Genomic DNA, 56425 nt, shown 5'->3' on the forward strand with positions numbered 1-56425 from the left:
GGCGGCCGCTGTCGGCGTCGAACAGCCACGGTGCGCGGCGGCGCACCCCGGTGCGCTGGCGCAGGAACTCCGGCCAGTTCTCCTCGTCCGGCACCAGCAGCTCGGCCGGTTCCAGACGGGCCAGTTCGGCTTCCAGAGCGTCGTCGGTTTCCACTTCGTTGACCAGGAAGCGGCCGCCGGCCAGGTCGGCCCAGGCCAGGCCATAGCCCTGCTTGCTGCGCGACAGGGCCATCAGCAGGGTGTCGCGGCGCTCATCCAGCAGCGCCTCGTCGGTGACCGTGCCGGGGGTGACGATACGCACCACCTTGCGCTCGACCAGGCCCTTGGCCAGCGCGGGATCGCCGATCTGCTCGCAGATCGCCACCGACTCGCCCAGCGCCACCAGCCGTGCCAGGTAGCCTTCGTACGCGTGCACCGGCACGCCGGCCATCGGGATCGGTGCGCCACCGGAACTGCCACGCTGGGTCAGGGTGATGTCGAGCAGGCGCGCGGCCTTGCGCGCGTCGTCGTAGAACAGCTCGTAGAAATCGCCCATGCGGAAGAACAGCAGCAGGTCCGGATACTCGGACTTGGCTGCGAAGAACTGCTTCATCAACGGGGTATGTTCGGCGGACTTGTCTTTGGACATGGGACTCGTGAATCGGGGCGTCCGGCCGCGCCGGAGGGCGGCGGCAGCGGAGCCGGTACAGGGCCGTCCATGGTAACTGCTGGGGCGCAGGGCTGCCGCCACTGGTGGCAGGCCGGTGCGGCACGAAAAAGGGTTCAGGCCGGGACCAGGGTGATCTGCCGATGGCTGTCGAAGATCTGCATGACGATCTCGAAGTAGGTCGGGCCCTCGCCCTGTCGCACCGCCTGCAGCCGGCGGGCGATCGCCCGCGCGTTGAAGCTGCCTGGTGCGTCCAGCTTGGCCTGCAGCCACTGGCAGGTCGCCTCCACGCCCAGCGCCGCACGGCTGTGGGCGATATCGCGCCAGATCAGCGTGGCCTGCGCGTGGCCAGCCAGTGCGCCATAGCCGCCATGCAGCAGGTCGTCCAGTGCGTCCAGGCTCGGCCCGAGCTGCCATGCCTCGCCGGCCATGAACACGCGGTTGATCTCCGTGTAAAGGCTGGCGATGTCATCGATGGCGGCGCCTTCAATCTGCAGGACGAGGGTCATGCGCCGACTGTAGCGTGGTCCGCGCTGTTGTTGATGGCCCAGCACGAGAGAGCTTTGCGCGGTCGCTCCGGGCTGAATGCCATATGGCATCGCGGTGCGCCTTTGCCACAGGTCACGACGGGCGTCGAAGGATGCGTAGAGGGCCAGCGACGATGCGAATCATTGCACTGGCAACGTGGTGGCTTGCTCTGCAGTGGGCGGACGCCACGCCGCCATGCATCTTCTGCATCGGTCATGGATGCCAGGGACTACTCCGGAGAAACACCGATACTGAGCGCGAGTTCATGAGGCTCTCCCGAGAAAGTATCGAACGTTCTTTCCCAGGCCAGAGGCGGAAGGAAGCGTGGCACATGCCTCTGGTGGCTTCTTCGCAGTCCAAGTTAATGCTGGCTACTCGTTCTCCATGCGCCGTCACCGGCTCGCAAAATGAATAACCCGCATTCAGGTCGAATATTGGGTGGTCCGATGCACGTTTGCAATGCGCGGCTGCAGGAATTTGCCGGTGCGCGGTTTTCACAACAGCCCGCACATTTCAGGATATCTGGATCGATACAATAATATCGGCCCATAAAGTTTCCCCTGCCTGCGCCGCCATCGACCGTACGGCCATTGATCAAGGGAATTGAGATGCTCGCCTTACGCAACCTCCGAGTGGGATCCCGGCTGGGCGCCGGGTTTGGTTTGCTGCTGCTGTTCATCGTCGCCATCGTCGGCCTGGCGTTGTACGGAAATCACCTGAAGTCCACCCAGTTCGAGAAAGTGGTGGACGTCAACATGGTGAAAATGCGGTTGTTGAACGAGATGCTGGATACCAACAATGCGGTGCTGATGCAGCGCCGGCTGATGGTGATCAAGCGCGGTGAGGATTTCGACAGGGATTATCGGAAGGCGCAGGAGCTGTCGCAGGCTTACGACGCCATATGGGCCAAGTACATCAAGATTCCGCGTGATGCCACCGGCGATACGCTGGTCGCGCGGATCGACGCGGCACGCAAGGCCACCGACGCGTCCACCCGGCAACTGCATGAGCGCATGAAGGCCGGCGATTTCGACGGTGCAGCCAAGGAGCTGCTTGCCGAGCAGGGCCTGGCGACGGCCTGGAACGAGGCGATCTCCACCCTGCTGCGGCACCAGGAGGTGCTGACGGCGCGCAGCCGCGAGGACTACCGCGCGACCGAGGCGTGGACCGGCACCTTGTCGATCGTGTTCGGCGTGCTGAGCCTGATACTCGGCTCGCTGGCCGCATGGGCCATCACCCGCAGCCTGACCCGGCCGCTGGAGGGAGCCGTGAAGCTCGCCGATGGCATCGCCAACGGGCGGCTGGACAGCAGCATCGACGCCTCCGGCAACGATGAGGTGACGCAGCTGCTCAGGTCGATGCAGCGCATGCAGGCGCAATTGCAGTCTGTGATGGCGGCGCAGGGGGAACTGGCTCGCCAGCACGATGCGGGCAGCCTCAGCTATCGCATGGATGAGAGCGCCTTCCCCGGTGACTACGGGCGCATGGTGCACGAGACCAATGCGCTCGTCGGCTCGCATGTGCAGGTGCAGAACCGGTTGATCGAAGTAATGAAGCACTACGCCAGGGGCGATCTGTCGGTAGACATGGATCCTCTGCCGGGCGAGAAGGCCGCGATCACCCAGGCGATGGACGAGACCAAGGCCAGCCTGTCAGCGATCAACGGTGAGATCCGCAGGCTGGCGACGGCAGCAGCGGCGGGGGACTTCAGCCTGCGCGGTGACGAGCAGCGCTTCGCTCACGATTTCCACGACATGGTGGCCGGGCTCAACCGGCTGATGCAGACCACCGACGAGAACCTGGTGCAGGTATCGAGCCTGTTGCAGTCCATCTCGCGCGGTGACCTGACCGTGCGCATGCAGGGGGACTTCCACGGGGTGTTCGCCCGGATGCGCGATGACTGCAACGCCACCGTCGACCAGCTCACGCAGATCGTCGGCCGCATCCAGGCCAGCGCGTCCAGCATCAACCTGGCGGCAGGCGAGATCGCCGCGGGCAACACCGACCTGTCGCGGCGCACCGAGCAGCAGGCGGCGAACCTGGAAGAGACTGCGGCGTCGATGGAGGAACTGACCTCCACCGTGAAGCAGAATGCCGAGCACGCACGCCAGGCCAATCAACTCGCGATCGGCGCGCACGGTGTCGCTTCGCAGGGCGGCGAGGTGGTCGGCCAGGTAGTCACCACGATGTCGGCGATCGAGGCCTCGTCGAAGAAGATCGCCGAGATCATCTCGGTCATCGATGGCATTGCTTTCCAGACCAACATCCTGGCGTTGAACGCGGCGGTGGAAGCCGCGCGAGCCGGTGAACAGGGCAGGGGCTTTGCGGTGGTGGCCAGTGAGGTGCGCACACTGGCACAGCGCTCGGCGGGTGCGGCCAAGGAAATCAAGGGCCTGATCGAGGATTCGGTTGGCAAGGTCGCCGACGGCTCGGCGCTGGTCCGCCAGGCTGGCACCACCATGGGCGAGGTGGTGGCCTCGGTGCAGCGGGTGACCGACATCATGGCCGAGATATCTGCCGCATCGCAGGAGCAGAGCTCGGGCATTGAACAGGTCAACCAGGCGGTGGTGCAGATGGACGAGACCACGCAGCAGAACGCGGCGCTGGTGGAAGAGGCCAGCGCCGCGGCTCGTTCCATGGAGGAGCAGGCCAATCTGCTGGCCGAAGCGGTTTCGGTGTTCCGCATCAGTGCGGCAACCACGGCCGCAGCCGTGCGCCCGGTCCTGGCCGCGGTCGCGGCGAAAGTGACTCCGGTACGCCGGCCGGGGGTACTGGTACCACGCATCGAGCCGACGCTGGCTGCGAACGCGGGCGGCTGGGAAGAGTTCTAGCAACAGCGCATGCCGGCAGGGAGACGGCGCCCATCACGATCGTTGACCGTGATGGGCGCGGATTTTTTCCCTGAACGCGCGATGGCCGGCGAGAATGGGGACACGCCCATTTCACTTCCGGTTGCCAACCGCTGGGGGACACTGGCCCCGTACCGGAACTCAGGAGATGGCCATGAAGACCTCGACCCGATTGCTTGTGCTGGGTACCCTGCTGGCGGCCTCGTCGGTGGCCGGCGCGCAGACTTACGGCCCGCGAGATGAGGGGCGCAGGTTCAACGACGGTAGCCGCGTGGTCTGCAAGAACGTGGAAGTGCAGCGCAACTCGCGCGATCCGAACCGCATTGCCGGTACGGCAACCGGCGCGGTAATCGGCGGCCTGCTGGGCAACCAGGTGGGCGGCGGCAACGGCAAGAAGCTCGCTACCGTGGCGGGCGCCGTGGCCGGTGGTGCGGCTGGTCGCCAGATCCAGGGCAACAGCCAGCAGAAGAACGGCGACCGCGTCGTCGAGCGCCGCTGCGAACGCGTCTATCGTTGATCGGTCGCTGCCACACCTGTTCGGCCCTTCCACATCGCAGTATTCGAACGCCGGCCCCGCGCCGGCGTTCGTCGTTCCGGACCCGTATCGCTGAATCTGGCGTCATGCCTATACTGCGCCGACTCAACGGATGAACGTCCAGTGAACGAATCGGCTCCAGCTCCCCAACCGGCACCGCTCGCCGGGCATGACCCGATAGCGGAAGCGACCGCCCATCCCCAACGGGTGCGTGATCGCACCGATGAACTCGAGCTGTTCATTTCGGGCCTGCTGGCGTTCGCGCTGCTGGCCGTGCCGGGCTATCTGTTCGACGCTTGGGCGCGCAGCAGCCTGCACACCGAAGGCATGTACTTCCAGATGCTCTGGTTCGGTTTCAGCATCAGTGTCGGCATGTGCTATGTGCTGGCAGTCGCCTTGATCATCCACCTCACGGTGCGCGGCTACTGGATCGGGCTGATCGGCCTCCGGTCGCATTTCCCCGATGGCATTGACTGGGCGCGCCTGCCAAGAATGGGGGCGGTCACGCGCGCTTTCCTGCAGGCCCGGGACGGAGGCCTCGATGGCAGCATCGAACGGGCCGACCGGCTGGCGACGATGCTGTTCTCGACCACCCTGCTTGCCTTACAGACATTGGCGGGCACGCTGGTGTTGGCCGTCCTGACGCTCGGTGTGTCGATGGTGATCGGCGCGCTGTCAGGTGGCGCCGATCATGTCGCCATGCTCGCCCTGTGCAGCGTGCTGGCCGCACTGTTGACGCTGGCTGTTACCCCCGGGATCCTGGAAAAGATCGTGGCGCGGCGGCAGGCGCGCGGGCAGCCCCATGAGCGACCGCAGCGACTCCTGCAGGGCATGCTGGCGGCCCTGCAACGGGTTCCGCTGTTGCGCCTGATGCAGACCATGCAGCTGACCATGCAGAGCAACCTGCGCTCGCGCTCGTTCACGGCGGCCTACCTGTTCGCGGTGCTGGTAGCGATGCTGCTGGCCGCCGTGCAGGTGATGGCGTCGTTGAAGTTCTCGCTGTTCAACCGGTACCAGATCGTCACGGAAGCGGCGGTTGAGCACGGCATGCTGAGTGCGCATTACGAATCGATGCGTTCGGCGCATGACCAGCTGCTGCCGTACCCGATGATCCCGTCGGACACGATCAGCGGTGGGCAGCTTCGCGTGTTCATTCCGCATCGCCCGCAACGCGACAATCCGCTGGCGCGCCAGCATTGCACCGCACTTCCGGACGCGCACAATGAAGCCTCCGGGCAACAGGCCGCCAACGCCGCAGTGGAGTGCCTTTCCCGGCTCTGGCAGGTCAAGCTGGACGGCGCCCCGGTCGACCTGCATGGCTTCGTGCCCATGGAGCGGCGCGACCTGGATATGCGCGGACTGGTGGGGTACCTGCCTACCCGCGGCCTCGCGCCCGGACGCCATGACCTGGAACTGGTGTGGAATGCCACAGGCGGCGAGCGCGGGGGCGGACGGCGTCGCGCGTTCCGCATCCCGTTCTGGTACGCCCCGGATCCCTGAGCGTCGGCTCGAAGCGGCCATGCCGCAGCCCTTGAAGAGGTTGCCTGCGACTTAATCCCCTCCGTCCCCTTTTCGGGCCAGGAGGCGCCAGGCGGCGAGGCTGCCGTAAAGCAGCAGCAGAAGGGTGAGGGTGATCAGTTCGTGGCTGACGTCGGTCAGGCGGGCATCCATCTGGTTCAGGCGCACCATCAGGTTGATGCCCGAGGTGGTGGGCAGCAGCTGTGCCAGCCAGACCAGCGGTTGCGGCGTCATCACCGCCGGCCACGACAGGTTGGCCAGGAAAAACAGCGGGATCGAGGTGGCGACGATGTACTGGAAGGCGCGCTCGCGGGTGCGGAAGAAGCTGCCGACCAACAGGCCGAAGGCCACGGTGACGGCGATGAACAAGGTGCCGCCCAGCAGCTGGCCTATCGGGTTGCCGCCGCGCGGGTAGTCCTGCGCCCAGGCAGTGAAACCGGCGTACCAGAACAGGCCGAACAGTCCGATCAGGCCGAAGCCCAACGCCATGCCGGCCAGCGTCGGCAGGTCGAAGCGCAGGCGCCGGCCCAGTGCGAGGCGGCGGCCGCCGAGCAGAACGCCGATGCCCATCAACAGCGTCTGGTGCACGATCAGCTCGGCCACCCCGGGCACGATCGCGCTGCCATAGCCTTCCTGGGTGTTGTACAGCGGACGCTGCACAAGCGTGACCGGCGGGGCCTGCGGTGCACCCATGAAGGCGGCCTGGCCGACCACGGCATCACGCCCGAACGCACCCAGCGCGTCAGCTACGCTGCCCAGCACCCAGCTGGCGCGGCCCAGGTAGGCGCCGTTGCCAAGCAGTACCAGCTTGGCTGGATGGCCGCGCAGGATGTCGCGCTCCAGATTGGCCGGGATCACGACGATCCCCTCGGCCTGGCCGGCTTCCAGCTGCCGGCGTGCGCTGTCGACGTCCGCCGGTTGCCCGACCACGCGCGCAACGCGCAGTGCGTCGAGCTTGCGCAGCAGCTCGCGGCTGGTCGCGCTGTGGTCTTCGTCCACCACCAGCACCGGCAGGTTGCCGGCCACCTGGTGCCGGTAGGCGGCCGGATAGAAGAACGAGTACAGGATCACTGCGCCGACCATCACCACGATCGCGTAGCGGTCGCACAGGACCGCCATCAGGGTCTGCCGGAGGCTGCGCCAGAGTACGCTCATGCGTCGCCCCCCGCCGGCTGTGCGGCTTCTGGGGTACGCGCAAAGGCGATCAGGCGCAGCCCGCCGATGCCCCCGGCCACCACCGTCATCAATAGCAGCGTAGCCAGCGGCCATGCCGAAACCTGCAGCGGCGAGCCGATGAACTGCTGTTGGGTCTGCAGCTTGATGTAGGCGCTCAATGGCAGCAGCTGATGCCAGATGCGGGTGAACAACGGCCCGTCCAGCACCGGGAACGTGGCGCTGGAGAACGCCAGTGCGGTGCCGATGCTGAGGCCCACCGCGGACAGTGCGGTGCCCATGTCGCGGGTGACGCCGACGAAGAACAGCGCGTAGGCGGCCGTGGCCAGGTAGAACAACGGCTGCGCGAGCAGCAGCAGAAGTACGCTGCCGGCCACGCCGTCGCCACGCAGCCATGCCAGGTAACCGATGCCGAGCGCGCCATACAGCGAGAACAGCAGGAGGTACGGCGCGACCTTGCCGGCAATCGCCGACCACGGCGTGCGGCCCAGCCAGGCGGGCAGGGTGCCATCGCGGACCTCGCGGCCGAGGCTGCCGGCCACCGCAAGTGCCAGTACCAGTGACAGCACCGCCGGGAAGATCAGCGGCAGCAGGAACAGCTCGTAGCTGCGTGCCGGGTTGTAGAGGATGTCCGACTGCACAGCGATCGGCGCCGCACGCAGCTCGCCCGGGCCGACCTGCAGGCCAATGCGCTCGCGCAGCAGGCGTGCATTCCATGCGGAAACCGCCTCGCCGATGTCGCGCGACGCCGATTGGCCGGTGGTCATGTAGGTGGCGTTGTAATAGGCGAACACCGTGCCCTGGCGCCCACGCAGCGCCTGCCGGGTGACATCGCGCGGCACCAGCACGATGGCGAACACGTCCAGGCGGCGCAGCTGCGAACGTGCCTCCTCCAGGTCCGCTGGCTGGCTGGCGACGCGTACGCCGGGACTTGCGTCGAGCATGCGCAGCAGCAGGCGGCTGTCACTGCTGTGGTCAAGGTCGACCACAGCAATCGGGATGTCGCGCATCACCGACGGCGTGAACATCCATGCCATCACTACCAGCATCAGTAGCGGCAGCAAGGTGACCAGCAGCAGGTCGGCACGGTTGCCGCGCAGCGACTGCAGCTCGCGTCGCCACGAAGCGGCGAAGCCGTTGCGGTCCGGGCTCAGTGCTGGGGCCATGCGAACAGCACGCTCATGCCGGGGCGGAAGCCCTCGATGCGGCGTACCGGGCGCACCCGCACCTCGAAGCTGCGGACGTCATAGCCGGACGACTGGCGGGTGGTACGCCAGGTTGCATAGTCACCGGCCGGATTGATGAAGTAGACCTCGAATTCGCCGTCCAGGCCGAGCGCCGGCACGCTGCCCTGCAGCTTGCTGCCGACCTTCAGGCCCTGCATCTGCGATTCGCGCAGGTTCATGGCGACCCACATGCGGTCGATGTCGACCAGGGTGAACACCGGATAGCCGGCCGGCACCAGCTCGCCCGGGTCGGCCATGCGCTTGTTGATCTCGCCCGCCACCGGCGCGCGTCCCTCCACTTCGGCACGCGCCGCGTTGACTTCGGCCACCGCGCCCTGCGCCTGCTGCACCTGGCCCTGCGCGGCGCGCTTGTCCTGCTCTCGGGCGCCGGCCAGGGCCATGTCGTACTGCGCGCGGGCGGCGCGGGCCAGTTCGCGCGAACTGGTGGCCTGGGCATGCGCTTCATCGCGCTTCTGCCGGGTCATCACCCCTTCGTTGAACAGGTTCTGCACGCGCCGGTAGGTGGCTTCGGCCAGTGCCGCGCCGGCTTCGGCGCGCTTCCAGTTCGCTTCGGCGGCGCGGATGTCTTCGCTGCGCGCGCCTTCGTCGGCCTTGTCGGCCACCGCCTGCGCAGCCGCCAATGCGCCGTGCGCCTGCTGTTCCTTGGCGGCCACTTCGGGGCTGTCGAGCAGGAACAGCACCTGCCCGGGCTGCACGCGATCGCCCTCGCGCACCTTCAGCTCGGCCACGCGCGCGGTGATCTTGGCGGCCACGTTGATCGTATCCGCATCGGCCATGCCCTGGATCTGGTCGGCCGGGCTGCGCCAGGCCAGCCACAGGCCCAGCACCACCGCGACCAGCAGGACCACCAGCAGGATCGGTCCCAGCCGTCGCTTGCCGGGGGGCGTCGTCGCATCGTCGTGCAGCACATCACTCATGGTCGATCACCTCGTCCGCACGCCGCCGGAATTCTTCGAAACGGTCCATCTGTCCACTGATCTCCAGCAACTGTGCCAGCGCAATGTCGTATTGGTAGGCGGCCTGTGCGCGCTCGACACGGGCGCCGCCCAAGCCGAGCCGCGCATCGATCACATCCAGCGAGGTGGCCTGGCCTTCGCGGAATGCCAGCTCCTGCAGGCGCAGGTTTTCCTGTGCCTGGGCGATGCTGCTGTCGAGCAGCACGAACTGCTGGCGCGCGGTTTCCAGTTCGTTCCAGGCCTTGCGCACACCCAGTGCGACCTGGTTCTCGGCCTCGCGCAGGCCGGCTTCGGCCTGGTCCTGTTGTGCACGCGCGGCGCTGATCTGCGCCGGCCGCGAGTTCGGTGACAGGAAGGTGTACTTCAGCCCGATGCCGAACGCCCAGTCCGGGTCGGTCAGCATCTCGTCGCGGCGACGGAAGTCGTATTGGCCGAAGGCGAAGATCTGCGGCTTCAGCTTGGCCTGCTGCACCCGCACGCCCTGTTCGGCCTGCGCCACCATCGCGCGCAAGCGCGCGATCTGCGGCTGGCGCGCCTGCGCCGTGCGCTCGAAGCTGGTCACCGGTTCCAGCGGCACGCGCTGCACGAACAGCGGCGACACCGGCTGCACCTCGCCACCACTGCGCAGCAGCGTGGACAGCGCGGCCTTCAGCGTGGCCAGGTCATTCACCGTCTTCTGATACTCGCGCTCGGCCTTGTCGCGGGCCACGGTGGCCTGCAGGCGCTGGGCGCGGGTGGCGAAGCCCTCGCGTTCGAGCTTTTCGGCATCGGACAGGTGGCGGTTGAGGCCGTCGCGCACGTCGCGGCGCACGTCCACCGCCTGCTCGGCCAGGCGCTGGCCGAAGTAGGCCTGGGCCAGCTGCACGGTCAATGATTGGCGCTGTGCCTCGCGCTCGGCGTTGGCCTGCTCATGGGCGGCGCTGGCCGCACGTTGCGCGGCCGGGATCACGCCGCCGGTGTACAGCGGCAGCACCGCGGTCACTACCGGGCGTGTACGCCAGTCGCGCTCGGTGAACGACAGTGGCGAATCGATACCGAAGGCTTCAGCCACCGGCGCCAGCGAACCCAGTGGCAGGGTCAGGGTCTTCTGGAACTGCAGCCGGCGCACTTCGCCGGTGATCTCCGGCAGGCGCAGCAGGCGCGTGGCGTCCTGCAGGTCCTGCTTGTTGCGTACCGCTGCATCAGCGGCCGCCAGCGCATCGGAGACCTGCTCCAGGCGTTGCCGTGCCTGTTCCCAGTCCAATGCGGGGGCGTCGCTGGTGGGCTGCGCGGGGGCAGCGGTTGGCAGGCAGGTCGCCAGCACCAGCGCCAGTGCGGCCTTCGCGCGGTGCATCCTTGTACGTCGGCCGATCACGCCCATGCCGTCCCAGTGGTAAAGAAGTGCGCAAACGGTAGTGCGCGCGGCGTGAAGCCCGGGTCTGCGATCATCGTTTCGTCCTCAACGAAGGGTGCCGCTGGCCGCAGTGCGCAGCGCCTGGGTGATGTGCTGCAGCGTGCTTGAGCGCACGGCGGCATGCTGCCAGTACAGCGGCACATCGAGCCAGCGGCGGGGTTCCAGGACCACCACGCGGCCAGCGCACACGGCGGGCGCGACCAGGGTTTCTGGGGCCATGCCCCAGCCGAGTCCGCACGCGGCGGCTTCGACGAAACCGGTGGAGGAGGGCAGGTAGTGTAGCGGCGGCTGCAGGCGCGCGCGGGTCAGGCGCCGCACGAAGCGCCATTGCAGTTCATCTTTGCGGTTGAACACCAGCATCGGTGCGCGCGCCAGTGCCGCAGCCTGCATGCCGTCGCTGAAGTACTGGCGGGCGAAGCTGGGCGAAGCAATCGCTTGGTACCGCATGGCGCCGAGCGGGTATACGTTGCAGCCCTTCACCGGCTGGCTTTCGGCGGTGACCGCGCCGAGCACGCTGCCATCGCGCAGCAGTTGCAGGGTGTGGTCCTGGTCGTCCATGCGCAGGTCGAACAGGTAGCCATGGCGCTGGTGCAGGTCGGCGATGGCCGGCACGAACCAGGTGTCAAGCGAGTCGTCGTTGACCGCCAGGGGGATGGGCGTACGCGCAGCGTCGTTGCCACGCTCGGGCAGCAGCTCGGCCAGCGCCTCGGCTTCCAGTGCCTGCATCGGCCGTACCCGGCGCAGCAGTGCTTCCCCCGCGGCGGTCGGTCGGCAGGGTGCCTGGCGCACCACCAGTACCTGGCCGAGGCGGTCTTCCAGCGCCTTGACCCGCTGCGACAGTGCCGACGGGCTGATCGACAGGCGGCGTGCCGCGGCCTCGAAGCTGCCTTCTTCCAGCACCGCAGCGAATGCGGCCAGCTGCGGATGTACCAGGTCCATGCCGTCGCCTCTTCAGTTTTCCTGCACAGGATAAAGAAAAATCAGATTGTCTAAACAGGGCAATTGGCCGCACCCTGCGCGTCCCCTCGCTGCCTGGGCCTTCCTGATGTGGATCGCCGCCATTGCCGCCGGCCTGTTCGCGGGTGCCGGCCTGATCATCGCCATCGGCGCACAGAATGCCTTCGTGCTGCGACAAGGGTTGCAGCGTCGGCATGTCGGAACGGTGGTGGCTGCCTGTGCCGGCGCGGACATCGCGCTGATACTGGCCGGCGTCGGCGGCATGGGCGCGCTGGTGCTGCAGTGGCCGCTGCTGCTGCAGGTGCTGCGCTTCGGTGGCGCCGCGTTCCTGCTGTGGTATGGCCTGCGGGCAGGGCTGCGCGCGTGGCGCGGAGGCAGTGCACTGGCCGCGGCCGAGGCGCAGGGCGGCAGCGCGCGCCAGGTGCTGCTGACCTGCCTGGCCTTCACCCTGCTCAATCCGCACGTCTACCTGGATACCGTGGTGCTGCTGGGCAGTCTGTCCACGCGCTACCCGGGTGACCTGCGCTGGGCCTTCGCCGCCGGGGCGTGCCTGGCCAGCGTGGCCTGGTTCTGTTCTCTGGGCTATGGCGCGCGCCTGTTGCAGCCGGTGTTCCGCAGGCCAGGTGCCTGGCGGGTGCTGGATGCCGCCGTGGCGGTCTTCATGTTCTGCCTGGCGACACTGTTGCTGTTGCGTCCGCTCTAGGCCGCGTCCACCGCGCACAGTGGCGCTTCGCCGGGGCGCAGGGTCAGTACGCACACACCGGTGCGGGTTACCGCCACCGTGTGCTCGAACTGCGCCGACAGTTTGCCGTCGCGGGTGTAGACCGGCCATTCGTCCGGCTGTTGGCGGATGGCCGGCTTGCCCTGGTTGAGCATCGGCTCGATGGTGAACACCATGCCTTCTTCCAGCACCCTGCCGGTGTTGGGATGGCCGTAGTGCAGGATCTGCGGTTCCTCGTGCATTTCCTGGCCGATGCCGTGGCCGCAGTATTCCTTCACCACGCTGTAGCCGTGGCTGCGCGCGTGGCGGGCGATGGCGTGGCCGATATCGCCCAGGTGCGCGCCGGGGCGCACCGCAGCGATGCCTTTCCACATCGCCTGGTAGGCGGTCTGCACCAGCCTGCGCGCGGCGTAGTCGACCTCGCCCACCAGGTAGGTGGTGCTGGAGTCGGCGATGTAGCCGTTCTTCTCCAGGGTGATGTCGAGGTTGACGATCTGGCCGTTACGCAGCACGTCGGTGGTGCTGGGTACGCCGTGGCAGATCACGTTGTCGATCGAGGCGTTGAGCACGTACGGGAAGCCGTACTGGCCCTTGCTGGCCGGCCGCGCCTGCAGCTCGTCAACGATCATGCGTTCGACGAAATCGTTGATCTCCATCGTGCTGCGGCCCTGCAGTGGCAGCCGGTCGAGCGCGGCGAACACCTGCGCAAGCAGGCGCCCGGATTCGGCCATCAGCGCGATCTCGTCGGGGCGCTTGATGATCGCCATCTGCTCAGACCTGTCCCGGTGCCAGCAGCGGCGGCTGCACCCCGGCAGCCCGCAGTTCGCTGGCGACGATGTCCTGGAAGCTCAGCGTGGGGTTCATCTCGCACAGCATGCCGACCCGGATCCAGAAGTTGGCCTGGGCGTTGATCGAACGGCTGGAGACAGTGCAGGCACGGCGCAACTGGTCGTGCAGGGTGTCATCGATGTTGACGATGCCCATCGGCGGTCCTGGAGTGGGAATATACGAAGCGTATATGTTTCGTATATCCGCCTCAAGCCCGCGTTGTTCAGTCCAGGTGGGTGGCAAAGCGCAGGCGGTTGCCGTCGGGGTCACGCAGCCGCATCTCGCGGCTGCCCCATTCGGTGTCATGCGGCGGCTGTTCGATGGGGACACCCGCGGCGCTGAAGGCGCGGTGCAGCGCGTCTACGTCCTCGACGATGAAGTACACCGCGCCGCCGACCTCACAGTCGCCGCTGTGCTCGGTGAGGAAGATCGTCTGGCCGTCGCGGGTGAGCTGGGCGAACAGTGGGAAGCCTGGTTCGAAGCGGTGTTCCCAGTCGACTACGAAACCCAGTCCCTGCACGTAGAACGGCAGGGTGGTATCGGCGTGGTGCATGCGCAGTTGCGGGATGACGGTCTGGGGCATCGCGGCGGCTCCGGGGCGGAAGTCCAGTGTAGTGCCGGCCGCTGGCCGGCATCCGCATGCGCCCGGGAACAACGAGGTTGCCGGCCAGCGGCCGGCACGACCGGACGCGGTCAGCAGGCGGTTGGCACCGAAGCCATAGCCGCCAGCAGCTCGCGGTTCACCTGTTGGTGCCGCGCCTGCCACGCGGGCAGGTCATCGACACGGATGTCGGGCTGGCCATCCAGCGAGGACAGCCAGCGCTTGAAGCGGCTGCGGTAGTGGGCCAGCGACACTTCGCCGGTGATGTCACTGCCGACCAGGCCACCGGCGCGCAGTGCTTCGATCACCACCAGCGCGTGTTCCAGCTGGAAGCGGCCCTGGTCCCAGTTGCTGCGGGCAACGTCCTCGGCGAACACATCCTTGTCGATCGACAGATAGGTCGGCTGCGGTGACGTGGCCTGCTCGGCGGCGAACGCGGCGACCAGGGCCTCGGGATGCTCGAAACGGCGGAAGGCGTGGCCCATGCCGAGGCGATGGCCCCAGCCCACGTCCACATCCATGCACCAGTAGGTCAGGCGACCGCACATCAGCGGTCGCCAGTGGTTCTCCCAGGCATGACCGAGGCCGATGTCCCTGGAGGTGACGCCGAGCACATGGATGTGCGAGATCTGCGGCAGCTTGCTGGCGGCGTTTACCCACGAGCCGCAGTGCATGCCGAACGGGAAACGCATGTTGTCCGGATGGTTGTCCAGCACGACCAGCTGGAATGGCGCCTGCCCATGCATGCGGCGCAGCAGCGGCAGGCTGAGATGGTGGAAGTCACCACTGCCGAGCATGACCGTGCCGAGCTGCGCGGGCAGCGGTGCCAGCACTTCGGCGGCGAAACGGTCCAGGGTGGCATTGCTGCAGGCAAAGCGCAGCGGGTCGTGCCACTGCGGCAGGGCCAGGATCTGCGCCCGGGGCAGCGGCAGCACGCCACCGTCCAGGTCCAGGATCAGCGGCGAACGCACCGGCATCGTTCAACCGCCTCCATCAGGTTCGCCCTGCAGGTACGGGGCCAGCCTGCGAAGGGCGGCACGCAGCAGCGGGGAACGGGCATGGATCGCATGCCGGGTGGAGGTGAAGCGCGCACCCAGTTCGGCCTTGATGCGCGAGTCGGTCCAGCCGGCCACGTAGTGGCTCAGGCCGTGCTGCAGGGCGTACTCGATGTTGTGCATCCAGCTGACCGCGTACAGGTTGTGCTCGCGTGATTGCGGGTAGGCCAGGCCAATATACTTGTCCACCAGCTTTCCGGCGTGGATGTAGCACAGGTTCCAGCCGATCAGCAGACCCTGGTGGCGGTACAGGAACATGCGGCCCTGGCCCTGGCCCTGGCTGTCGGCCAGCAGGTATTGGAAATAGGACAGGTCGAGCTGGTCGAAATGCACCGCGCTCTGCGCGTATACGTCCAGGTACAGCGCGTACAGTTCGGCCTGCAGTTGCGGGTCGGCCAGGGCCGGGTTGCCGGTGGCGATGCAGTCGATCTGCAGGTCATCGCGCGAACGCAACTTGCGACGGATGTTCTTGCGGCGCGAGGATGACAGGCGGCCGAGATAGCCATCGAGCGAATCGAAATCGATCGCCACCCAGGCCAGCGGCATGCCTTCCAGTTCGACGAAGCCGCGTGCCAGCAGCGCCTGCAGGAAGGCGCCGCTGTGTGCGTTGGCCGCGTCGTCCAGCAGCGGTGAATCGACTGCCAGGTCCTTCACCACCAGCAGCCGGGTATCGCCGATCGCGTGACGCGTCACGTCCTCGGCCAGCGCCTCCGGGGCAACGTGTGCCGGCAGCGGGGTGTACTCGGTGCTGGTGGCACCGACGAAGCGCGTCTTCCAGGTGATCCACGGCCGCCACAGGCGCGACAGCGGCAGGCCGAGCAGCCTGCCGCGCAGTTCGTCATCCATCGTGGTGGTCAGGTCGAGCGGCGCACGGAAGGTCGGCAGGCCGCTGGGAAGGCGGCCTGCCTCGAATCCGAGCGGCGGGTGGGCCAGGAAGCCCTCCAGCAGCGCGGCCGGTTCCAGCGCGGTGCTGGATGCGCGTGACGTCATCTCCATCGGCACGGGAACCGGCAGCGCATCGACCTCAGCCCTTGGCCTTGGTCAGCGCCTGGTCGAGCAGGGTGATCGCCAGGTCGATTTCTTCGTAGCTGATGTCCAGCGACGGCGCGAAGGTGATCACGTTCTTGTACCAGCCACCCACGTCGAGCACGAGGCCCATGCGCTTGCCGTCGTGCAGCAGGTCACCGGCCAGGCCGATGTCGACCATGCGGTCCAGCAGCTCCTTGTTCGGGGTGTAGCCGTCGGCCTGGCAGATTTCCGCACGCAGCGCCAGGCCCAGGCCGTCGACGTCGCCGATTTCCGGGTGGCGCTTCTGCAGGCCGCGCAGGCCGTCGAGGAAGTACGCGCCCTTTTCCGGCACGGTGCGCTCGTAATCCATTTCCTTGCCCAGCTTCAGCACTTCCAGGCCCAGGCGGGTGCCCAGTGGGTTGGAATTGAAGGTGGAGTGGGTGGAGCCCGGCGGGAACACGGTCGGGTTGATCAGCTCTTCGCGCGCCCACAGGCCCGACAGCGGGTTCAGGCCGTTGGTCAGCGCCTTGCCGAACACCAGCACGTCCGGGGTCACGCCGAAGTGCTCGATCGACCACAGCTTGCCGGTGCGCCAGAAACCCATCTGGATTTCATCGACGACCATCAGGATGCCGTACTTGTCCAGCACGCGCTTGAGGCCGGTGAAGAAGTTGCGCGGCGGGATGACGTAGCCGCCGGTGCCCTGGATCGGCTCGACGTAGAACGCGGCGTACTCGGCCTGGCCGACCTTGGGATCCCACACGCCGTTGTACTCGCTTTCGAACAGCCGCTCGAACTGCCACACGCAGTGGTCGGAGTACTCGTCCGGGGTCATGCCCTTCGGGCGGCGGAAGGGGTACGGGAACGGGATGAACATCGCGCGCTCGCCGAAGTGACCGTAGCGGCGGCGGTAGCGGTAGCTGGAGGTGATCGACGACGCACCCAGGGTGCGGCCGTGGTAGCCGCCCTCGAAGGCGAACATCAGGCTCTTGCCGCCGCGCGCGTTGCGCACGATCTTCAGCGAGTCCTCAATGGCCTGCGCGCCGCCGACGTTGAAGTGCACGCGGCCGTCGAGGCCGAACTTCTCGTGCATGTCCACGGCAATGGTCTTGGCCAGCTGCACGCGGGTCGGGTGCAGGTACTGGCTGGCGACCTGCGGCAGGGTGTCGATCTGGTCCTTCAGTGCATCGTTCAGGCGCTTGTTGCTGTAGCCGAAGTTGCACGCCGAGTACCACATCTGCAGGTCGAGGTAGGGCACGCCCGCGCCGTCGAACATGTAGCTGCCTTCGCCGCGCTGGAAGATCTTCGGCGGATCGACGTAGTGGACGGTGTCGCCGAAGGAGCTGTAGCGGGCTTCGTCGGCCAGCAGCTGCGCATCGGAGGCAGCCGCGTCGGCGTTCTTGTCAAAAATGTTCATGCAGTTCGGTTCCGTGAAGGACGTTCGAAAGAGGTGGCGGGGGCGTGCTCAGGCGGTGGCCAGCAGCAGGGGCAGTGCGGTGGGCTGCGGGCTGGCGTCGATGCGGCGTGGCTGCAGCAGGCTGCCATCGAGCAGGCGCGGCAACAGCGCGATTGCATCGTGGAAGGTAGCGATGGCGGCATGCCCGATGCCGGCATTGGCGCAATGGGTGATCAGGCGGCGCTTGGCGAACACGAAGTCGGCATCTTCGGATACGCAGAAATCCGAGCTGCCGTCACCGATCATCAGCACGCGCGGTGCTTCGTTGGCGCGCGCCTGCGCGGCGCAGGTGCATTTGCAGGTGCCACTGCGGCAGCCTTCGGCCTGGTAGGGCGATTCCAGTTCCCAGTGGTCCCCGCACCAGCGCAGGTGGTTGGCCACCACCGGCAGTCGCGACAGGCCATGGTTGGCGAGGATGCGGTGGATCGCATAATCCAGGCCGTCGCTGACGATGCGCAGTGGCACGCCCAGCTGCTCGGCGCGGGCGACGAAGGCGACGAAGCCCGGATCGATCTGCACCTGGTCCAGGTGCGCATCGAGCGTGGCCGGGTCCAGCTTCAGCAGCCGCACCTGGCCCTGCATGCATTCGCGCGAGCCGATCTTTCCAGCCTTCCATTGGTCTTCCAGTTCCTGCCAGCCCGGCTGGCCGTACTTTTCCAGCAGCGAGTCGATGACATCTTCGAGGCTGATGGTGCCATCGAAGTCACACAGGATGCTCCAGTGCATGGGCAGGTCCGTCGATGAAAGAAACGTCCGGCACGATGCCGGGGCAGGCTCAATGTAGGCAGGCCGCCTTTCTCGTTCCTTTCCTGTTGAAAGGCTTCATTGACGGGCTGGGAAAGCGTTCAGGAAGGTGCATGGATGAATGCGTGAGGTGCAGTCCATCCGTGCGTCTTGAAGTCACGCGCGGGCCAGCACCTGCAGTATTTCGGCCGTCTCTTCACGGGTCTGCCAGGCGCTGTTGCCAAGCGTCAGCATGCGTGCGGCGAAGTCGCGTGCGTTGGGCATGTCGTCCTGCGGCACGATGCCGCGCAGGTACGCGTAGTCGGGCAGGGCATGGATGAACATGCGGCTGGCGCCGAGCCCGCGTGGCCACAGGTCTTTCAGTACAGCATCGCGGGCGCGCTGGCTGGGCAGCAGCAGCATCAGCATCGGCCAGGTGCCGCCGGTGCCGGCCAGGCCATCGACGACCTCCACCGCCGGCAGCTGTGCCAGCTGCACACGCAGCTGCAGTGCGCGCAGGCGCCCGGCCTGCAGGAACGCAGGCAGCCGCCGTGCGGCGTGGGCGCCCACGTTCTGCCGCCACTGGCTGACCCGGTGCTGCGGGATGTCCAGCGGGAAAATGTCTCCGACCGCGTCTTCCAGATCGCCGCGTTGCAGGGCGCTGCGCAGAGGATTGCCGTACACCAGCGACAGCAGCGAGGGGCGGTAACAGGCGGCAAGGCCGAGCAGCTGCACGCTGCGAAGCAGCTCCCAGCGCAGGCTGAAACGTACCTGTTCGGCGGCATGTTCGGCCAGCCCAGCACGCAGTTCGTCGTCACGGCTGACCAGCAGGCCGCCTTCATGCAGGCTCAGGCCCTTGCCGGCAGCCAGGCTGAAGAATCCGATATCGCCACGCAGGCCGACACTGCTGTTGCCGACCCGTGCGCCGAGTGCCTGTGCGGCGTCCTCGATCACCCAGGCGCCGGCGTTGCGGGCGACTTCGCAGGCCAGTTCGACATCGGCGATGCGCCCGCCCAGGTGGGTCGGCAGGATCGCCAGCGTGCGCGCATCGGCCAGACGCCTGAGCTGGCCGGGATCAAAGTCGAAATGGCCGTGGCGGGTATCGCACAGCTGCACGCGCAGGCCCAGGCTGTGCACCGCGATCGGCACCAGCGGGCAGGTATAGGCCGGCAGGATCACGGTGTCGCGCTTGGGCGCACGCTTGCGCAGCGTACGCAGCGCGATCAGCAGCGCGTGTGTGCCGGAACAGGTCAACTGCAGCGGCGGTGTGCCGAGCTGACTGGCCAGGATCGCGCGCAGGTCGCCACCACCGGGAAGGAAGTCGCTGGCCTGCATCGGCAGGCCAGCCGTCGGCGGCAGTTCGCGCGCGAACAGGCTCATCGCCGCGCGCTCATGGCGTGCTTGCGGCGGGGCTGTGCGGATCGTCTGCTTCGGCGCGACCGAGGCAGGCGATGCCGGCCACGATCAGGACCGCACCGACCAGGTGGTGCAGGGTCAGTGGTTCGTTCAACAGCCACGCCGACAGCAGCAGCACGCTGATCACTTCCAGGTGCGAAGCCGCGAACGCCGGACCGATCGGCGCATGCCGCAGCAGGCTCATCCAGGTGAAGAACGCCCCCACGTAGCCGAGGATGGCGCCGTACACCCACGGCTGCGACAGCACGCGCAGCAGCCACGCCGTGTTGGCCTCCACCGGCAGCGCGGCGTCGCCGGCGTATTTGAAGCACAGCTGGGCCAGTGTGTCGAAGGCCATCAGCAGCGGGAAGCCGATTACATACAGGCGCCTCATGAGCCGGCCCCCACCACCGCCACGCCCGCCGTGACCAGCAGCATGCCGGTCACCCGCAATGGCGTGAGCTTTTCGCGGAACAGGATGCGGCCGGCGATCATCAGCGCGACGATGTTGATCGAGCCAAGCAGCACGCCCTTGGACAATGGAACCAGCGACAGGAACGCAATCCAGGCGACGAACTCAAGCACGTAGCAGGCGATGCCGATCCACAGCCAGGGGCGGCTGAGCATGTGTTTCCAGCGTTGCAGTCCTTCGCCTTCCTGCGGATCGCTGGCGGCGGCCTTGAAGGCGAGCTGGCCACCGGTATCGAGTACCACATTGGCCAGCCACAACAGCGTGGCAAGTGCCCCCATCTCAGGCCACCGCCTTGAGCGCGCCGCTGCGTTCGCCGATCCCGGCGAAGAAGCGCGCGCTGCGGCGGATCACCTCTCGACGTTCGCGGTCGATGGTGATCATGTGGTAACTGTCCTCCAGCACCACCAGTTCCTTTGGGCCGCTGACCCGCGACATCACCAGTTCGGCATTTCCCATGCTGGCCACGTCGTCCTCGCGGGCGTGCATCACCAGGCATGGTGCGGTGACCTGGTGCAGGTGGCGGCGGGTCCAGTTGCTCAGCGCACGCATCTCGGCCAGCGCGTGCCAGGGATTGCCCGGCAGGCCGGCGGCGGCGCTGTCGCCGGACAGCATGGCGGCGCTGACCTGCGCACGGAGGCGCTCGTCGCGAAGGCCGTACGGCGGTTCTTCCATGAACATGCGGTCGCGGCCGATGTTGAAGCGTTTGAACCAAGGCAACAGGAACGAGAGGCGGGCGACGGCGGGAATGTTCCAGCCGTCGTAGCGGAACGTGGCGCCGTACACGCCGACGCCGGACACCCATTCCGGGCGCCGGGCAGCCAGGGCCAGCGACAGCACCGCGCCCATCGACAGGCCACCGACGAACAGCTGGTCGACCTTGCCGCGCAGGCTGGCCGCCGCATCCTCCACGCCCTGGTACCACTGTTCCCAGGTGGTTGCCAGCAGGTCATCCACACTGCCGCAATGGCCGGGCAGCTGCACGCCGTGCACGGTGAAACCGGCGTTGTTCAGCCCTTTGCCCAGCATGCGCATTTCCGCCGGGGTGCCGGTCAGGCCATGGACCAGCAGCACGCCCTGCGGGCCACCGGGGAGGAAGAAGTCGTGCGATTCGGTCACCTGGCGGCTCCGGGACGGCAGTGGGGATGGCAGGATCGCAAGCGCGATTTTCGCCAGCCTTTCAGCGTCCCGGCCGGGTCAGGATGCCTTCAGCAGCGGCAGCGAGATGGCGACCTTCAGTCCACCACCGGGGCGGTTCAGGAAGCTCAGGCGGCCGCCGAAGTGCTCCACCGCCTCATGCGCGATGGCCAGGCCGAGGCCGGTGCCGCTGGCAGCGGTGCCCGGCGCCCGGAAAAAGCGCTCGCCCAGCCGTGGCATCACGTCGTCCGGCACGCCGGGACCGTTGTCTTCCACATACAGTTCGACATCATTGTCGTCCAGCGCATGCACGCCGACGGTGACGGTCGCACCGCGGCCGGCATAGCGCAGCGCATTGTCGATCAGGTTGTCCAGTGCCTCCTGCAGCTGGGCGCCGTTGCCGAGCACGCGCAGAGGGTGGGGACTGCCGAGGTAGCCCAGGTCGATGCCGTCGCGGATCGCTTCGGGCACGCGCATGCCGACCCACTGTGGCACCCGTTCGCACAGGTCCAGTGCCTCCACGGTATCGGGCACGGTCTGCGCCCGGCTCAGCGCCAGCAGCTGGGTGCTGACCCGCGCGGTGCGCTGGTTGAGCCGGCGGATGTGCTGCAGTGCCTCGCGCACCGTGTCCGGGTCGCCATGCGCCAGTGCCTGGTCCACGTGCAGGGCCATGCCGGCCAACGGCGAGCGCAGCTGGTGCGCGGCGTCGGCGATGAAACGGTTCTGCAGGGTGATCATTTCCGCCTGGCGGGCAAACAGATCGTCGATGGTGCTGATCAGCGGCTGGATCTCCTCCGGCACGTCGGCGTCGGAGATCGGCGCCAGTTCGCCGCGGCGCTGTGCCAGGCGGGTCCTCAGCGGGGTCAGGATGCGCAGGCCATGGGTCACCCCGAACCAGACCAGCGCGGCGGTGCCCAGCGCCAGCATGGTCATCAGCGGGATGATGATCATCAGGATCTCTCGCGCGCGCTGGCGTCGTTCGGCCATGCTTTCGGCCACCGTCACCGCCAGCTGGTCCTGCGGATCGTTCATCGCACGCGTGCAGACGGTGGCCATGCGCACCGGCTGGCCGTTGAGAATGCCGTCGTACAGGGTGGGGTCCACGCCGGTGCATTCCTGCGAAGGCGCGTAGGCACTGAAATCCGCATTGCCGCTGAGTGTCCCCTGGCGGCTGCTGTCGACGTTGAAATAGCGATGGCCGTCGGGCTCGTACTCGATCAGGAAGCGCGCCTGCGGTGACAGCTCGCTGGTCACCGGCATGCCGCTCAGCATCTGCGCGAAGGAGTGCGTGTCGTCGATGAGGTTGCGGTCGTGGATGCGGTTGGAGTAGTCCAGCGCAACGTAGTAGGCCAGGATCGTATTGAAAGTGAGCAGGGCCAGCATCGGCAGCGCCAGGAAGGCAAGCAGGCGCCGGCGCAGGCTGGGCGGTCCACTGATCACGGGGCGCTGTCGTCCTGCGCGTCTTCCAGCATGTAGCCCAGCCCGCGCACGGTGCGGATGCCCATGCCGCCGGGCTGCAGCTTGCGGCGCAGGCGGTGCAGGGCGATGTCCAGGCCGTTGTCGGTCAGGTCCTGGCCCCAGTCGCACAGCGCTTCCACCAGCTGCGCGCGCGACACGATGCGCTCGGCGCGAACGGCCAGCGCCGACAGCAGGCCGAACTCGCGTGCGGTCAGTTCAAGTGATTGGTCGTCGATCCAGACGCGGTGCCCGGCCAAGTCCAGGCGCAAGCGGCCGACGCGCAGGTCCGGATTACCATTGCTGGTGACCCGCCGCAGCTGTGCTCGCACGCGGGCTTCGAATTCGTCCAGTGCGAACGGCTTGACCAGGTAGTCATCGGCGCCGAGGTCGAGCACGCGTACCCGCTCGGCCAGGCCGTCACGTGCGGTCACCACCAGCACCGCCAGGCCATCGCCGCGCTGGCGCAGGCGTTGCAGCACGTCGCGGCCATCCAGTTGCGGCAGGCCCAGGTCCAGCACCAGCAGCGCGTACTGCGTCGAGCCCAGTGCAGCATCGGCGTGCGCACCGTTGTCGACGTGGTCGACCACGTGCCCCTGCCGGCGCAGCGAGGCGCACAGGCCGGAGGCGATATCCGGGTCGTCTTCAGCAATCAGAACGCGCATGCGCGGGGCTCCTGTAACGGTCAGGCCCACCGGATGGACGGGTTGGGCCTCTCGGCTGCCGAAGGGTAGCCGCAAACCGGGTGAAGGTGGAGCGCGCCGGCACCTCCCGGCACCGTCGCGCTGTCCCTCCATTCAGTCCTGCAGGCCCGGCTCACCCAGCGCCAGCGGCACCCGCGAACCATCCAGCAGGCCACGGCTGAGCTTGCCCTCCTCGATGAACAGCAGTTCGCCGTTCTCGCCGTTCTTGATGCTGCTGTCGATCGCGATTACGCGGTCGCCATGGAAGCTGCTGACGTGCGGCATCGAAGTGTGGCCGACCACGATGCGGGTGAGCTGCAGGCGGTCGAGCACGGCCTGCACACCCGCGGTGTCGAGGCGGCCATCGAAATAGCCGCGGTACCAGATCGGGCTGGTCTTGCCGTCATACAGCGGTGCCGTGGCCGGGTCGGCCTTCACTTCGGCTTTGGGCAGGCCCAGCGAGGCCTGATAGGCCGCGTTGGTGCGTGCCGGGTCCAGCGCCAGCTGCACCGCCTCGGGCGAGATGCCGCCGTGCAGGAACAGGGTATCGCCGATCTTCAGCAGCACCGGACGGGTGCGCAGCCACTGCCCGATCACCGAATCGGCACCATACAGCTGCGGGTAGCTGCGGCCCAGCAGCTGGGCGCTGCGCAGGTACTTCGGGTTGACGTAGCGCAGGTCGTCGTACAGCACCATGGTTTCGTGGTTGCCGAGCACGAAGTGCACGGCGCCACCGGCGGCGGCCGCCTGCTGCTGCAGGCCGTAGAGCAGCCAGAACGCCTCGGTCATCTGCGGGCCGCGGTCGAACACGTCGCCGGCGATGACCAGTGTGTCCTTGCCCAGCGCCCAGCGATCCTCCGCGTCGATCACGTGGTGGGCGCGCAGCAGGCGCACCAGCAGCCCGTACTGGCCATGGATGTCCGACAGCGCGACGATGCGCGGTGCAGCCGGCAGCACGGAAATCGAAGGTGCGTTCGGCGCGGCCACATGTACGGTGTGCTCGTAGCCACAGCGCGGCGCGATATCGGTGCCCGTCGTGTTGATGGCCAGCGTGCGCGACTCGACCTTGTCGTCGCAGATCCACTTGGCCTGCAGCTGGTCGCCCTGGCGGAACACATAGGGGCCATCGGCCTGCACGTGGTCGGCGGGCGCGGCAACCTCGCGGGCCTGCGTGGTTGCTGTGGCGCAGGCCAGCAGCGGCAACAGCAGGGCGGTCAGCAGGGAAGGGCGACAGCGCGACATCGGCGGCATCCAGCGGCGGAAAGATCCGATGCTAACCGGCGCGGGCGTCCGTCGGTGTGCGCGAGTGGGCGGATCAGGCGCCGCGCCGGTCGTCCTTGAGCTTGCGCACGCGGGTGGCGGCGGCCTGCAGCGGCTGACCGTCGCGCCCGCGTGGCTGCATGTAGGGCAGTGGTCGCCGCGTGCTGGATTCGATCAACTGCGAATGGGTTTCACCGGCGCTGAAGCGATGGCGTTCTCCCCACTGGCGCAGCGCGACCAGCAGCGGGAACAGTTCCTGGCCGGCGTGGGTGAGCACGTATTCCTGGTAGGCCGAGCCATCGGAGGCCGGTTGCAGTTGCAGGATGCCGGCCTCGACCAGCCTGCGCAGGCGATCGCTGAGGATGTTGCGCGCCGCGCCGAGGCTGCGCTGGAAGTCGCCGAAGCGGCTGACGCCGTCGAAGGCATCGCGGATCACCAGCAGTGCCCAGCGATCACCGAGCAGGTCGGCGCTGCGGGCAACGGGGCAGGGAATGTTGGCGTGCATGCTGGGGCCTCCGAATGTGGTTGCAGTTTAAAACCAATGGCGATAGCCTGCATCAAGTTTCAAATTGCAACTACATCATGAGCGCATCGATGTCCCGCCCATTGCTGACCCTGCTCGCGGTCGCGGCCGGCGCCAGCGTGGCCAACGTCTATTACGCGCAACCGCTGCTGGATCGGCTGGCACAGGCCTTCGCACTGGACCGTGCCGTGGCGGGCGCAGTGTTGGCGGCAACCCAGGCCGGCAGCGTGCTTGCATTGCTCGGCCTGCTGCCGCTGGCCGATCGCGGTGACCGGCGGCGCCTGCTGCGGCTGCAGCTGGCGGCACTGGTGGCGGCCCTGCTGTGGCTGGCAGCGGCACGCACGACCGGTTGGCTGCTGTCGGCCATGCTGCTGGCCGGACTGCTGGGCACCGCGCTCACCCAGGGCTTGATCGCCTATACGGCAGCGATGGCTCCGGCCGCGCAGCGCGGGCGCGTGGTGGGGGTGGTGCAGGGTGGGGTGTTCATCGGGCTGCTGCTGGCGCGTGTGCTGTCCGGCACGGTGGCGGCCATTGCCGGCTGGCAAGCGGTCTATCTGCTTTCGGCAGCGCTGATGGCGGCCTTGGCCGTACTGCTGTGGCGGCGCCTGCCGGCCGTGCCGATACCCGCAGTGCCGCCGCGCTGGCGCGACCTGATCGGCTCGATGCTGGGCATGCTGCGCCGCGATCGAACGCTGCGCGAGCGCGGGCCGCTGGCATTGCTGCTGTTTGCCGGCCTCAATGTGTTCTGGGCGGCGGCACCCTTGCCGCTGTCGGCACCGCCGCTGCACTGGTCGATTGCAGCCATCGGTGCGCTCGGCCTGGCCGGGGTGGCAGGTGCATTGATGGCGTCGCGGGTCGGGCACTGGATGGACCGTGGTTTCGCGTATCGGGTCAGCCTCGGCGCGCTGTTGTTGATGCTGGTCGCGTGGTGGCCGCTGCTGGGCCTGCCGCGTTCGCTGTCCTTGCTTTTGCTGGGTGTGGTCGTGCTCGACCTCGGCGGCCAGGCACTCCATGTCTCGAACCAGGCATTGTTGCTGCGTGCACCGGCAGAACAGCATGGGCGCCTGGTGGCGTTGTACATGTTGTTCTATGCAGTTGGCAGTGGGGCGGGTGCGGCTGCGGGGCCTTGGGTGCAGGCCCGGCATGGCTGGCCAGCAGTGTGCCTGTTGGGCGCCGGCATCGCGCTGCTGGCGCTGCTGTGGTGGGCAGCATGGCGGGTGGTGGCGTTCAACGCATCGGCTGGCGCGCGAACCGGTAGAGTCGACTGTCGGTAGAGTCGACTGTCAGTCGACTGCTCTTCGCCCCGCGTGCGAAAAATCCCGCGCTGCGCGCGATAGTCGACCAGCGGTCGACTCTACCTGTCCTGTCGTCATCGCTGCAGTGCACGCCGCCCCGGGGCTTCCTGCAGGTCCGCGCTGGCCACCACCACGCGGTTGCGGCCGCTGCGCTTGGCCTCGTACATCGCCGCGTCTGCGCGTGCCATCAACCGCTCGTAGTCCGGATGACCATCGTGACCGGCCACGCCGATGCTGGCGGTCAGCTCCAGCACCTGGCCATTGGCTAGTGCTACCGGTGATTGTGCGATCTGCCGGCGCAGGCTCTCGGCGATCACGGTCGCCTGCGACTCGCTGGCCGCCACCAGCACCACCACGAATTCTTCGCCGCCATAGCGGAACAGGTAGTCGCTGCCCCGCGTGAGTTGGCCGAGCAGGCCGGCCACGTGCTGCAACGCGCGGTCGCCGGCATCGTGGCCGTGGCCGTCGTTGATCGCCTTGAAGTGATCCAGGTCGAGCAGCAGCAGCGAGAACGGCGTGCCGTTGCGCGTGGCCAGCTCGATTTCCCGCCGCAGCACGGTCGGCAGGAAGCGGCGGTTGAGCAGGTTGGTCAGCGCATCGCTGCCGGCATCCAGTTCGCCGATGCGCTCGAACAGCAGGGTCATCAGGGTGCGGATGGCGGCCAGATCCTCGCGGATGGCCGGCAGCACCGCCAGCCGCTGCGCCGGGGCATCGTTGCTTGCCTGTTGCAGGTTCCCGTCGATGCGGGCCATCAGCTGGCCGACCTGCTGGGTTTCGCTGCTCTCGCCGAAGCTGGGGATGCCCTTGTGGGTGAACCACAGGCCGAATTCCGAGGTCGCCAGGCTGGCGCTTTCGCCGGCCTGCACGTGGCCGGCCAGTGCGTACAGCAGTGCGTTTTCCCAGTCCAGCAGCAGGGCGCGCTGGCGCTCGCGCTCGGTGCTGACGTTCTGCACCAGCGAGAACAACCGGTAGGCCGCATCGGCACGGGTGGATCGTTCGCGCGCATGGGTGTAGGCCAGGGTCATGCCTTCCATGGCGATGTCCATGATTGCGCTGAGGCAGTCGATGGCGGCGAACGCGGTGGCACTGTCGGGTGCGTCGTCGCGCAGGCGCACGAACAGCTCGTGCTTGAGCACGCGCGCGCCGCGGGTGACCAGGTCGACCGGAATGCCGACCCGGGCATGCACATCGCCGATCACCCGTTGCGAGGCCACGGCACTGGCGATCCTGTCGCGATCAGTGGTCAGCAGTTGCACCAGCCAGCGCTGCATGGCCGGCTGCAGGCGCTGCTTGACCTGGTCGTGGGACAGGAAGCGGCGTGCACGCCCGTCCTGCAGCAGCACTTCGTAAAAGCGCTGTGCCAGCACGGCTGGGGCATCGGTGGCTGCGGCCTTGAGCAGCGCGGTGGCGGCAGGGCCAGCCTGTTGCAGGCAGTGCTGCCAGGCTTCGGCCAGCGGCTGGCTGGCATCGTCCAGTTGCGGTGTTTCCACGTCGATCTCTGACTGCGTACGACAAACCACGGGTATCGGCCGTGGCGGCGTGCGGTTGATGGCGGGTTAGCCGGCCAGTTTACGCGCGGTGCAGCGTTGCACGGTGCGCAAAGCACATCCGTGCCCCTGCGGCAATGAGTGAACGCATTTGAGAATCACTCGCATTGATGGGAGAATGTAGGCACGGATCGGGCCGCAGGCGACTGCAGCGACGCTCCGCCTCCCCCTTGTCGTTGCCTCAAGCCCTTTGCCAGAGGCCCCGTTGCCCTGCCAGAAGGTCCAGATCATGTCTCCTGCCGTTGTCCTCTCGCCGCGCCCGCTGGCGCTTGCCGTTGCCGCCCTGCTGGCGGGCAGCGCCCTGATCGCCAAGGCTGAAACCGACGCCACCGATATCGACACGGTGCATGTCACCGCCTCGCAGATTGCCCGCCAGGCGTTGGGCACGTCGACCATCACCGCTGAGGACATCGCCAGGCGCCCGCCGGCCAACGACATCGCCGAACTGCTGCGCACCATGCCGGGCGTCAACCTCACCGGCAACAGCGCCTCGGGCCAGTACGGCAACAACCGCCAGATCGACCTGCGTGGCATGGGCCCGGAAAACACCCTTATCCTGGTCGACGGCAAGCGCGTCGGTGCCCGTGATGCCGTGCGCATGGGGCGCAGCGGCGAGCGCAATACCCGCGGCGATACCAACTGGGTGCCGGCGGAAATGATCGAGCGCATCGAAGTGCTGCGCGGCCCGGCGGCGGCACGCTACGGCTCCGGTGCTTCCGGCGGCGTGGTCAACATCATCACCAAGCACCCGACCGGCGATCTGACCGGTGCGGTCGACCTGTTTGGGTTGGTGCCCGAGCACAGCGCCGAAGGGGGCAGCGAGCGCGTCGGCCTGCAGCTCAGCGGGCCGATGACCGATACCCTGTCGTTCCGTCTGTACGGCAATCTCAACAGGACCGACGCCGATTCGCTGGACCTCAATCGCCGGTACGCGACGAATCCGAACGCGGTGCCGCCAGCCGGCCGCGAGGGTGTCAAGAACCGCGACGTCAACGCGCTGCTGCGCTGGGACGTGACCGCCAACCAGGTGGTGGAGTTCGAAGCCGGCACCAGCCGCCAGGGCAACATCTACGCCGGCGACCGCGCCGTCAGCACCACCGGTACCTCGACCGGTGTCGACCTGGCGGCACTGGCCGAAGGCCAAGCGGAAACCAACCGCATGTACCGCACCACCGGCGCGATCACCCATCGCGGTCGCTGGGGCGACGTGACCTCGCGGTTGACCGCCGCGGTGGAAGCGGTGAACAACTCGCGCATCAACGAAGGCCTGGCCGGTGGCCCGGAAGGCAGCTTCAACGGCACCGACTGGTCGACCTCGCGCCTGCGCAACTACCAGCTGGATGGCGAAGTGAGCTTCCCGACCGCGCTGGGCGGCGCAGAGAACATCTGGACGCTCGGCTTTGAATACCTGGACAGCCGCCTGACCGATCCGTATTCGATGAGCCAGTCCAGCAGCAGCGGCGGCGGTATTCCAGGGTTGTCGGCCGACCGTGCGCGGGGCAAGGCCGACGCGCAGACCACGGCGGCGTTCGTGGAAGACAACATCTACCTGGGTGAGCGCTGGATCGTTACCCCGGGCCTGCGCTTCGACCACCACAGCCAGTTCGGCAACAACACCAGCCCCAGCCTCAATGCGCAGTTCCGCATCAACAGCGACTGGGTGGTGAAGGGCGGCATTGCCCGCGCGTTCAAGGCGCCGAACCTGTACCAGTCGAATCCGGACTATCTCTACTACACCCGCGGCAACGGCTGCCCCAATGCGCTGCCGAGCCTGGGCGCCGGTTGCTACATGCGCGGCAACGCGGACCTGAAGGCGGAAACCAGCCTGAACAAGGAACTGGGCATCGAGTGGGCACCGCAGAGCGGCTGGCAGGCGTCGTTGACCTACTTCCACAACGATTACAAGGACAAGATCCAGGCCGGATACACCCAGATCGGGCTGACCGCCGACACCAAGGGCCGCATCTTCCGCTGGGAGAACGCGCCGAAGGCGATCGTGCAGGGGCTGGAAGGCAACCTGGTCATTCCGCTGCTGGGCGAGCAGGGCAACCGCCTGAAGTGGAGCAACAACTTCACCTACATGGTGGAAAACGAGAACAAGACCACGCATCAGCCGCTGTCGGTGATTCCGAAGTACACGATCAACACCATGCTGGACTGGCAGGCCACCGACAGGCTGTCCGTGTTGCTGACCGGCACCTTCTACGGCAGGCAGGAACCGGCCACGACCAACATCAACAACGACCCGCGCTGCACTGGCAGCTGCGATGCATCGATCGCGCTGCAGGATCGTGGCGCGTACAACATCTGGGGCGTGAGCGCGCGCTACAAGGTGACCGAGACGGTCAGCTTCGGTTTCGGAGTGAACAATCTGGCCGACAAGCGCTTGTTCCGCGAGGCCAACAGCAGCGATGCCGGGGCGGCGACCTACAACGAGCCGGGCCGCGCATACTGGGCCAGCCTGCGCTTCGGCTTCTGACCGCAGGCGGTCGTCGGTCTGCAGCCCTCGCCGGGCCATGCCCGGCGAGGGCTCGTGTGGCCTGCAATGTTATAAACATCGTAATAGTCTCCCCCGCCGGCACCGCGTAGCCTGCACCGCATCGCAAAGGAGCTGTTGCCATGGGCCACGACCACGACCACCTGCCATCCCAGATCCGCCACGAGAAACCCCTGTGGTGGGCACTCGGCCTGACCACCACCTTCCTCGTCGTCGAAGTGGTGGGCGCGTTCTGGACCAACAGCCTGGCGCTGCTGTCCGACGCCGCACACATGGCCACCGATGCGCTGGCGCTGATGATCGCGCTGGTCGCGGTGCGGCTGAGCCGGCGCCCGCCGGATGCGCGCCGCACCTACGGCTATGCACGGCTGGAAGCGTTGGGCGCGATGATCAACGGTGCCATGCTGTTCGTGGTCGCCGCCTACATCCTGTGGGAGGCGGTCGGCCGTTTCCGCCAGCCGCAGGAGATCGCCTCCTCCGGCATGCTGGTGATTGCTGCGGCGGGCCTGGTCATCAACCTGATCTCGATGCGCCTGCTGCAGGCGGGCAGTGGCGAGAGCCTCAACGTGAAGGGCGCCTACCTGGAAGTATGGGCCGACATGCTCGGCTCGGTGGCAGTGATTGCGGGCGCATTGTTGATCAAGTGGACCGGATGGAAACCGATCGACCCGATCCTGGCGGTGCTGATCGGCCTGTGGGTGCTGCCGCGTACCTACGTGCTGATGCGTGAGGCGATCAACGTGCTGCTGGAAGGCGTGCCCAAGGGCATGGATGTGGCCAGGGTGCGCGACAGCCTGGCCGGCCACGCCGCAGTCCTGGACGTGCATGACCTGCACGTGTGGGCGCTGGCTTCAAGCACGCCGGCGCTGACCGCGCACATCGTGATGCGCGACGGTACCGATGCCGATGCGCTGCGCCGCGAGCTGGGCGGGCGGCTGCATGATGACTTCGGTATCGAGCACGTCACACTGCAGATTGAAGCGGACCATTGTGGCGAAGCCTGTGGCGAGCCGACGCCGGCCAAAGGCGGCGGACACGAGGGCCATGAAGGCCACGACCACGGTGAGGATGCGCAGGGCCATCGCGGCCACGTGCATCGTTGATCGAAGATGACGCGCGTGCCGGGAGATGCCTGGCGCAGCTATTCGTCCCGTCGCGAGGCGAGCCGATCCGCCAGCCGGGTTGGCTCCGGAAGCCGATAGCCACGCAGGGTGTGCTGCACCCAGCCCAGCGCGGTGTCGGCACTGACCCGATGGCCGCCGGCCACGAACAGCGGCTTGCAGCGCACCTTGCTGCGCAGCACCCAGCCCAGTTGTTCATCGCCCTCCAGCAGCGGCGTATGTGCACCGGCCTCGGCGCCCGGCTCGACGAACCGGCCCACCAGCTTCGACTTGGCGACACCGATGCTCGGCAGGTCGGTGACCACGCCCAGATGCGCGGCCACGCCCAGCCGGCGCGGATGGCTGATGCCGTGGCCATCGACGAACACCAGATCCGGCGCCTGCGGCAGCAGCGCCAGTGCCGCCAGCAGCGCCGGCAGCTCGCGGAAACTGAGCAGGCCGGGGATGTAGGGCATCACCGTAGGAATCCGCGCGATCTCCTGCGCCACGGGCTGCAGCGTCTTCGCATCCAGCAGCACCGCCGCGGCGCGGGTGATGGCGCCGTTGTCTTCGAAGCCGACATCCATCCCGGCCAGCCACCGCACGCTGCGTGGCAGGCGGTCCTGGCGCTCCACGCGGCCCGCCAGTTGCAGCTGCTGCGCACGGGCGGCAGCGACGCTGCCTTCCCAGCGCCCGGGATCGATCACCGTATTCATGGGTTACAGCATCGCACGGGCGGCGCCACGGCCCGGTGAGCGGCGGCCGGGCTACAATGGCGGCCTGCCTATCCTCGCGTTGGAGACCCTGCAGTGACCCGTAGACTCGTACTGTTGCGCCATGGCCAGAGCCAGTGGAACCTGGACAACCGCTTCACCGGCTGGGTCGATGTCGACCTGACCGAGCAGGGGCGCCGGGAAGCGGCCGCCGCCGGTCGCCTGATGCGCGAGGAAGGCCTGCAGTTCGACGTTGCCCATACCTCCGTACTGAAGCGCGCCATCCACACCCTGCAGGGTGCGCTGGCCGAGCTGGAGCAGGACTGGCTGCCGGTGAACAAGTCCTGGCGCCTCAATGAGCGCCACTACGGCGGCCTGCAGGGCCTGGACAAGGCCGAGACCGCGGCCAAGCACGGCGAGGAGCAGGTCAAGGTGTGGCGTCGTTCGTACGACATCCCGCCGCCGCCGATGGAACTGGAAGATCCGGGCCACCCGATCCATGACCGCCGTTACGCCGGTCTGGACCGCAACGCGCTGCCGGGCACCGAGTCGCTGGCCACCACCCTGGATCGCGTGCTGCCGTACTGGCACGACGCCATCGCCCCGCAGCTGAAGGACGGCAAGACCGTGCTGGTCACCGCCCACGGCAACTCGCTGCGCGCGCTGTACAAGTACCTCAACAATGTCTCGCGCGAGGAAATCCTCGAGCTGAACATCCCGACCGGCATCCCGCTGCTGTTCGAACTGAACGATGACCTGACCGTGCAGTCGTTCCGCTACTTGGGCGACCCGGAAGCGGCGCGCAAGGCCGCCGAAGCCGTGGCCAACCAGGGCAAGGCGAAATAAGAAGCAGAAGGCCGGCGCAAGCCGGCCTTCGCTTTTGTAGAGCCGAGCCCACGCTCGGCTGCTTTGGGATTTTGCCGCACGAAGCATGAACCCGGAACGGAGAGCAGTCGAGCATGGCTCGACTCTACAGAAGGACGCTCTGTGACCTTTGGCCGGTCCCCAACCTCACGCCCCCGGCTACCCTGTGAAATTACCCGCAGGAGAGCCTCATGAACGTCCGCAACCTGGTCCCGCTGGGCCTGACCATCGCCATCGCTGCTTCGCTGGCGGCCTGTGGCAAGAATGACGCCGCACCGGCGGCCAGCGCCGACGCCAAGCCAGCCTTCGACCTGTCGCAGATCAAGACGCCGCTGATTTCGCTCAACAGCGCTGATCTCGATCCGTCCATCTCCGCCTGTACCGACCTCAATGGCTTCGTCAACAGCAAGTGGCTGAAGGCCAACCCGGTGCCGGGCGACCAGACCACCTGGGGCAGCTTCGAGATCCTGCGCGAGCGCTCGCTGGAAGTGCAGCACGCGCTGGTGCAGCAGGCCGCCGCCAGCCAGGCCAAGGCCGACTCGGTGGAAGCCAAGATCGGTGACATCTGGAAGACCGGCAACGACGAAGCGAAGATCGAAGCTGCCGGCCTGGCGCCGCTGCAGCCGCAGCTGGACAAGATCACCGCGCTTAACGACACCGCCGCCATCACCCGGTACCTGCGCGACAGCCAGGCCGAAGGCAAGGGCGTGCTGTTCTCGCTGTTCGCCAATGCCGACTACAAGGATTCGGCCAACGTCATCGCCTACGTCGGCCAGGGTGGCCTGGGCCTGCCGGAGAAGGGCTACTACTTCGACGATGCGCAGGCCAAGATCCGCGACGCCTACGTGGCCTACATCGCACAGGTGCTGACCCTGTCCGGCGTGGACGCGGCGCAGGCCGCCGAGCAGGCCAAGGCCGTGATGGCCTTCGAAACCCGCCTGGCCAAGGCCTCGATGTCGCGCATCGAAATGCGTGACCCGGCCAAGCGCTACAACCCGCTCAGCGCCGCAGACGCCGACAAGCTGACCCCGAACTTCAGCTGGACCGCGCTGTTCGACACCCTGAAGGTGCCGGCCGCACAGAAGTTCTCGCTGGCGCAGCCGGGCTTCTTCGGTGAAATGGACAAGATGCTCGCCGATGTGCCGGCCAGTACCTGGCAGGCCTACCTGCGCTTCCACACCATCGACGATGCCGCGCCGTACCTGAGCAGCCAGTTCGAGAAGGCCAACTTCGAGTTCTATGGCAAGACCCTGCGTGGCCAGAAGGAAATGCAGCCGCGCTGGAAGCGCGTGCTGGAGTCGGTCAACGGTGGCATGGGCGAAGCCCTGGGCCAGCTGTACGTCGACGCCGTGTTCCCGGCCGAGTCGAAGGTGGCCATGCAGCACCTGGTGGAGAACCTGTCGCAGGCATTGAAGGCGCGGCTGGAGCAGCTGCCGTGGATGGGCGAGGAAACGAAGAAGAAGGCACTGGAAAAGTGGGCCAGCTTCACCCCGAAGATCGGCTACCCGGACAAGTGGCGTGACTGGTCGGGCCTGCAGACCAACGGCGACAGCTACCTGGGCAACATGCAGGCGGCGCGTGCGTTCAACTACCGCTACATGCTGGACAAGATCGGCAAGCCGGTGGACAAGACCGAATGGGGCATGACCCCGCAGACCGTCAACGCGTACTACAACGCCACCAAGAACGAGATCGTGTTCCCGGCCGCGATCCTGCAGGCGCCGTTCTTCGACGCCAAGGCCGATCCGGCGCTGAACTACGGCGGCATCGGTGCAGTCATCGGCCATGAGATGATGCACGGCTACGACGACTCGGGCAGCCAGTTCGCCGCCAACGGCAACTTCGACAACTGGTGGACGGACGCCGACCGCAAGGCCTTCACCGAGCGTACCGATCAGCTGGTCGCCCAGTTCGACGGCTACGAGTCGGTGCCGGGCGTGTTCGTGAAGGGCAAGCTGACCCTGGGCGAGAACATCGGCGACCTGGGCGGCCTGACCGTGGCCTATGACGCGCTGCAGATGGCGCTGAAGGAAGACCCGAAGGCGAATGTCGAGGTTGACGGCCACAGCCAGGACCAGCGCTTCTTCATGAACTGGGCCACCGTGTGGCGCCGCAACTTCACCGATGGCGAGCTGCGCGTGCGCCTGAACACCGATCCGCACGCGCCGGCCAATTTCCGTGCCAACGGTGCGCCGTCGAACATGCCCTCGTTCGCTGCTGCATTCCAGTGCAAGGCGGGTGATGCAATGGTGCGTGCCGACGACAAGCGCGTGGTGATCTGGTAATCGATCACCCGTGATGCGTGGAGCGAAAGGCCCGGCGAACGCCGGGCCTTTTGTCTTCCAGGCCGGCAGCGCAGCGCCGGCTGGTAGAGTCGACTGTTAGTCGACTATCGCGCGCAGCGCGGGATTTTCGCGATCTGGACGAAGAGCAGTCGACTAACAGTCGACTCTACCGGCGGGTCGTTTCACCGTCGGGAAGATCTCAGGCCAGCGCAGGTTCCCGCGCCAGCATGCGATGGAAGCGCTGCAGCACGTAGGGGTCCACCAGCCCGCCGGACTGCGCTTCGATGATCCGCAAGACGGTTTCGTGCTCCATTGCGTCGCGATACGGGCGTACGCTGGTCATCGCATCGTAGGCATCGACAATGGTGACGATGCGCGCGCCCAGGGGGATGGATTCGCCGCGCAGCCCATCGGGGTAGCCGCTGCCATCGAAGGCCTCGTGATGGGCGCGGATCAGCCGCGCCACCGGCAAGGCGTCGCTGCGGCCGGTGGCCAGGAAGATGTGTTCGCCGCGTACCGGATGCTCGCGCATGATCGCGCGCTCCTCATCGGTATGCCGGCGTGGTGCCAGCAGCACATCATCGGGTATGCCGATCTTGCCGATGTCATGGAAGCGCGCGGCCAGGCCGATCTGCGCACGGGCCTCGTCATCAAGATCGCAGTGCGTGGCCAGACACTGCGCGAGCAGGCCAACGCGGTCGCAGTGGTGGCGGGTGTAGGCGTCGCGCATCTGCAGCGACATCGCGAGAGCATCGATCAGGCAGGCCTGCGCGTGCAGCAGGTCGGGGGCGGGTACGGCGTCAGGGAACATGGTCATCCGCCCGCACCGGGTGGGGGCCGGTGCGGGGTGTTCGGGGGGTGATCAACCCGGGGCGAGGGTGGTCAGAAGGGCGCGGGCCGCGTTGAAGCGGTCTTCCGGCAACGGCAGCGGGTGCTTGATGCGCAGCTTGTCGGGCCCTTCCATGGCATAGAGGTTCGGTTGTTTCTGGATCAGCTGGATCACCGCCATCGGATCGATGTTCGGCTTGGACTCGAACACGATGCGGCCGCCGTTCTCGCCCAGGTCGAGCTTGCGGATGCCCAGCGTATTGGCTTTCAGCTTCAGCTCGGCGATGGCGAACAGGTGCTTGGCTGCATCCGGCAGCAGGCCGAAGCGGTCGATCATCTCCACCTGCAGCTCGCGCAGTGCATCGCTGTCGCGCGCGCTTGAAATGCGCTTGTACAGGGTCAGGCGGGTGTGCACGTCCGGCAGGTAGTCTTCCGGGATCAGTGCCGGCACATGCAGCTCGACCTCGGCGCCGCGCACTTCCTCACCGGCATCCAAGTCGGGCAGCTTGCCCTGCTTGATGCTGCGTACCGCGCGTTCCAGCAGCTCGGTATACAGGCTGAAGCCGACCTCGGCCATCTGCCCGCTCTGGTCCTCGCCAAGCAGTTCACCGGCGCCGCGGATCTCCAGATCGTGCGTGGCCAGGGTGAAGCCGGCGCCCAGCTCGTCCATCGAGGCGATCGCTTCCAGGCGCTTCTCGGCGTCGGGGGTGATCGCGCGACGGTCGGGGGTGATCAGATAGGCGTAGGCACGGTGGTGCGAACGACCGACGCGGCCACGCAGCTGGTGCAGCTGGGCCAGGCCGAAACGGTCGGCACGGTTGATGATGATGGTGTTGGCGTTGGGGATGTCGATGCCCGATTCGATGATCGTGGTCGACAGCAGCACGTTGAAACGCTGCTTCTGGAAATCCAGCATCACCTTTTCCAGTTCGCGCTCGGGCATCTGCCCGTGGGCGATGCCGATGCGTGCCTCCGGCACCAGCTCGGACAGCTCGCGCTGCATGCGGCCGATGCTCTCCACGTCGTTGTGCAGGAAGTACAGCTGGCCACCGCGCGCGAGCTCGCGCTGGAAGGCTTCGCGCAGCAGCGCGTTGTCCCACTGGGTGATGAAGGTCTGCACCGCCAGCCGGTTCGGCGGCGGCGTGGCGATGATCGACAGGTCGCGCAGGCCGGCCATGGCCATGTTGAGCGTGCGCGGGATCGGCGTGGCGGTCAGCGTCAGCAGGTGCACGTTGGCGCGCAGCGCCTTCAGTGCCTCCTTCTGGCGCACGCCGAATCGTTGCTCCTCGTCGACGATGACCATGCCCAGGTCCTTGAACTTCACGTCCGGCTGCAGCAGGCGATGGGTGCCGACGATGACGTCGATGGTGCCGGCAGCGACCTTTTCCAGTTCGGCCTTGATTTCCTTGCTGGTCTTGAAGCGCGACAGCACCTCGACCTTCAGCGGGTAATCGGCGAAGCGGTCGCGGAAGTTGCGGTAGTGCTGTTCGGCCAGCAGCGTGGTCGGCACCAGCACGGCCACCTGCTTGCCGGCACTGGCGGCGGCGAACGCGGCGCGCACCGCCACCTCGGTCTTGCCGAAGCCGACGTCGCCGCAGACCACGCGGTCCATCGGCTGGCTGCTGGCCAGGTCGCGCAGGGTCGCATCGATCGCGGCCAGCTGGTCCGGGGTCTCCTCGAACGGGAAACCGGCCGCGAACGGCTCGTACATCGCGCGGTCGACCTGCAGTGCCAGGCCGGCACGCGCCTGGCGGCGGGCCTGGATCTCCAGCAGCTCGGCAGCAACGTCGCGTACTTTCTCGGCGGCCTTGCGCTTGGCCTTGCTCCACTGCTCGCCACCGAGCGAATGCAGCGGCGCGGTTTCCGCCGACGCACCGGAATAGCGGCTGATCAGGTGCAGCTGGGCGACCGGCACATACAGGCGGTCGCCCTTGGCATATTCGATTTCGAGGAACTCGCCGGGCATGCCGCCGACGTCCATCACGATCAGGCCACGATAGCGGCCGACGCCATGATCCTCGTGCACGATCGGCGCGCCCTCGGTCAGTTCACCGAGGTCGCGGATGATCGCTTCCGGCTCGCGGCCGGCACGGCGCGTGCGCCGGGTGCTGCCGGCGCGCTCGGGGAACAGCTGGCGCTCGGTCAGCACCGCGATGCGCGGATCGTCCAGCGCGAAGCCATCCTCCAGCGGTGCCACCGCGATCGCGAAGCGCGCGTCGTCGGCGAGGAAGCTGGGCAGGTCGGTCACCACCGGCGGCTTCAGCTCGGCGGCCTGCAGCACTTCCAGCAGCGCCTCGCGGCGGCCAGGTGAATCGGCGGCGATCAGTACCCGGCCCGGATAATGGCCGAGGAAGGATTTCAGCGCATCGCCGGCGGGGGCTTCGCGCGCGGCCACCGGCAGCGGTGGCAGCGGCTGGTCGCCCAGCGCGTGCGCGTCGGCGATGCGCGCATGGTCAGCCGCCCACACCTCGATGCGCGGGGCATCGTTCAGGCGCTCGCGCAGCAGCTCCGGCGACAGGTACAACGCCGAAGGCGGCAGCAGCGGGCGCTCCACATCATGGCGGCGCTGCTCATAGCGGTCCGCGGTCTGCGCCCAGAACGCGACGGACGCCTCATACGCACCGGCGCAGACCACCGGCAGGCTGCCGTCGGGCAGGTAGTCGAACAGGGTCGCGGTGCGTTCGAAAAACAGCGGCAGGTAGTACTCGACGCCGGCCGGGGCCAGCCCGGACTTCAGATCCTGGTACAGCGAACTGCGCCGGGTATCCACATCGAAACGCTCGCGCAGCGTGGCCAGCACGCGTGCGATGCTGGCCTCGTCCATCGGCACTTCGCGGCCGGGCAGCATGTGCACCGCCTCGACCTTGTCCAGCGAACGCTGGCTTTCCGGATCGAAGGCACGGATCGAGTCGATGTCCTCGTCCAGTAGTTCTACCCGCAGCGGCTCGTCGGCGCCCATCGGGAACACGTCCAGCAGGCCGCCGCGCACGGCGAAGTCGCCCGGGTCCATCACCTGCGGCACGTTGCGGTAGCCGGCGCTTTCCAGGCGGCGCTTCTCGGCCTCCAGGTCCAGGCGCTGGCCGACCTTCAGGTCGAAGCTGCCACCGATCACATAGCTGCGCGGGGCCAGCTGCTGCAGCAGGGTCTGCACCGGCACGATCACCAGGCCACGCTTCAGCGTGGGCAGGCGGTGCAGGGCAGCCAAGCGCTGCGAGATGATGTCCGGATGCGGGCTGAAGCGGTCGTAGGGCAGGGTTTCCCAGTCAGGGAAGGCGACCACCGGCAGGGCCGGGTCGCCGCCAAGCAGGGTCTGCAGGTCGGCTTCAAGCTGGTTGGCACCGTGGTTGTCACGGGCGATCACCAGCAGCGGGGCGTCGTGCGCGCGCGCGGCCTGGGCCAGGTACCAGGCCAGGGCGGTCGGCGAGGCGGGGGCGCGCCACCAGGCGCGGAGCTGGCCGGCACGCGGCAGCGGCGGGGCGGGGTATGAGGTACGCGACATGGACTCCGGATTTTAGCAGAAGCCCCTGCCGGGCCCATGATCGTGACGTGAGCGGGTGTAGCGCCGGGCCAAGCCCGGCGAGCGCGGCGGTTGAATCAACGTCGCCGGGCAGGGCCCGACGCATCCGTCAGTTGTCCAGCTCCAGCACCATCCGCACCAGGCCTTCGGCCCCGTTCGGATGCGGCACCGGCTTGAAGCCCAGCGAGGCGGCCAGCTGCTTCATTGGCTCGTTCTCGGCGGCAACGTCGCCGTACAGGCGGTCCAGGTACTTGCCGCGGCCCCACTTCACCAGCTTGCGCATCAGCTGCCGGCCCAGGCCCTGGCCGATCAGGAAGCGGCTGATCAGGATCGCGTACTCGGCTTCACGGGTGCCGGGGATGATCGAGGCCCGGGCAACCGCGCCGACCACCGCTTCGCCAGCGGGCAGGGACTCGGCTGCGACCAGGGTGATCTCGGTCTTGGGGTTCGGGTGGGTCAGGCGCTGGGTAGTCTCCGGCGACAGTTCGGTCACCGCCTGCAGGAAACGATCACGGATTTCTTCCGGCCCGAACAGGCTGAATGCCGCTTGCAGCGGTGCGCCATCTTCCGGGCGGATGGGGCGGATCAGCAGCTCGTGGCCGCTGGGAGCCTTGAAGATCTCATGCCAGGGCGGCATGCGGTTGCGAGTGGCCATACCGGGTGATTCCTTGGTGGTCCATCGATTGTGGCATCACCGGGGCTGCATTCCGTGAACGGAAGGCTCACGGCGGTACAGCCTCGTGAAGGCCGTTATTCGGGGGCTTTGAGCCAATCCAGGCGGGTGCTGGCACCGGGTTCGCCCAGGTGCTGGCGCAGCGCCGGCAGGGCCGGGCCGACCACCCGGTCGAACTGCCAGGGCGGGTTGAGCAGCAGCATGCCGCTGCCGTTGAGCCGCAGCGGCGAGTCGTCAGGGCGCACCAGGAACTCAATCGTCATCGCCGACTTGACCGGCAGGGCAGTGGCCTTGCGCAGGAAGTGCAGGATGGTGCGCCGCTGCTTGATCGGGAACCAGACCGCACAGGTGGCCTGCGGCCAGCGTGCCAGGGTCTCGGCCAGGGCGGCCAGGACGTTCTGGTATTCCGCGTCCTGGGCCTCGTACGGCGGGTCGATCAGGACCAGGCCACGGCCGATCTTGCTGCCGTTGAACTTCGGCGGCAGCAGCGAGCGCAGCAGGGCATAGCCATCGCCGGCGCGCACGTCGACGCGGCTGTCATGGGCGAACAGGGCCTTCAGCGTGGCCGTTTCGGCCTCCTGAAGTTCACAGACCGCCATGCGGTCCTGCGCGCGCATGGCCTGTGCGCTCAACAGCGGCGAGCCCGGGTAGTTGGTCAGCGCGCCCACCGGATTGTCGGCCTGCACCGCCTTCAGGTAGCGCTCGACCACCTCGGGCAGCTTGGGCTGGGCCATCAGCCGCATGATTCCGGACTCGGCCTCCAGCGTCTTGCGGCTCTCTTCGCTGGCCAGCAGGTAGCGGCCGGCACCGCCGTGGGTATCGAGCACGAAGAACGGGCTGTCCTTGCGCTTGAAGCTGTCGATCAGGGCCAGCTGCACGATGTGCTTGAGCACATCGGCGTGGTTGCCGGCATGGAAGGCGTGGCGGTAGTTCATGGGCGGCAGTGTACGGGGCGGCGGCCGCAGCGGCTATGCTGCGCGCCATGACAGCTCCCGTTGCCCATGTCCTGGTGGTCGAGGACGAAGCCGCCATCGCCGAAACCGTGCTCTATGCGCTGCGCAGCGAAGGCTATGCCGCCAGCCACTGCCTGCTCGGCGGCGAGGCCCTGCAACGGCTGCAGGCCGGCGATATCGACGTGGTGGTGCTGGACGTGGGCCTGCCCGACCTGAGCGGTTTCGAAGTGTGCCGGCGGCTGCGCGCGCAGCCCGGGCCGGCGGCCCAGCTGCCGGTGATCTTCCTGACCGCCCGCAACGATGAAGTGGACCGCGTGCTGGGCCTGGAACTGGGCGCCGACGATTACATGACCAAGCCGTTCTCGCCGCGAGAACTGGTGGCGCGGGTGCGTGCGCGCCTGCGCCGCGCGGCACCGGTCAACGCAGGGCCCAGCGCCGATGCGGGCTGGCAGGAACATGGCGCCTTTGCCATCGACCGCGAAGGTCGGCGTATCCGCTTCCGCGGCCAGGCACTGGACCTGACCCGCTACGAGTACGCGCTGCTGGAAGCGCTGCTGCAGCGCCCGGGCGCCATCCTCAGCCGTGCCCAGCTGATGGACCGTGGCTGGGACAGCAGTGCCGACAGCGCCGACCGCACCGTTGATACGCATGTAAAGACGCTGCGCGCCAAGCTGCGCGCGGCCGGTGCCAGCGAAGACCCCATCCGCACCCACCGTGGCCTTGGCTACGCGCTGGAGGTCTAGCCGATGCGCCTGGTATTGAAGCTGTTCCTCGGCTTCTTCCTGATAACCGGCATCGCCGCGTTCTTCGTGATGCGCGTGTTCGTCAACGAAGTGAAGCCCGGCGTGCGCCAGGCGATGGAATCGACCCTGGTCGATGCGGCCAACGTGCTGGCCGAGATGGCCGCCGCCGACGTCAAGGCCGGCACCATCGGCAGCGGCAGCTTCACCCGCAACCTCGCCAAGGCGCGGCAGCGTGACCTGAAAGCGATGGTCTGGCGCTTTCCCAAGCGCTCACTGGACTACCGGGTGACCATCACCGATGCCAAGGGCATCGTCATCTACGACTCGCTGGGCCGCGACCTGGGGCGCGACAACTCGCGCTGGAATGATGTCTATCGCACCCTGCGTGGCGAGTACGGTGCCCGCTCCAGCCCGGAAACGCCGGGCGAGGAAGGCAATACGGTGATGCATGTGGCGGCGCCGGTATACGACCCGGACGATGGGCGCACGCTGATCGGCGTGCTCAGCCTGGCCCAGCCCAACCGCAGCATCGATCCGTTCATCGCTGCAAGCCAACGCGCCATCATCGAGCGCGGCGCCTGGCTGATCGGATTGTCGGCGCTGGTCGGCGTGCTGGTGACGATGTGGCTCACCACGGGCCTTGGCCAGCTCAGCCGCTACGCGCGTGCGGTCAGCGCCGGCGAACCGGTGCCACCCCCGCGGCGGCGCCGCGACGAGATCGGCGACCTGGGCCAGGCACTGGAAACGATGCGCCGCAAGCTGGAGGGCAAGGCCTACGTCGAGCAGTACGTGCAGTCGCTGACGCATGAAATGAAGAGTCCGCTGGCGGCGATCCGCGGTGCCGCCGAGCTGCTGCAGGAGCCGCTGCCGGAGGCCGACCGCGTGCATTTTGCACGCAGCATCGTCGATCAGCAGGAGCGGCTGACCGAGACGATCGACAAGCTGCTGGCGCTGGCCGAAGTGGAACAGCACGGCTGGCTGCAGACCCGCGATCCGATCGCGCTGCCAACCCTGCTGGCCGATGCGGCGGCGGCCGCGCAGGTGCGTGCGCAGGCGGCCGGCGTGCAGGTGCGCATCGGCAGCGTACCCGACATGCGCGTGCAGGGTGATGCCTATCTGCTGCGGCAGGCGTTGCACAACTTGATCGACAACGCGATCGCCTTCTCACCGCCCGGCGCGGACATCGCGCTGCTGGCCGAGGTGGACGGGCAGGGAGTACGCCTGCAGGTAGCGGATCGCGGTGCCGGCATTCCCGACTATGCGCGCGAACGCGTGTTCGAGCGCTTCTATTCGCTGGCGCGACCGGGCAGCGGCCGGCGCAGTTCCGGCCTGGGCCTGCCGTTCGTGCAGGAGGTCGCGCGCCTGCATGATGGGCGCGCCAGTGTCGATGCCCGCGACGGCGGCGGTATCGTGGCCAGCCTGTGGTTGCCGCTGGGTACACCAGGCCAGCGCCCCCGCCGCTGACTTCACATTCGCTTCAAATTCGCCACAAACCCCGCTCACCGTGGCGGTCCATCCTGCAGTCCTCTCCAACGAGGATGGACCATGAAATCCCTGAAGATGCTGCTGCGCTTCGCCATTGTCGGCGGCCTGATCCTGCTGCTGCTGGTTCCGCTGACGATGATCCGCAGTGTCATCAACGAACGCAGTGCGTACCGCGACGAGGCTTTCTCGCGGGTGGCCGACAGCCGCGCCGGCGCACAGCAGCTGGTGGGCCCGGTGCGGGTGGTGCCATGGGTGGAACGCAAGCAGGTTGAACTGGTTGATCCGCTGGGCGTCAAGAAGACCGAGGTGCAGGTCACCGAGGGGCACTGGCTGCAGATGCCGGCGTCGCTGGAGGTGGGCGGCGAGATGCTGCCGAGCCAGCGCGAAGTCGGACTGTTCAAGGTGCCGGTGTACAGCTGGAACGGCCAGATGAAGGCGACCTTCGCCGCAGACGATTACCCGGTGAAGGCGGGCCGCAGTTACGGCCAGCCGTATGTGGCGGTGGGGGTTTCCGATGTGCGTGGCCTGGTCGGCACGCCGAACCTGCGCGTGGATGGCAAGCAGCTGCGTTTGCTGCCGGGTGTTGGTGCGGCCGGCGAGATCGGGCGGGGCCTGCATGCACCGGTGGCCGGTTTCGATGCGGATCAGGGCGGCACGCTGGCCGCCAGCACCGTTGAACTGGAGCTGCGCCTGGATGGCAGTCGCATGCTGTCGGTGGTGCCGGTGGGCGATGACACCCACATCGCGCTGCGTTCGAGCTGGCCGCATCCGTCGTTCAGCGGAGCTTTCCTGCCCAACGAGCGCCGCGTTGATGCGCAGGGATTCGATGCGCGCTGGGCGGTGTCCTCGCTGGCCTCCGACGCACAGCGGCAGCTGCGCAATGACGGTTCGGTGGACTCGCAGGCGGTGACGGTGTCGCTGGTCGATCCGGTCGATAGCTACACCCAGGCCGACCGTGCCTCGAAGTACGGCGTGCTGTTCGTGCTGCTGACCTTCCTCGGCTTCATCCTGTTCGAGCTGATCAAGTCGCTGCGCATCCACCCGCTGCAGTACCTGATGGTGGGCCTGGCGCTGGCGATCTTCTTCCTGCTGCTGATCAGCCTGTCCGAGCACATCGCGTTCTGGAAGGCCTACCTGGTTTCGGCGGTGGCCTGCATCGGCCTGCAGGCGGTGTACCTGGCCAATGTGCTGGGCCACTGGAAGCGCGGCTTCGGCTTCGCGGCGCTGCTGACCGTGCTGTACGGCGCGCTGTATGGCCTGCTGGTGTCGGAGAACAATGCGCTGCTGATGGGTTCGCTGCTGCTGTTCGTGATCCTGGCGCTGGCGATGTGGGTGACCCGCCGGGTGGACTGGTACGCGCTCGGCGCGGACCTGAAGTAAGGAGCAGGCCATGAGTTGGCGCCAGGGATTGCGGCAACGGGCACGGCAGGGCATTCCGGCCCTGCTGGAAGTGGATGCGCTGCTGCAGGCACATGGCGTGCTGGCGGCCCTGCCGGGGGCACGGATCGCCCCCGGCCTGGTCCGCTTCCAGCTGGCGGCGGTGACCTGCGAGGGATTGCGGGGGCAGGGATTGCGCTGGTTGCAGGGTGCGCGGCAGGGACGTGGCGCAGTGGCCGGACGGGTCCCGCGCTACCGGCCCTGGAAGGCCGGGGCGGAAGCGCTGGCCGAAATCGGCATCGACGGCCTGCCCGATGACTGGCCGGCACACGCGGCGGTGTACGGCTGCAGCAGTATCGACCGGCGGCACTGGTTGTTGTTGCTGCCGGAGCGGGCGCAGTTGTGGTTGGGGTGGAGGGGGTGATCGGGTTGTTCATCCACGCATGGCGTGGATCTACTGCTGTCCATGACCGATGGGACGGTATCGGCGCGCCCCTGCTGGCTAGACTCGATGGGTTGATGATCGAGCCGAAGGGCAGGGGTGCGATGTGTTGAAGTGGGGCGTGCTGGCCGTAGCGCTGGCGATGGGTGGCAATGCAGCGGCACAGCAGCGCGAGACGGTGGACCTGGACATGGTCAGCCGCATCCGTCAGGAGGCGTTCCACCGTTCGCAGGTGATGGACACCTTCAGCTATCTCACCGAACGCATCGGCGCGCGCCTGACCAATTCGCCGGCGATGGGCCGCGCCAACGCGTGGACCCGCGGCAAGTTCAGCGAATGGAAGCTGGACAACGTCCACGACGAGGCCTTCGATGATTTCGGCCGTGGCTGGGAATTCACCTCGGCGAGCGTGGAAATGCTGGGTGACCGCGTGCAGCCGCTGCATGCGCTGCCCAAGGCCTGGACCCCCGGTACGAAGGGCCCGGTCGAAGGCGAGCTGGTGCAGGTCGACATCAAGAAGCCCGAAGACATCGAGAAGTACCGCGGCAAGCTGCGTGGCAAGATCCTCCTGCTGGGCGAGGCACGCGAATACAAGCGGGGCACCGAGCCCGATTCGCACCGCCACGACGCCACCTCGCTGGAGGGCCTGCAGGAGTTCACCCTGCCCAAGGACAAGGACGCCACCGCCGAGCGCGCCAAGCGGGTCAAGGAATACCAGGAACGCCAGCAGCTGGCGGCCAAGGTCAATGCCTTCTTCGTGGAAGAGGGCGCGCTGGCCTCGATCGGCATCAGCAGCTGGGACAACGGCATCATCCGCGTTGCCGGTGGTGGTTCGCGCAAGGCCGGTGAGTCGGTGGGCATTCCCGAGCTGGCGATGATCAGCGAGCACTTCAATCCGCTGGTACGCGCGCTGGAGGCCAAGCAGACCGTGCGCCTGCGCGTGGATGTGGCCGCACGCTTCACCGACGAGGCCGACCAGCCCGGCTACAACACGCTGGCCGAGATCCGTGGCAGCAGCAAGCCCGATGAAGTGGTGATGATCGGCGCGCACCTGGATTCCTGGCACAGCGGCACCGGTGCGGCCGACAACGCCGCCGGCGTGGCGGTGATGATGGAGGCGATGCGCATCCTCAAGGCCACCGGCGCCAAGCCCAGGCGCACCATCCGCGTGGCGCTGTGGAGCGGCGAGGAGCAGGGCCTGATCGGCTCGCAGGCCTATGTGGCCAAGCACTTCGGCAAGTTCCCGGAGCCGACCGACCCGGCGCAGAAGGCGCTGCCGGCGTCGCTGCGCGAGCCGACCGGCGCACTGCAGAAGACCCGCGACTACGGCAAGTTCCAGGTCTACTTCAACATGGACAACGGCTCGGGCCGCTTCCGTGGCATCTACGCTCAGGAAAACCTGGCGGCCATGCCCATCTTCGAAGCCTGGCTGGCGCCGTTCCATGACGTGGGCGCCACCACCGTGGCCACCCGCAACACTGGCAGCACCGACCACATCAGCTTCGACCGCATCGGCCTGCCGGGCTTCCAGTTCATCCAGGACCGGCTGGACTACTTCACCAACGTGCACCACAGCCACCTGGACACCTGGGACCACGCCGAGCCGGAAGACCTGAAGCAGGCCGCCGCCATCGTCGCCTCGTTCGCCTACAACGCCGCGATGCGCGAGCAGCCGTTCCCGCGCAAGGTGGAACCGTAAAAGGGGACGGAGGGGATTAAGTCGCATCTCCCCTCCGTTTCCCGGTTGCAGTGCCCACGGGCTGGGCAATCGCGACTTAATCCCCTCCGTCCCCTTTTTCCGTCGGGGGCGGCGGGCTGGTAAAATCGGGGGAGTCCCGTTCCTCGAGCCGTCCATGACCTGCCGCACCCGCTTCGCCCCCAGTCCCACCGGCTACCTGCACATCGGTGGTGCCCGCACCGCGCTGTACTGCTGGCTGGAGGCCCGCCATCGTGGCGGCGAGTTCGTGCTGCGCATCGAGGACACCGACCGTGAACGCAGCACCCAGGGTGCGATCGACGCCATCCTGGAGGCGATGGAGTGGCTGGGCCTGGACTATGACGAAGGCCCGATCTACCAGACCGACCGCGTTGCCCGTTACCAGGAAGTGGCCGAGCAGCTGATCGCCGAGGGCAAGGCGTACTACGCCTACGAGACCCGCGAAGAGCTGGACGCGATGCGCGAGGCTGCCATGGCCAGGCAGGAGAAGCCGCGCTACAACGGCGCTGCGCGCGATCTGGGCCTGCCCTACAGGGACGACCCGAACCGCGTCATCCGCTTCAAGAATCCGCTGGAAGGCACGGTGGTGTTCGACGACCTGATCAAGGGCCGCATCGAGATCGCCAACAGCGAGCTGGATGACATGGTGATCTTCCGCCCGGACGGCTACCCCACCTACAACTTCGCGGTGGTGGTGGACGACTGGGACATGGGCATCACCGAGGTCATCCGCGGCGACGACCACATCAACAACACCCCGCGCCAGATCAACCTGTACGAAGGCATTGGTGCGCCGGTGCCGAAGTTCGGCCACATGCCGATGATCCTGGACGAGCAGGGCGCCAAGTTGTCCAAGCGCACCGGCGCGGCCGACGTGATGCAGTACAAGGACGCCGGCTACCTGCCCGATGCGCTGCTGAGCTACCTGGCCCGCCTCGGCTGGTCGCACGGTGACCAGGAGCTGTTCAGCCGTCAGGAGCTGATCGAGCTGTTCGACGTGAAGGACTGCAACTCCAAGGCCTCGCGACTGGACATGGCCAAGCTGGGCTGGGTCAACCAGCACTTCCTGAAGACCGAGGATGTGGCCGCGATCGTGCCGCACCTGGTCTACCAGCTGCAGAAGCTGGGGCTGGACGTGGCTGCCGGACCGGCACCGGAGGACGTGGTGATCGCCCTGCGTGAACGCGTGCAGACCCTGAAGGAGATGGCCGAGAAAGCCGTGGTCTGGTACCAGCCGCTGACCGAGTACGATGACGCGGCGGTGGCCAAGCACTTCAAGGCCGGTGCCGAGGTGGCGCTGGGCAAGGCCCGCGAGCTGCTGGCAGCCCTGCCGGAATGGACCGCCGAGTCGGTGGGCGTGGCCCTGCACGACGTCGCCGCCGCGCTGGAGATCGGCATGGGCAAGGTCGCCCAGCCGTTGCGCGTGGCCATCACCGGTACCCAGGTCAGTCCTGACATTTCGCATACCGTGTACCTGGCTGGCCGCGAGCAGGCCTTGAAACGCATCGATGTGGCCATCACCAAGGTAGCAACGGCCTGAGGCATCCTTGCCAGGCCCGAACCGGAGAACGCGCATGTCCGCCAAGACCGCCACTGCTTGTACCGCCCCGCACCACCACGTCCACGACGCATCGGATTTCGTGGCGGTGGTCGAGCGTGTCTCGCGCGAACGCGGGCTGCGCCTTACCCCGATCCGCGCCAATGTACTGAAGCTGATCGCCGAGGCCGGCAAGCCGGTCAAGGCCTATGAGTTGCTGGAATGGGTGCGCAACGGCAAGGGTGTGGGTGCTGATGCCCCGCCCACCGTGTACCGCGCCCTCGACTTCCTGATGGCCAATGGTTTCGTGCACAAGCTGGAATCGGTGAATGCCTTCGTGGCCTGCCACCACCCCAGCAGCGCCGCGCATTCGGTGCCGTTCCTGATCTGCAACAGCTGCCACAGCGCGGTGGAACTGGAAGACCGGGAAATCGTCAGCCAGCTGGAAAAGCGCGCCAAGGAACTGGGCTTCCAGCCGCAGGCACAGACCCTTGAAGTGCACGGTCTCTGCGCGCGCTGCGCGGGTTGATCGTGTCGGCGGTAGAGTCGGTCGGCGGTAGAGTCGACTGTTAGTCGACTGCTCTTCCGTGAAGCCCAAGAGCAACCCGCCCTGCGCGCGATAGTCGACTAACAGTCGACTCTACCCAGCCGTCTCTACCCAGCCGAGTCCTGCAGGGGCGCGCCCTAGTCCATGGGTTTGCCTGCCGTATCCACCCGCACGATCACCGACATGCCGGGCCGCAGCCGCGCCGCCAGTGCCTGACCCGGATCGATCGAGATCCGCACCGGCAGCCGCTGCACCACCTTGGTGAAGTTGCCGCTGGCATTGTCCGGGCGCAACACGCTGAACTCCGACCCGGTGGCGGGCGCGATCTCTTCGACACGGCCCTTCAGCACCTGCCCCTGGAACGCGTCCACCGAGAACGTGGCCGGCTGGCCGATCGCCATCCCCCAGGTCTGGCCTTCCTTGTAGTTGGCCACCACCCACAGCGTGTCAGGTACCAGGAACAGCAGCTGCGAGCCGGCCGCGACGTACTGGCCCACGCGTACGCTGGCTTCACTGATCTGGCCGTCGCGCGGTGCGTGGATCACCGTATTGGCCAGATCGATGCGGGCCAGCTCCAGCTGCGCCTGCGCGCTTTCCACCTGGGCCTCCAGGCTTTTGCGCGCGACCTGGGTCGACACCAGCGTTTCCTCGGCGATGCGGATCTGCGCCTGCGACTGCTGCACGCTGGCCTGCGCCGAGGCCTGGCTGGTGCGGAACTTGTCGCGGTCATTGATCGACACGAGTTGCTGTGCGGCCAGTTCCTCGTAGCGCTTCAGCTCGTTGCGCGAGCGCTGCAGTTCGGCCTGGCCGGCCGAGAGCGTGGCGCGCGCCGAGGCGATCTGCGCACGGTTCTGCGCCTGCGACTGGTCGGAGTTGGCCAGCGCCGCACGCGCGCTGTCCAGCGTTGCCTGCGCCTGGGCGACACGCTGCGCATAGATGCGGTCATCGATGCGCAGCAGCGGCTCGCCTTCCTTCACGTGCTGGAAGTCCTTCACCAGCACCTCAGTCACATAGCCGTTCACCTGCGGCGCCATCACCGTGATCTGGCCGCGCACATAGGCGTTGTCGGTCACCATCACGCTGCTGGTGAACGGCCACAGGTGCCAGGCACGCAGGATCAGCGCAATGCCCAGCAGGGCGACAATCACCATCACCGCCACGCTGCGCGCGCTGGGCTTGAGGTACTTCGGCGCGACCGCGGGTTCTACCGGCGTGGACGCGGGCGCCGCGTCGGTGGGCGGCGGCGGGGTGACGTTGTCGGCGTCGTCGGGTCGGGGCGGCACGGGAGGCATGGGGGGACTCAACGGGATGCGGCCGGCGTGGCCGCGGTGGACTCGGGCGGGTGGCGCTTGCGCCATTGCTTCAGTACGGCGGTACGCAGCGACAGCAGCAGCAACCAGCACAGGAAACCGATCGCCAGCCAGCCGCTCAGGGTGAACACATCGTTGAAGCCACGCACGTTGGCTTCTCGGCGCGTGGTCTGTGCCAGCTGCGCGCTGCCCTGTGCGCTGCGCAGGACCGGGTCGGTGATCTGGGCGCTGTACAGCTGCTGCTGGAGACGCAGGCGTTGCGCTACCACCGGATCGGCCGGATCGAGCTGGCTGGTCAGCGCGCTGGAATACAGTTGCTCGCGATGCAGCTGGAAGGTGCCCAGCACCGCCGAGCCGGCCAGGCCGCCCAGCGTCTGCGTGATCGACAGCGTCACCAGGAAGGTGATCATGTGGTCCACGCCCTGTTTCAGCGCAGCAGAGATGCCAAGCATGATCAGGGGCCCCATGAACATGCCCGCACCGACCGAGGCCAGGAACTGGCTGGCGTAGAAGTCGTGCGGCCGATCCATGCTGGTGCGGTGCTGGTCGAAGAACGCGGCGGCGCCCAGCAGCAGGATCGCCATCAGCAGCTGGGCGATCAGCCGCTTCGGGCCGAAGGTAAGCGAGGCACCGGCGATTCCGGTGATCACCCCGGCCAGGATCACCACGAACAGCGGCCGCATCTGGTCCGGTCCCATGCCCAGCGTGCGCATCAGGTTGACCACGCCGTAGGACTGCTCGGTGGTCAGGAAGCGGATCAGGAAGGCGCCGACGATGAAATGCAGCACCGGCAGCGTCGACAGCCAGCGGATCTGCAGCAGTGGGTTACGCCGGTAGTGCTCGATGATCAAGGCGGTGGTGGACAGCACGATCGAAGCGATCAGCGCCCAGCCCAGCCACGCTGTATTGAGCCACCAGCGCGTGTAGCCCTGCGCCAGCACGATCACCAGCAGGGCGACGGCCGGGGCGAGCAGCGCGAACGTGAGGAAGTCCAGTGGCTCGAACGCCTTCACCTGGATGCCCGGCGGCAGCTTCAGCACTACCACTGCGGCGAAGGCGCACAGGGCCAGGCCGGCCTCGAACGAGTACAGTTGGTGCCACTGGCCGGTATCGACCAGGCCCGGGGAGACGATCCAGGCGATCGGCACCGCCAGCTGGGAAAGGCCGACGCCGACCACCAGCAGATTGCCGGTGAAGCGCCGCGGCAGCGCCTGCAGCATGTACAGCGTGCCCAAGGTCGAACAGGCCGCGCCGGCGAAGCCGCTGGCGGCTCGGGTCAGCATCGTGGTCTCGAAGCTGCCGACGAACAGGTGCAGGACCGCCAACGCCGCGTACAGGCCCAGCCCGATTTCGGCGAACAGGCGGATGCCGTATTGCTGGCGGAACTTGAAGGCCAACAGGTTGGCGGTGACATTCACCATCGCATAGGCCGCTACCAGCCAGCTGCCCTGGGTCGGGGTCAGCGCCAGCTGGCCCTGCAGGAACGGCAGGTTGGCGGTAACCAGCGCATTGCCGAGGCCGCCGGTGATCGCCACCAGCAACGATACCAGCGCATAGGCCGCGCGCCGGTACGGCGGGTGCCAGGGCATCGACGCCGAGCCGGGCATGGTCGGCTTCTCATGCTCCTCCCAATCCGGAACCGGCTTCAGATACGGCTGGACCATCAACGGGCCTCGCTGGCAGCTCCCTGGAGACCCCCACGCAGCAGCTGCAGGGCGCGCCCGGCCAACTGGGCGCGCTCGTCGCGGGTCTTGCCGCGCAGGGCCGCACCCAGCATGCCCGAGATCAGTGAAATATCCGTCTTTTCCAGGTCGGCACGGCACAGCCCGGCCGCCTTGGCGCGCGCGATCGGTTCCTCCAGCAGGTCGCGCACTGTCTCGCGCGCGGCGCGCATGGACGGCACGTCCGAATCGACCGCACGCCAGTAATCGGCCAGTGCCGGCGAATCGATGATGCGCTGGGCCATGCCCTCGAACACCTCGAACAGGGCGTCGTCGCGGTCGCCGAGCTGTTCGACCTGGCGCCGGATGCGGTCGACCGTGCGCTGCAGCAGCGCCTGGATCAGTGCGGTGCGGTCGGGGAAGTTGCGGTACAGGGTGGCGCGGCCCACCTGGGCGCGTTCGACCACCAGGTCCAGCGGGGCGGTGACGCCATGTTGGCCGAAGACATGATCGGCGGCGTCGAGGATGAGGGCACGGCGGGCAGCGGCATCGGCACGTTGGGCAGTCATGGAATTATTTTCGGACAAAAGTGTCCGATTGGCGAGACATTGGGTGACGGGATTGTCCGCTTGTTGTGGTACGCACATCTTTGTGACGGGTGTGTGAGCGAGGGCGCCGCGACCTCGCTCACGCATAAAGAAACGGGGGCCAGACGGCCCGCCGGGAGAGAGAATGGTATTCGTGGTGCGGTCCCGCCATGCGTTGAAGGGCGAGTGGGGGCAGAGCCCTTTCCCGCGGAAAGGGCTCCGCCCCCCTACATCGATCAGAAGAACGCGCGGATGCCGAATGCGACACCACGGCCCGGCAGCGGCGAGTAGTCGCGCAGCGGCGAGGTGTGCGGACGCACTTCGCGGTTGGTCAGGTTGCTGCCATCCAGGAACACCTCGTAGCTGTTGCTGGCGTTGCGGTCCCAGCGGTAGGCCAGGTGGGCGTCGACCAGGGTGTAGCCATCGCTCGGCTCCTCGTTCTGCGCCACGTCCTTCTGGCGGCTGTAGCGCACCGCACCGACCGAGGCGCGCCAGCCGTCCTTCGACCAGCGCAGGTCGGCGCCGACGCGGGCCGGGGCAATACGCGGCAGGTAGCCGGTGTTGGCCAGTTCCACGTTGTAATTGTGGTTGTGGTCGCCGTGCGGCACGGCGATGTCGAGGTTGCGGCTGCCGCTGCCATCCAGCTTGGCCTTCACGTAGTCACCGAACAGGCGCAGATCCCAGTCACCGGCGCCACCTTCGAACAGGTGCACCAGCGCTTCGGCCTCGGCACCGCGGAACACCGCGTCCTGCTGGGTCCAGGCGCGGACCGGCAGGCCTTCGGTAACACCGGTGTCGGCCAGGTAGATGAAGTCCTTGAACCTGGTCTGGTAGACCGACGCGGAGAAGTCCAGGCGCTCACTGTGAGTGTGGATACCGAGTTCCACGCGCTGGCCGCGCTCGGTCTTCAGGTTGGCGTCGCCGATCTCCAGCGAACGGGTGGCGATGTGGGCGCCGGCGGCATACAGCTCCTCGTTGGTGGGTGCACGCTCGGAGCTGTCCACGCCGATACGCAGGTCAACGGCGTCGTTGAGCTTCCAGATGCCGGCGGCAGACAGGTTGGTGGCGCCGAACGTGCGGCGCCGGTAATCACCGGTCGGGTCCAGCTTGACCTGGTCGTGGCGGCCGCCCAGTTCAAGCTTGAACGGTCCGAACTGCTTTTCCTGCAGCACGAACAGGCCGATGTTCTTCGTGCCTGTATCCGGAACGAACGCCTCTTCGCCCTTGGCACCGAAATCACTGTTGCCGAACTGCAGGCCGAAGGCACCGTCCCAGCCACCGATCTGCTGCTGCACCGCTTCCAGGCGCGCTTCGATGCCACGGTTGGTGAAGCGGGTCGACGGCGTGCCGGCCTCCAGCTCCACGTGCTCGTAGTCGGTATAGGCCACGCGTGCGTTGATGTTCTTCAGGAACGAGACCGGGTCATAGATGCCGGCCTTGGTCTCGAAGCGGTTCTGCACCATGTCGATGCGCACGTCATGCTCGTCGCCGCCTTCCTCTTCGTCGCCATGGTCGTGGCCGTGGTCATGGCCGTGATCGTCGCCATCGGCGTGCACGTGTGCGCCGTTGGGAATGCCGTAGTTGGTGCGGTAGGTGCTGGCCGACACGCCGAAGTAGCCGCCTTCGCCCAGCCAGGTCGCACCGACGCCACCGGCACGGGTGCGGATCGAGCTGTTGTCGAGGCGGCCGCGACGCGGCTCTTCGCCTTCCTCGCCCGCGTGGTCATGGTCGTGGTCGTCATGGTGGTCTTCCAGGCTGTCGATCACCGCGTAGCCAGGGATACGGTAGTCGTCGCCATTGCGCACCAGGCCGTCCACATGAAGCACGACATTGCCGCTGACGCCATCGAGGCGGAACATGCCGCTGCGCTCATTGTTCACCGAATTGCCGCGCAGTTCGGCGCGGCCGCTGAGCGGCCGCTCCGGCAGCTCCCGTGCGATGCGGCCATCGACCACGTTGACCGCACCACCGATGGCACCGCTGCCGAACAACAGCGTGGCGGGGCCCTTCAGCACTTCGATCTGGTCGGCCAGGAACGGCTCGATGCTGGTGGCGTGGTCGGCACTGACGGTAGAGGCATCCATGTTGCCCATGCCGTTGGACAGCACGGCCACGCGCGGGCCTTCCTGGCCGCGGATGATCGGGCGGCCGACGCCGGGCCCGAAGAAGGTGCTCTGCACGCCGGGCAGCTTGGCCACGGTATCGCCGAGGGTGCCGGCCTTCTGCTCGTCCAGGCGCTCACCGGCCAGAACCTCCACCGGGCGGGCCAGCGATTCGGCATCGCCCTGCAGTGGCGACGCGGTGACCTGCACCGACGACAGTTCAGTCAGGTGGCGGTCACGATGGGAATCGTCTTCGCTGGCGGCGAAGGCAACGGTCGGAAGCAGGGCGGCGAGGGCCAGGGCCAGGGAATGCGGCTTGAGCCGTGGGGTGTGGGCAGGCATGGATCGGTCCTTTGTTACACTGTATCAATCGCAGGGCGCACGAATCCCGCCGATGGGAGAGGGGGAGGGGAAACCGTGCGGTTCGGGAAGGGATGTTATATTATTCCATAACGATTCGCCGACCCTGCTGGAAGTCATGTCCCTGTCCTCACGCCTGCGCCATCTGCTCGACCGTTTCGGCGCTACCGGTTCGATGCTGTGCGCGGTGCACTGCGCGGTGATTCCCGTACTGCTGGCGGCGGCGCCTTCGCTGGGCCTGTCGTTCTGGCTGAGCGATGGCGTGGAGCAGGCGCTGGTGGTGTTCGTGACCCTGCTCGGGCTGTTCAGCCTGGTATGGGGCTACCGCCGCCACGGCGCGCTGCGCGCGCTGGGCTTCCTGATTCCCGGCCTGGTCGCGTTGTGGGCCGGTGTGCTGTACGACCCGCTGCACCACAACGCCGTGCCGCATGCGGTGGTGATGACCATCGGCGGCCTGCTGGTGGGGGTGGCCCACCTGGTCAATCTTCGCCTCAACCACGGCCACGTGCACGACGCCAGCTGCGCGCACTAGGCGCTCCGTGATAGGATTTTCGATCGTGCGCGGGGGCGCCCAGCAAGGCGGCCCCGCCGAACCCGTGTCAGTACGGGGTAACCAGATTTCACACTTGAGGAGTTGAAGACATGGGTAAGGGTGACCGCAAGACCGCCAAGGGCAAGCGCTACAACGCCAGCTACGGCAACGCCCGTTCGCACACCGCGAGCAAGGTCGCCGTAGGCGCCGCCGCCCCGGTTGCCAAGAAGACCGTGGCCAAGGCTCCGGCGAAGAAGGCTGTGGCGAAGAAGGCCGTCGCCAAGGCCTGATCCGGCCGACCGACCGGTCCAAAGAAAAACGCGGCGCCTGGCGCCGCGTTTTTTTTATGCACGTTCTTGTAGAGCCGAGCCCATCCTCGGCGCAATGCAGCCGAGCGTGGGCTCGGCTCTACAATCGGATCAGCGCAGGGTCTTCTTCAGCGTTTCCGGATTTCCGTCGTTCGGCGCGGCCGGCACCTGCAGCAGGTGCGCCAGCAGCGGGTAGACGTCGACATTGTCGAAGCCATCGATCACCAAACCCTGTCGGAATGACGGGCCGCTGGCCACGAACACGGCACGCATGGAGGGCAGGGCATTGTCGTAGCCATGCGAGCCGCGATCCTGATGGTCGCGTTTGG

51 protein-coding genes (1 of these 51 cut by a window edge) are annotated in these 56425 nt (G+C 67.3%); 18 read left to right on the top strand and 33 right to left on the bottom strand.

The window, feature by feature from the left end; translation table 11 throughout:
* On the bottom strand, positions 1-628 hold a 628-nt coding region (locus ACTXG9_RS05305; RefSeq protein WP_457654778.1), incomplete at its 3' end, for a MutS N-terminal domain-containing protein.
* A gap of 134 nt (positions 629-762) precedes the next feature.
* Positions 763-1155, bottom strand: coding sequence for a barstar family protein (locus ACTXG9_RS05310; RefSeq protein ID WP_111099002.1), 393 nt, complete (start codon positions 1153-1155; stop codon positions 763-765).
* Positions 1156-1782: 627 nt separating this feature from the next.
* On the opposite strand from ACTXG9_RS05310, the gene ACTXG9_RS05315 reads away from it, so the two are divergent.
* From ACTXG9_RS05315 to ACTXG9_RS05325, 3 genes are all read left to right on the top strand, one after another.
* Complete coding sequence (locus tag ACTXG9_RS05315) at positions 1783-4005, top strand: methyl-accepting chemotaxis protein (protein WP_026346935.1); 2223 nt, start codon at positions 1783-1785, stop codon at positions 4003-4005.
* 166 nt (positions 4006-4171) lie between these two features.
* A complete protein-coding gene (locus tag ACTXG9_RS05320; RefSeq protein ID WP_014646414.1) occupies positions 4172-4540 on the top strand; it encodes a glycine zipper 2TM domain-containing protein in 369 nt (122 codons plus the stop codon).
* Positions 4541-4765: 225 nt separating this feature from the next.
* The gene (locus ACTXG9_RS05325) at positions 4766-6058 is read left to right on the top strand and encodes a hypothetical protein (protein WP_181451878.1); all 1293 of its coding nucleotides are present in this window, start codon (positions 4766-4768) and stop codon (positions 6056-6058) included.
* 51 nt (positions 6059-6109) lie between these two features.
* Here ACTXG9_RS05325 and ACTXG9_RS05330 read toward each other — a convergent pair whose 3' ends face one another.
* The 5 genes from ACTXG9_RS05330 to ACTXG9_RS05350 form a co-directional block, all read right to left on the bottom strand.
* A complete protein-coding gene (locus ACTXG9_RS05330; protein WP_111102352.1) occupies positions 6110-7231 on the bottom strand; it encodes an ABC transporter permease in 1122 nt (373 codons plus the stop codon).
* On the bottom strand, positions 7228-8415 hold the full coding sequence (locus ACTXG9_RS05335) for an ABC transporter permease (RefSeq protein ID WP_456115402.1): 1188 nt from the start codon (positions 8413-8415) through the stop codon (positions 7228-7230). The genes ACTXG9_RS05330 and ACTXG9_RS05335 overlap by 4 nt, the downstream gene beginning before the upstream one ends.
* On the bottom strand, positions 8400-9413 hold the full coding sequence (locus ACTXG9_RS05340) for an HlyD family secretion protein (protein ID WP_019659205.1): 1014 nt from the start codon (positions 9411-9413) through the stop codon (positions 8400-8402). The genes ACTXG9_RS05335 and ACTXG9_RS05340 overlap by 16 nt, the downstream gene beginning before the upstream one ends.
* Positions 9406-10812, bottom strand: a complete 1407-nt coding sequence (locus ACTXG9_RS05345; RefSeq protein ID WP_111102350.1) for a TolC family protein — start codon at positions 10810-10812, stop codon at positions 9406-9408. Before ACTXG9_RS05345 ends, ACTXG9_RS05340 begins: the two co-directional genes overlap by 8 nt.
* A 78-nt stretch (positions 10813-10890) precedes the next feature.
* Positions 10891-11784 (bottom strand): LysR family transcriptional regulator ArgP, encoded by an 894-nt coding sequence (locus ACTXG9_RS05350; protein WP_021202486.1) that lies wholly within the window; start codon positions 11782-11784, stop codon positions 10891-10893.
* A 106-nt stretch (positions 11785-11890) separates the two neighbouring features.
* Here ACTXG9_RS05350 and ACTXG9_RS05355 point away from each other — a divergent pair, with 106 nt between their 5' ends.
* Positions 11891-12505, top strand: coding sequence for a LysE/ArgO family amino acid transporter (locus tag ACTXG9_RS05355; protein ID WP_111098998.1), 615 nt, complete (start codon positions 11891-11893; stop codon positions 12503-12505).
* On the opposite strand, the gene map is transcribed toward ACTXG9_RS05355, so the two are convergent.
* The 15 genes from map to ACTXG9_RS05430 all read right to left on the bottom strand — a co-directional run bounded on the left by map (position 12502) and on the right by ACTXG9_RS05430 (position 25098).
* Positions 12502-13284: a type I methionyl aminopeptidase gene (map, locus tag ACTXG9_RS05360; RefSeq protein WP_181451846.1), complete on the bottom strand. Its 783-nt coding sequence runs from the start codon at positions 13282-13284 to the stop codon at positions 12502-12504. The genes ACTXG9_RS05355 and map overlap by 4 nt on opposite strands.
* A 10-nt stretch (positions 13285-13294) precedes the next feature.
* Positions 13295-13507, bottom strand: a complete 213-nt coding sequence (locus tag ACTXG9_RS05365; protein ID WP_005415768.1) for a ParD-like family protein — start codon at positions 13505-13507, stop codon at positions 13295-13297.
* Between the two features lie 67 nt (positions 13508-13574).
* The gene (locus ACTXG9_RS05370) at positions 13575-13934 is read right to left on the bottom strand and encodes a bleomycin resistance protein (RefSeq protein ID WP_111098996.1); all 360 of its coding nucleotides are present in this window, start codon (positions 13932-13934) and stop codon (positions 13575-13577) included.
* A 110-nt stretch (positions 13935-14044) separates the two neighbouring features.
* Positions 14045-14929 (bottom strand): arginase family protein, encoded by an 885-nt coding sequence (locus ACTXG9_RS05375; RefSeq protein ID WP_111098995.1) that lies wholly within the window; start codon positions 14927-14929, stop codon positions 14045-14047.
* A 3-nt stretch (positions 14930-14932) separates the two neighbouring features.
* The gene (locus ACTXG9_RS05380) at positions 14933-16003 is read right to left on the bottom strand and encodes a GNAT family N-acetyltransferase (protein ID WP_111098994.1); all 1071 of its coding nucleotides are present in this window, start codon (positions 16001-16003) and stop codon (positions 14933-14935) included.
* A 28-nt stretch (positions 16004-16031) separates the two neighbouring features.
* Positions 16032-17432, bottom strand: a complete 1401-nt coding sequence (locus tag ACTXG9_RS05385) for an aspartate aminotransferase family protein (RefSeq protein ID WP_005408663.1) — start codon at positions 17430-17432, stop codon at positions 16032-16034.
* Between the two features lie 48 nt (positions 17433-17480).
* Entirely contained in the window at positions 17481-18197 is a 717-nt protein-coding gene (locus ACTXG9_RS05390; protein WP_049455638.1) for an MtnX-like HAD-IB family phosphatase, read from the bottom strand.
* A gap of 174 nt (positions 18198-18371) precedes the next feature.
* Positions 18372-19574, bottom strand: a complete 1203-nt coding sequence (locus tag ACTXG9_RS05395; protein ID WP_111098993.1) for a DegT/DnrJ/EryC1/StrS family aminotransferase — start codon at positions 19572-19574, stop codon at positions 18372-18374.
* Between the two features lie 10 nt (positions 19575-19584).
* Positions 19585-19983, bottom strand: a complete 399-nt coding sequence (locus ACTXG9_RS05400; RefSeq protein WP_019659193.1) for a DMT family transporter — start codon at positions 19981-19983, stop codon at positions 19585-19587.
* Positions 19980-20339 carry an EamA family transporter gene (locus ACTXG9_RS05405; RefSeq protein WP_021202495.1) on the bottom strand — a complete coding sequence of 120 codons (360 nt, stop codon included), beginning with the start codon at positions 20337-20339 and terminating at the stop codon, positions 19980-19982. The genes ACTXG9_RS05400 and ACTXG9_RS05405 overlap by 4 nt, the downstream gene beginning before the upstream one ends.
* Before the next feature lies 1 nt (position 20340).
* Positions 20341-21177: an alpha/beta hydrolase gene (locus tag ACTXG9_RS05410; RefSeq protein ID WP_111098992.1), complete on the bottom strand. Its 837-nt coding sequence runs from the start codon at positions 21175-21177 to the stop codon at positions 20341-20343.
* Between the two features lie 78 nt (positions 21178-21255).
* A complete protein-coding gene (locus tag ACTXG9_RS05415; RefSeq protein WP_021202497.1) occupies positions 21256-22635 on the bottom strand; it encodes a sensor histidine kinase in 1380 nt (459 codons plus the stop codon).
* Entirely contained in the window at positions 22632-23315 is a 684-nt protein-coding gene (locus ACTXG9_RS05420; RefSeq protein WP_019659189.1) for a response regulator, read from the bottom strand. The genes ACTXG9_RS05415 and ACTXG9_RS05420 overlap by 4 nt, the downstream gene beginning before the upstream one ends.
* 132 nt (positions 23316-23447) lie before the next feature.
* Positions 23448-24575 (bottom strand): metallophosphoesterase, encoded by a 1128-nt coding sequence (locus ACTXG9_RS05425; RefSeq protein WP_188250095.1) that lies wholly within the window; start codon positions 24573-24575, stop codon positions 23448-23450.
* Between the two features lie 73 nt (positions 24576-24648).
* Positions 24649-25098 (bottom strand): winged helix-turn-helix transcriptional regulator, encoded by a 450-nt coding sequence (locus ACTXG9_RS05430; RefSeq protein WP_111098991.1) that lies wholly within the window; start codon positions 25096-25098, stop codon positions 24649-24651.
* Positions 25099-25187: 89 nt separating this feature from the next.
* Here ACTXG9_RS05430 and ACTXG9_RS05435 point away from each other — a divergent pair, with 89 nt between their 5' ends.
* Positions 25188-26390 carry an MFS transporter gene (locus ACTXG9_RS05435; RefSeq protein WP_456115403.1) on the top strand — a complete coding sequence of 401 codons (1203 nt, stop codon included), beginning with the start codon at positions 25188-25190 and terminating at the stop codon, positions 26388-26390.
* Between the two features lie 95 nt (positions 26391-26485).
* Here ACTXG9_RS05435 and ACTXG9_RS05440 read toward each other — a convergent pair whose 3' ends face one another.
* A complete protein-coding gene (locus ACTXG9_RS05440) occupies positions 26486-27901 on the bottom strand; it encodes a GGDEF domain-containing protein (protein WP_021202500.1) in 1416 nt (471 codons plus the stop codon).
* A 286-nt stretch (positions 27902-28187) separates the two neighbouring features.
* Between ACTXG9_RS05440 and ACTXG9_RS05445 the strand changes: the two genes are divergently transcribed.
* On the top strand, positions 28188-30437 hold the full coding sequence (locus ACTXG9_RS05445; protein WP_188250093.1) for a TonB-dependent siderophore receptor: 2250 nt from the start codon (positions 28188-28190) through the stop codon (positions 30435-30437).
* 140 nt (positions 30438-30577) lie between these two features.
* Entirely contained in the window at positions 30578-31558 is a 981-nt protein-coding gene (locus ACTXG9_RS05450; RefSeq protein ID WP_188250092.1) for a cation diffusion facilitator family transporter, read from the top strand.
* A gap of 38 nt (positions 31559-31596) precedes the next feature.
* Here the strand turns inward: ACTXG9_RS05450 and nfi are convergent, their stop codons facing one another.
* On the bottom strand, positions 31597-32271 hold the full coding sequence (gene nfi, locus ACTXG9_RS05455) for a deoxyribonuclease V (protein WP_021202503.1): 675 nt from the start codon (positions 32269-32271) through the stop codon (positions 31597-31599).
* 93 nt (positions 32272-32364) lie between these two features.
* On the opposite strand from nfi, the gene gpmA reads away from it, so the two are divergent.
* Together gpmA and ACTXG9_RS05465 are read left to right on the top strand one after the other, a co-directional pair.
* On the top strand, positions 32365-33114 hold the full coding sequence (gene gpmA, locus ACTXG9_RS05460) for a 2,3-diphosphoglycerate-dependent phosphoglycerate mutase (RefSeq protein WP_019659181.1): 750 nt from the start codon (positions 32365-32367) through the stop codon (positions 33112-33114).
* A 209-nt stretch (positions 33115-33323) separates the two neighbouring features.
* On the top strand, positions 33324-35417 hold the full coding sequence (locus ACTXG9_RS05465) for a M13 family metallopeptidase (RefSeq protein WP_456115404.1): 2094 nt from the start codon (positions 33324-33326) through the stop codon (positions 35415-35417).
* 199 nt (positions 35418-35616) lie between these two features.
* Here ACTXG9_RS05465 and ACTXG9_RS05470 read toward each other — a convergent pair whose 3' ends face one another.
* The 4 genes from ACTXG9_RS05470 to ACTXG9_RS05485 form a co-directional block, all read right to left on the bottom strand.
* Entirely contained in the window at positions 35617-36234 is a 618-nt protein-coding gene (locus tag ACTXG9_RS05470) for an HD-GYP domain-containing protein (RefSeq protein ID WP_227851938.1), read from the bottom strand.
* A gap of 45 nt (positions 36235-36279) precedes the next feature.
* On the bottom strand, positions 36280-39744 hold the full coding sequence (gene mfd, locus ACTXG9_RS05475) for a transcription-repair coupling factor (RefSeq protein ID WP_456115405.1): 3465 nt from the start codon (positions 39742-39744) through the stop codon (positions 36280-36282).
* 127 nt (positions 39745-39871) lie between these two features.
* Positions 39872-40417: a GNAT family N-acetyltransferase gene (locus ACTXG9_RS05480; protein WP_019659177.1), complete on the bottom strand. Its 546-nt coding sequence runs from the start codon at positions 40415-40417 to the stop codon at positions 39872-39874.
* Positions 40418-40512: 95 nt separating this feature from the next.
* Positions 40513-41370: a 23S rRNA (adenine(2030)-N(6))-methyltransferase RlmJ gene (locus tag ACTXG9_RS05485; RefSeq protein WP_021202507.1), complete on the bottom strand. Its 858-nt coding sequence runs from the start codon at positions 41368-41370 to the stop codon at positions 40513-40515.
* 35 nt (positions 41371-41405) lie between these two features.
* Between ACTXG9_RS05485 and creB the strand changes: the two genes are divergently transcribed.
* The 7 genes from creB to ACTXG9_RS05520 all read left to right on the top strand — a co-directional run bounded on the left by creB (position 41406) and on the right by ACTXG9_RS05520 (position 49218).
* The gene (creB, locus tag ACTXG9_RS05490) at positions 41406-42131 is read left to right on the top strand and encodes a two-component system response regulator CreB (RefSeq protein WP_188250089.1); all 726 of its coding nucleotides are present in this window, start codon (positions 41406-41408) and stop codon (positions 42129-42131) included.
* A 3-nt stretch (positions 42132-42134) separates the two neighbouring features.
* A complete protein-coding gene (creC, locus tag ACTXG9_RS05495) occupies positions 42135-43595 on the top strand; it encodes a two-component system sensor histidine kinase CreC (protein WP_021202508.1) in 1461 nt (486 codons plus the stop codon).
* Between the two features lie 81 nt (positions 43596-43676).
* Positions 43677-44996, top strand: a complete 1320-nt coding sequence (gene creD, locus ACTXG9_RS05500; protein WP_164145350.1) for a cell envelope integrity protein CreD — start codon at positions 43677-43679, stop codon at positions 44994-44996.
* Positions 44997-45006: 10 nt separating this feature from the next.
* Entirely contained in the window at positions 45007-45417 is a 411-nt protein-coding gene (locus ACTXG9_RS05505; RefSeq protein ID WP_021202510.1) for a hypothetical protein, read from the top strand.
* Between the two features lie 124 nt (positions 45418-45541).
* Positions 45542-47134 carry a M20/M25/M40 family metallo-hydrolase gene (locus ACTXG9_RS05510; RefSeq protein WP_021202511.1) on the top strand — a complete coding sequence of 531 codons (1593 nt, stop codon included), beginning with the start codon at positions 45542-45544 and terminating at the stop codon, positions 47132-47134.
* A 154-nt stretch (positions 47135-47288) separates the two neighbouring features.
* The gene (gltX, locus tag ACTXG9_RS05515; protein WP_111098983.1) at positions 47289-48692 is read left to right on the top strand and encodes a glutamate--tRNA ligase; all 1404 of its coding nucleotides are present in this window, start codon (positions 47289-47291) and stop codon (positions 48690-48692) included.
* A 34-nt stretch (positions 48693-48726) separates the two neighbouring features.
* Entirely contained in the window at positions 48727-49218 is a 492-nt protein-coding gene (locus ACTXG9_RS05520) for a Fur family transcriptional regulator (RefSeq protein WP_021202513.1), read from the top strand.
* Positions 49219-49373: 155 nt separating this feature from the next.
* On the opposite strand, the gene ACTXG9_RS05525 is transcribed toward ACTXG9_RS05520, so the two are convergent.
* The 4 genes from ACTXG9_RS05525 to ACTXG9_RS05540 all read right to left on the bottom strand — a co-directional run bounded on the left by ACTXG9_RS05525 (position 49374) and on the right by ACTXG9_RS05540 (position 55238).
* Positions 49374-50528, bottom strand: a complete 1155-nt coding sequence (locus ACTXG9_RS05525; RefSeq protein ID WP_111101990.1) for an HlyD family secretion protein — start codon at positions 50526-50528, stop codon at positions 49374-49376.
* Positions 50529-50536: 8 nt separating this feature from the next.
* A complete protein-coding gene (locus ACTXG9_RS05530; RefSeq protein ID WP_456115406.1) occupies positions 50537-52210 on the bottom strand; it encodes an MFS transporter in 1674 nt (557 codons plus the stop codon).
* Positions 52210-52776, bottom strand: a complete 567-nt coding sequence (locus ACTXG9_RS05535) for a TetR/AcrR family transcriptional regulator (protein ID WP_019659167.1) — start codon at positions 52774-52776, stop codon at positions 52210-52212. Before ACTXG9_RS05535 ends, ACTXG9_RS05530 begins: the two co-directional genes overlap by 1 nt.
* Before the next feature lie 254 nt (positions 52777-53030).
* Entirely contained in the window at positions 53031-55238 is a 2208-nt protein-coding gene (locus tag ACTXG9_RS05540; protein ID WP_456115407.1) for a TonB-dependent receptor, read from the bottom strand.
* Positions 55239-55374: 136 nt separating this feature from the next.
* Between ACTXG9_RS05540 and ACTXG9_RS05545 the strand changes: the two genes are divergently transcribed.
* On the top strand, positions 55375-55788 hold the full coding sequence (locus tag ACTXG9_RS05545) for a MerC domain-containing protein (RefSeq protein ID WP_008264835.1): 414 nt from the start codon (positions 55375-55377) through the stop codon (positions 55786-55788).
* Positions 55789-55898: 110 nt separating this feature from the next.
* On the top strand, positions 55899-56078 hold the full coding sequence (locus tag ACTXG9_RS05550; RefSeq protein ID WP_004150462.1) for a 30S ribosomal protein THX: 180 nt from the start codon (positions 55899-55901) through the stop codon (positions 56076-56078).
* Positions 56079-56207: 129 nt separating this feature from the next.
* On the opposite strand, the gene ACTXG9_RS05555 is transcribed toward ACTXG9_RS05550, so the two are convergent.
* Positions 56208-56425, bottom strand: the end of a protein-coding gene (locus tag ACTXG9_RS05555; protein ID WP_346483510.1) for an alkaline phosphatase family protein. The gene runs 1033 nt beyond the window's last position; the window shows 218 of its 1251 coding nt (coding positions 1034-1251); its start codon lies beyond the right edge, outside the window — the gene reads right to left on this strand; its stop codon occupies positions 56208-56210.

Source organism: Stenotrophomonas maltophilia group sp. LNF247 (assembly GCF_054083135.1).

What these genes read in the sequence shown, in the direction of transcription:
- ACTXG9_RS05310 (WP_111099002.1), bottom strand. Translation starts at nt 1,155, where the DNA reads ATGACCCTCGTCCTGCAGATTGAAGGCGCCGCCATCGATGACATCGCC.
- ACTXG9_RS05315 (WP_026346935.1), top strand. Translation starts at nt 1,783, where the DNA reads ATGCTCGCCTTACGCAACCTCCGAGTGGGATCCCGGCTGGGCGCCGGG.
- ACTXG9_RS05320 (WP_014646414.1), top strand. Translation starts at nt 4,172, where the DNA reads ATGGCCATGAAGACCTCGACCCGATTGCTTGTGCTGGGTACCCTGCTG.
- ACTXG9_RS05330 (WP_111102352.1), bottom strand. Translation starts at nt 7,231, where the DNA reads ATGAGCGTACTCTGGCGCAGCCTCCGGCAGACCCTGATGGCGGTCCTG.
- ACTXG9_RS05335 (WP_456115402.1), bottom strand. Translation starts at nt 8,415, where the DNA reads ATGGCCCCAGCACTGAGCCCGGACCGCAACGGCTTCGCCGCTTCGTGG.
- ACTXG9_RS05340 (WP_019659205.1), bottom strand. Translation starts at nt 9,413, where the DNA reads ATGAGTGATGTGCTGCACGACGATGCGACGACGCCCCCCGGCAAGCGA.
- ACTXG9_RS05345 (WP_111102350.1), bottom strand. Translation starts at nt 10,812, where the DNA reads ATGGGCGTGATCGGCCGACGTACAAGGATGCACCGCGCGAAGGCCGCA.
- ACTXG9_RS05350 (WP_021202486.1), bottom strand. Translation starts at nt 11,784, where the DNA reads ATGGACCTGGTACATCCGCAGCTGGCCGCATTCGCTGCGGTGCTGGAA.
- ACTXG9_RS05355 (WP_111098998.1), top strand. Translation starts at nt 11,891, where the DNA reads ATGTGGATCGCCGCCATTGCCGCCGGCCTGTTCGCGGGTGCCGGCCTG.
- ACTXG9_RS05365 (WP_005415768.1), bottom strand. Translation starts at nt 13,507, where the DNA reads ATGGGCATCGTCAACATCGATGACACCCTGCACGACCAGTTGCGCCGT.
- ACTXG9_RS05370 (WP_111098996.1), bottom strand. Translation starts at nt 13,934, where the DNA reads ATGCCCCAGACCGTCATCCCGCAACTGCGCATGCACCACGCCGATACC.
- ACTXG9_RS05375 (WP_111098995.1), bottom strand. Translation starts at nt 14,929, where the DNA reads ATGCCGGTGCGTTCGCCGCTGATCCTGGACCTGGACGGTGGCGTGCTG.
- ACTXG9_RS05380 (WP_111098994.1), bottom strand. Translation starts at nt 16,003, where the DNA reads ATGGAGATGACGTCACGCGCATCCAGCACCGCGCTGGAACCGGCCGCG.
- ACTXG9_RS05385 (WP_005408663.1), bottom strand. Translation starts at nt 17,432, where the DNA reads ATGAACATTTTTGACAAGAACGCCGACGCGGCTGCCTCCGATGCGCAG.
- ACTXG9_RS05390 (WP_049455638.1), bottom strand. Translation starts at nt 18,197, where the DNA reads ATGCACTGGAGCATCCTGTGTGACTTCGATGGCACCATCAGCCTCGAA.
- ACTXG9_RS05395 (WP_111098993.1), bottom strand. Translation starts at nt 19,574, where the DNA reads ATGAGCCTGTTCGCGCGCGAACTGCCGCCGACGGCTGGCCTGCCGATG.
- ACTXG9_RS05400 (WP_019659193.1), bottom strand. Translation starts at nt 19,983, where the DNA reads ATGAGGCGCCTGTATGTAATCGGCTTCCCGCTGCTGATGGCCTTCGAC.
- ACTXG9_RS05405 (WP_021202495.1), bottom strand. Translation starts at nt 20,339, where the DNA reads ATGGGGGCACTTGCCACGCTGTTGTGGCTGGCCAATGTGGTACTCGAT.
- ACTXG9_RS05420 (WP_019659189.1), bottom strand. Translation starts at nt 23,315, where the DNA reads ATGCGCGTTCTGATTGCTGAAGACGACCCGGATATCGCCTCCGGCCTG.
- ACTXG9_RS05425 (WP_188250095.1), bottom strand. Translation starts at nt 24,575, where the DNA reads ATGTCGCGCTGTCGCCCTTCCCTGCTGACCGCCCTGCTGTTGCCGCTG.
- ACTXG9_RS05430 (WP_111098991.1), bottom strand. Translation starts at nt 25,098, where the DNA reads ATGCACGCCAACATTCCCTGCCCCGTTGCCCGCAGCGCCGACCTGCTC.
- ACTXG9_RS05435 (WP_456115403.1), top strand. Translation starts at nt 25,188, where the DNA reads ATGTCCCGCCCATTGCTGACCCTGCTCGCGGTCGCGGCCGGCGCCAGC.
- ACTXG9_RS05445 (WP_188250093.1), top strand. Translation starts at nt 28,188, where the DNA reads ATGTCTCCTGCCGTTGTCCTCTCGCCGCGCCCGCTGGCGCTTGCCGTT.
- ACTXG9_RS05450 (WP_188250092.1), top strand. Translation starts at nt 30,578, where the DNA reads ATGGGCCACGACCACGACCACCTGCCATCCCAGATCCGCCACGAGAAA.
- nfi (WP_021202503.1), bottom strand. Translation starts at nt 32,271, where the DNA reads ATGAATACGGTGATCGATCCCGGGCGCTGGGAAGGCAGCGTCGCTGCC.
- ACTXG9_RS05465 (WP_456115404.1), top strand. Translation starts at nt 33,324, where the DNA reads ATGAACGTCCGCAACCTGGTCCCGCTGGGCCTGACCATCGCCATCGCT.
- ACTXG9_RS05470 (WP_227851938.1), bottom strand. Translation starts at nt 36,234, where the DNA reads ATGACCATGTTCCCTGACGCCGTACCCGCCCCCGACCTGCTGCACGCG.
- mfd (WP_456115405.1), bottom strand. Translation starts at nt 39,744, where the DNA reads ATGTCGCGTACCTCATACCCCGCCCCGCCGCTGCCGCGTGCCGGCCAG.
- ACTXG9_RS05480 (WP_019659177.1), bottom strand. Translation starts at nt 40,417, where the DNA reads ATGGCCACTCGCAACCGCATGCCGCCCTGGCATGAGATCTTCAAGGCT.
- ACTXG9_RS05485 (WP_021202507.1), bottom strand. Translation starts at nt 41,370, where the DNA reads ATGAACTACCGCCACGCCTTCCATGCCGGCAACCACGCCGATGTGCTC.
- creB (WP_188250089.1), top strand. Translation starts at nt 41,406, where the DNA reads ATGCTGCGCGCCATGACAGCTCCCGTTGCCCATGTCCTGGTGGTCGAG.
- creC (WP_021202508.1), top strand. Translation starts at nt 42,135, where the DNA reads ATGCGCCTGGTATTGAAGCTGTTCCTCGGCTTCTTCCTGATAACCGGC.
- creD (WP_164145350.1), top strand. Translation starts at nt 43,677, where the DNA reads ATGAAATCCCTGAAGATGCTGCTGCGCTTCGCCATTGTCGGCGGCCTG.
- ACTXG9_RS05505 (WP_021202510.1), top strand. Translation starts at nt 45,007, where the DNA reads ATGAGTTGGCGCCAGGGATTGCGGCAACGGGCACGGCAGGGCATTCCG.
- gltX (WP_111098983.1), top strand. Translation starts at nt 47,289, where the DNA reads ATGACCTGCCGCACCCGCTTCGCCCCCAGTCCCACCGGCTACCTGCAC.
- ACTXG9_RS05520 (WP_021202513.1), top strand. Translation starts at nt 48,727, where the DNA reads ATGTCCGCCAAGACCGCCACTGCTTGTACCGCCCCGCACCACCACGTC.
- ACTXG9_RS05525 (WP_111101990.1), bottom strand. Translation starts at nt 50,528, where the DNA reads ATGCCTCCCGTGCCGCCCCGACCCGACGACGCCGACAACGTCACCCCG.
- ACTXG9_RS05530 (WP_456115406.1), bottom strand. Translation starts at nt 52,210, where the DNA reads ATGGTCCAGCCGTATCTGAAGCCGGTTCCGGATTGGGAGGAGCATGAG.
- ACTXG9_RS05535 (WP_019659167.1), bottom strand. Translation starts at nt 52,776, where the DNA reads ATGACTGCCCAACGTGCCGATGCCGCTGCCCGCCGTGCCCTCATCCTC.
- ACTXG9_RS05540 (WP_456115407.1), bottom strand. Translation starts at nt 55,238, where the DNA reads ATGCCTGCCCACACCCCACGGCTCAAGCCGCATTCCCTGGCCCTGGCC.
- ACTXG9_RS05545 (WP_008264835.1), top strand. Translation starts at nt 55,375, where the DNA reads ATGTCCCTGTCCTCACGCCTGCGCCATCTGCTCGACCGTTTCGGCGCT.
- ACTXG9_RS05550 (WP_004150462.1), top strand. Translation starts at nt 55,899, where the DNA reads ATGGGTAAGGGTGACCGCAAGACCGCCAAGGGCAAGCGCTACAACGCC.